This window comes from Rubrivivax sp. A210 (genome assembly GCF_904426505.1).
Lineage (GTDB): Bacteria > Pseudomonadota > Gammaproteobacteria > Burkholderiales > Burkholderiaceae_C > Rubrivivax.
The window spans coordinates 1-54,636 of record NZ_CAJGBN010000014.1 but is presented as its reverse complement, the minus strand read 5'-3'; the positions used below and the strand labels follow the sequence as shown (position 1 = coordinate 54,636).

The following is a 54,636-nucleotide window of genomic DNA, read 5'->3' as shown; positions in this document are numbered from 1 at the left end:
ATCGTGGACGTATCGAGCACGTTGCCGGCGCGGTGGTAGGCGATGGTGACCAGGTTCTTTTTCTCCGAGTCGGCCTTGCCTTCCTTGAAGCCGTTGGCCACGTACTCCGGCGAGGCGGACAGCGTGAACTGCAGATGGTTGCCCAGCGACAGCCGCGGGTCGCCTGCGCCCATGCTGTTGATCTGCCCGCGGCCGAAGAGCAACGTCGCCTTCGGCGTATTCCACTTGTCCTTGGCCGCCTTGGTGGCGGCCTTGGCGCAGTCCGCCAGTGCAGTTTCGACGCTTGCTTCGGCCTCGGATTCCTTCTTCTTGGCGTTGGCATTGGCCGACGCCGCGCTCGCCGCCGCAATTGCCTCAAGCTTGGTTGCAGTGGCCTTCTCCGAAGGGGCCATTGCTGCCGCAGCGGACGCTGCCGTCGCAGTGGCCAGGGCGGTGTCTGCGGCCGCCACTGCGCTCACGGCCGCGATGCGGCTGACCGTTGTCCTGGCGCTGGCCTGCTGCTGCGTTTCTGCCAGCTTTGCTGCGTCATTTCCGGTGGTCTTGCGTGCCGTGCTGCAACTGTCCTGCTTGCTCATGCCCGCGAACGCCTTGTAGGCCGCGAAGGTCGGGTCATCGTCGATGTCGAAGAAGTACTCGACGTTGACCGCCAACGCCCGCTGGCGGTAGTCGATGCCGGCGATGGTCGTCCGGTTCTGGGCGTAGCTGAAGGTGGTCGAGCCCCAGAGGCGGCGCGCCGGCGACATCCAGAATCCGTTGGCGCCGTTGAACTCCACCTTCGAGATGTCGATGGCCGTGGTCTCGAAGCGCGAGCGCCCCGGCGAAAACGCGATGCCGATGCCGTCCTTCGATTCGTCGCTGCGCACGGCGTTGATCGAGGCGACCAGTTCCTTGGGCGTGGAGGTGTCGCGCACCAGCTTGCCGTCCATGCCGATGATGCCGGCGGCGCCGACATAGCCGCCCGAGGTGTCGGCCAGGAAGTCATTGATGCTGGGGGGCTTCGCGTCGGCCGCCTGCGCCGCGGCAACGGCGGCGAGCAGGCCGATCAGGCCCGCCGTGGTCTGCTTGTTCATGGGGGAATCCTCCTTCGACGACCGGGGTGGTCGAGGCAGCGGACGATGTCGCGAAGGCGGCGGCCCGGCATCGGCAGCTTTGGGGACGGGGCCATTGCCCATGACCCACTGCCCAGGGCCCCGGGGGCGAGCCTGCGCCAAGCCCGCCCGATCACTGCGGCGCGCGGGAGGCAGGGCGCTACTGCGGCAAGGCCAGGAATTCCGGCAGCTTGGTGGCCAAGCCCTTGAAGCTGCGCAGCAGGTGGGCGAATTCGGCATCGCTGATGGCCTCGCGGTTGCCCGGCCAGTTCGCCCAGCTTCAGATCGACAAAGCCCTGGTCCAGCAGGGTGTTGACCAGCCAGGAGTGGGGGTCGGGCTCATAAGGCATGGGGCACTGTGGATGTCCCCTGCTGCAAATTGACCCGGCCGCGCGCTATGACTACATTGCAGTTCCACCCGCACGCAGATGCGGAGCGGTTCCGGAAAACCAGGGAGACAGGCCAGCATGATTTACAGCGTACGCCAGGGCGATTCACTTTGGAGAATCGCCGCATTCCACTTCGGGCGCGCCGAGCTTTGGCCCGCCATTGCCCAGGACAACCACCTGCGCAATCCTGATCGCCTGCTGGTCGGTCAGATGCTGAGCCTGCGCGATTCGATGCTGGTGCCGCGCGATGGCCACGCGGCACCGCTGTCGGGTCAAGAAGCCGGCGCTGGCATCATCCAGGCGCCGGTCATCGAGCATCTGCCCAGCCTCGTGCCGGGGCGCGGCTTCTTCTTCGTCCTCGCCGACGAGATCAATCCGCTGTCGCAAAAGCTTGTGCGCAAGGTTCTTGTCCATCCGGAACTGGCCGCCGCACTTTCCAGCCAAGTGAGGCGGCCCATTCGTACGCTGCCGAATCCCGAGAAATTCGGTCTGCATCCCACCGACCCGCTTTCCAATCTGCCGCCCGGCCGCCATGCGCAGGGTATGAAGCCAAGTCCTTACTCTTCGGCATCGACGCAACCGTTGGGCTCGTCGCGGATTGTCGGCAGCCGCTTCTGGATTGATGTCGAAAAGGCCCGGGCCGCCGGCGCAACCCTGCACGGCACCGAGGAGATACTGGCCGACCTTGAGCGCATCGCCAAGAAGACGGCTGATGCGGCAAGCCGCATCAAGCTCGACGGCTTGAAGAAACTGGTGCGCGGGGATGGCGAAGTGCTGGTGCGCGGCGCGGTACCCGCCTCGGCCATCAAGGGAAGCACGGCGATGGCCATGACGCGGGGCCTGCAGGGCGTGCAGATCGCCGGCTTCGTGATGACGGCCATCGACATGAAGCGCGCAACCGTGAAATCGGTCGAGCAGCAATCGGTCAAGCCGGTGGCTGCGGAGACGGTCCGCCAGGTGGGCGGCTGGGCCGCCGCGTGGGCCGGCATGAAGCTCGGCGCGGCCGGCGGCGCGCTGATGGGCCTTGAGACCGGCCCAGGCGCCCTTGCCACCGGGGCCGTCGGCGGCCTGGTGGGCGGTGTGGCCGGCTACTACGGCTTCGACTGGGTCGCCGACCATATTGATGCCAACTAGACGGTCGCCGTTCGCCATGGCACCCGGATTGCGGCCATGACAAGCCTGCACGACACGGCGCCACCGTGGGTCGCCTTTCCGGACATGCAGGCTGGCGCGCTGGCCCAGTACACCAAGCAGGGCGCCACAGAAGCCTGGTTCGATCAGGTCTGGCGGCCCTTCTGGGCATCGCTGAGCGCCGAGCAAAGGCAGCGCTACCTCGAATTGCACCGGGCCTCTCCGGAATGGATTGCCGCCATCGAGTCTGTCTGCCATGGCGGCGCAGCACTGGACCTGGAAGAGGACGCCCGCGAGTCCGAGGCGCATCTGCGCGAATGGAGGGCTGGCCGCGGCAGCGCCAGGCCTTCCTGGTTCGACCGCCTCTTCAGGCGCCGCTGAGCCTGGCCTTGCGCTCGGCGCCGCTGCTGCGCAAGCCGGTCCGGCAGCGCCCTTCGAGGCTGCCACGCTGACCGTTCGAGCCCGGGAGCACCACCGCGGCGCATGCCCGCCGTGCGCTCACAGCTGCGGTTTTTTCTGAATGAAGATCACTGAAGCTCTGCTTCCTTCGAAGTGCCGGCCGGGTCACATTGGGCGCCGTCGCCACTCTTCACCCAGGACTCCGTCATGCGCAGCTACACCCGAAACAGCCCCGAAGCCGCCGCGCGCATCGTCGCGCTGGTGCTCATCTCCGATGGCCATGTCAGCCACACCGAAATCGAGACCCTGCACCGCCTGCAAACCGAGCGCGAACTGGGCCTGGCGCCCGGCCGCTTTGCGCAGGTGATGCACACGCTCTGCGAAGACCTGCTCGCTGGCAGCTATGGCGGCGGCACCATGATGTGCGGTGTGGACGAGGCCTGGCTGGCTTCGCTGATGTCCGAGGTGGATGCCCCCGCGCTTCAGCGCACGGTGCTGCGCCTGTCCAGCGCCGCCGCTGCGGCCGACACGCACCTGGCCGAAGGCGAGGCCCTGGTGCTGGCAGCAGCCCGCAGGCACTGGCACATCGAGGGGCCTGCCGCGGGCGCCGATGTGCCGGCGGCGCAAGCACAGCCCGCCTGAGCGCTGCGCCCTCAGGCGTCGGCCAGCCCGCCTGCGGCGGCGACGATGCGCTGCACCAGCGGGTGGTGCTGGCCGCGGCGCGAGCGGATGGCGTGGATCTCCTCGTTCACGCCCTCGCTGCGGCCCAGCAGGCGCAGGCCGCGCATCAGGCCGATGTCGTCCGCGCCGAGCCGGCTGACCGGAAAGACACCGAGCCCGCGGGCCCCGAACACCGCCAGCAGCGCACTGTCCTCGAACTCGCCGACGACGCGGGGCCGCAGTCCCTGCGCCTCGAACCAGCGCTCCAGCTTCGAGCGCAGGGCCGAGTGGCCGGTGGGCAGCAGCACCGGCAGGTCGGCCAGCGATTGTGGAAAGCGCTCGCGCTCGGCCTTGCCCACCAGCCGGGCCGGGCCGTACCACTCCACCGGGGTGTCGACAAGGCGTTCGCTGGTCAGGCGCAGATTGGGGTTGCGGGGCGCGGCCTGGCCGGCCAGCACCAGATCGAGGTGATGCAGCGCCAGTTCGGCCAGCAACTGCTCGAACTCGCCTTCGTGGCAGACCAGGCGCAGATGCGGCGTGGCCAGCACGGGCTCGAGCAGCGCGTGGGCGGCCAGCTTGGAGATGCCGTCGGACAGCCCCACCGCCAGCCGCGCCACCTTGCCGCTGGCCGCCTCGCGCACCTCGTCGGCGATGCACTGGCCAAGTTGGAAGATCTCCTCGGCGCGCGCAAAGGCGGCCTGGCCGGCCTCGGTGAGGGCCACGCCGCGGCCCGCCGGCTTGAGCAGCTGATGGCCGAGCGACTTCTCGAGTTCGCGCACCTGGGCGCTGATGGTCTGCACCGCCATGTCCAGCCGTTCGGCGGCGCGCGCAAAGCCGCCTTCCTTGGTGACGACCCAGAAGTAGTGCAGATGGCGGTAGTTCAGCATCCGGCCTCCGGTTCGTAAAAGACGAAGCATAGATGCGGTTCATGCTTGTTTCTTCGAATGCCCTCCATGCCCACACTCGCGGTATTCATTCGCCACTGGAGTTCCACCATGTTCTACCTGATCAGCTGGTTGGCCGTTCTCTCGCTCGTGGCGCTGTGGTCGCTGGCGGCCTGGTTGCTGCACGGCGCGGCCCTCTGGGTGGTCACCAGCGCCGGCGCTGCCACCGGCGCCGCCGCCGCCGGCATGGCGGGCCAGGGCCTGCCGCAGTGGCTGGCGGCCTGGGTGCCGCCCGATGTGGCGCAGGCCATCGCCTCACTGCTGTCGGGCCTGGTGCCGGTGGTCGAGAGCCTGCTGCAGGCCGCGCCGGCGCTGGGCGGCGTCCTGACGGGGGCGGGCTGGGTGGTCTGGGGCCTGGGCTGCGCGCTGCTCGTGCTGTTGGGGGCTGGCCTGCATGTGGCTATCGCGCTGTGGCGCCGCGGCAGCGATGGCGCCGGTCGCCGGTCGCTGCTGGCGGCCGGCTGAATCGCCACGCCCCTTGCCGGCCCTTGATCTTCAGAAGGCACGAACCATGGAAACCGACACCCTGCTTACCGCCCTCATGACCGCCACCCTGGCTGCGATCGCCTTCCAGGCCTGGCGCCTGGGCAACGAGAAGCGCGACGTCGCGCTGCTTGGCGCCTGCAGCGGCCTCAGCGGCGTGGGCACCGTGGCCACCTGGATTCTTTGAGCCCACCTCATGGAAGCACTGCTCCCCTTTCTTCTCGCCGACTTCATGGGCAAGCCTGCCTGGGTCTGGCTCGTCTTCGTGGCCATCGTCGTCGCGCTGCTGGCCTTCGACCTGGGCGTGCTGCACAAGGATGACCGCGAGATCGGCGTGCGCGAAAGCCTGCTGCTCTCGGCCGGCTACATCAGCGTGGCGCTGCTCTTCGGCGCCTGGGTCTGGTGGTACCTGGGCGCGCAGAGCGGCATGGACTACTACACCGGCTTCATGATCGAGAAGTCGCTGTCGATGGACAACGTCTTCGTCATCGCGCTGATCTTCAGCTTCTTTGCCATCCCGCGGCAGTACCAGCACCGCGTGCTGTTCTGGGGCATCCTGGGCGTGATCGTGCTGCGCGCGATGATGATCGCGCTGGGGGCCACGCTGGTGAGCCAGTTCAGCTGGGTGCTGTATCTGTTCGGCGCCTTCCTGGTCTTCACCGGCATCAAGATGTGGGTCATCGCCGACCACATGCCCGACATCGCGAACAACCCGCTGCTGCTGTTGCTGAAGCGGCGCATGCGCGTCACCGACGGCCTGCGTGGCAACGCTTTCTGGGTGCGTGAGCCCGACCCCAAGACGGGCAAGCTGGAGCGCTTCGCCACGCCGCTGCTGCTGGCCCTGGTGCTGGTGGAGTTCGTCGACCTGGTCTTCGCGGTCGACTCGGTGCCGGCCATCTTTGCCATCACCACCGACCCCTTCATCGTCTACACCAGCAACATCTTCGCCATCCTGGGCCTGCGCGCGCTGTACTTCGCGCTGGCGGCGATGATTCACCGCTTCAAATACCTCAAATACGCCCTGGCCCTGGTGCTGGTGTTCATCGGCAGCAAGATCTTCCTGGTCGGCATCATCGGCAAGATTCCTGCGGTGATCTCGCTCAGCGTGACCTTCGGGCTGATCGCCGCCGGCGTGCTGGTTTCGATGTGGAAGACGCGCGAATGGCCCGCGCGGCAGGGGACGGCATGACGTCGCCGCTGGCGCAGCGCCTGCGCGATGCCGCGGCCGCGCTGCAGGGCGAGCGCGTCTCGGTGGCTGCCTTGCTGCGCGCCCATGGGCCCCAGGCCCACGGCAGCCTGCTGCTGCTGATGGCCGTGCCCTGCCTGCTGCCCATACCGGGCACGGGCACGGTGCTCGGGCTTGGCCTGCTGGCGATGGCCCTGGCCCTGTGGCGCGGGCGGCCCGAGGCCGCCCTGCCGCAGCGGGTGGCCGAACTCGAGATGTCGCGCGCCTGGGCGCACCGCGTGCTGACGACGCTGGCCACCCTCTACGCACTGGCGGCGCGCGTGACCCAGGCCCGCCTCGCCTGGGTGGTTGCGGCGCCTGCCCACCGCTGGATCGCGGCCACGGTGGGCGCAATGGGGGCGGTGCTGGTGCTGCCCATCCCCTTCGGCAATGTGCTGCCGGCGCTGGCCCTGGTGCTGATCGGCCTGGGCCTGGTGTTCAACGACGGCGTGCCGGTGGTGCTGGGCATGGCCACGGCGTTGGCCACCGCCGCGCTCACGCTGGCCCTGCTGGCCGTGGTGGCGGACTGGGGCAGCGGCTGGGTCGGGCAGGTGCTGGCATAGGCGCTGCCAACCACGCCGGCGCAAGGGATCGCCATCATCGTTGTGGGCCCCCGCGGCTGCCCGTGATGGAAATCAGCCTGGCGACGGCGTAGGCTTGCACCCGCTGCCCGGGAGGTGCCATGCGCGTCATTCGAAAGTTCATTGCCTTCGTCCTGTTGCCCTTTGCCGTGTTGTGCCTGGCTGCGCCGAACGTGGTGGCGCAGCCGCGCTTTCGCTTCGATGCCACGCCGGGGCGCTTGTCCAAGGACGTGGTCCCTCTCCAGGTCGGGCTCACGCTCGACCTCGACCCGGCGCGTGACGGCTTCGACGGCCGCGCCGAGATCGAGCTGCGGCTGGGCAAGCCGGCCGATGTGATCGAGCTGCACGCGCACGAACTCGTCGCCAGCAGCGCCTGGCTGGCCGACGGCGGCAAGCGCCGCGTGCTCGAGGTGAAGCCCGATCCCGAGGCGCAGATCTGGCGCCTCGTTCCGGCCGACGGTCGGCCACTGGCGGCCGGCAGGCATCGCCTCACGCTGGTCTATGCCGGCCAGGTGCAGCGCCAGGGCTCGGGCCTGTTCCGCGCCAGCGCGATGATCGATGGCAAGCCAGTGCCGTCGCTGGCGACGCAGCTCGAGCCCATCCATGCCCGGCGCGTCTTTCCGGCCTTCGACGAGCCGGTGTTCCGGGCGCGCTACCTCCTCACGGTGCGCGCGCCGGCCGGGCTGGAGGTGCTGGCCAACATGCCGCGCGAGCATCGCAGCGAGGCCGGCGGCATTGCGACCCACCGCTTCGCCGCCACGCCCGCCATGCCGAGCTATCTCTTCGCGGTGGCCGTGGGCCGCTACGAGGTGCTGGAAGGCCGCGCGGCGGGCGTGCCGCTGCGCATCGTCACGGCGCCCGGCAAGCGCGAGCAGGGCCGCTTCGCGCTGGCCGCGACGCGCCAGCTCCTCCCCTACTACACGCAGTACTTCGGCACGCCCTACGCCTTGCCGCGGCTGGACCAGCTCGCCGTGCCCTCGACGCGCTTCGGCGCGATGGAGGACTGGGGGCTGATCTCCTATGCCGAGAACGGCCTGCTGGTCGACCCCGCCACCACCAGCCCGGCGCAACAGCGTCGCGTCTTCAGCCTCATCGCGCACGAGGTCGCGCACCAGTGGTTCGGCAACCTGGTGACGGCCGCCTCGTGGAACGAAATCTGGCTCAACGAGGCCTTTGCCACCTGGATGGCGAACAAGGCCACCGACCACTTCAACCCCGGCTGGCAGACCCTGCTCAACAACCGGGGCTGGGTCGACGAGACCATGGCCCTGGACGCCACCGACGCGACGCGCGCCATCCGCTCCGGCCCGGTGCGCGAGACGGCGGTGTTCGATGTCTTCGACGGCATCACCTACACCAAGGGCGGCGCGGTGCTGACCATGGTCGAGCAGTGGCTGGGCGAAGAGCGCTTCCGCCTCGGCCTGGCGGCCTATATGCGCGAGCGGCGCATGTCCAACGCCACCGCCGGCGACCTGTGGTTCCACATCGGCCGAGCCGCCGGCCGCGATGTCGCGGCCATGGCCGCGAGCTGGACCGACCAGCCGGGCTTTCCGCTGGTGACGGTGGCCAGCCGTTGCGAAGGCGGCAAGACGCGGGTGACGCTGGCGCAGCGGCGCTTCCGCAGCGCGGCGGCGCCCGCGCCGGCGGCCGAGCCGCAGTGGCAGATCCCGGTGCGGCTGGCGCGCGGCGCGCAGGCGGCGACGGTGCTGCTGGACCAGGCCCAGGCCAGCACCATCCTGGCGGGCTGCAGCGACGAGCCGGTGCGCGCCAACGCCGGCGGCCGCGGCTACTACCGCGTCGCCTACGCACCCGAGGCGCACGCGGCGCTGCGCGAGCGCTTCGCCGCGCTGCCGCCGGCCGACCGTGTGGCGCTGCTGGCCGATACCCTGGCGCTGGCCCACGCCGGGGCCTTGCCGCTGGGCGAAGGCCTGCGTTGGCTGGCCCTGCTGCCGCAGGTGCGCGATGGTGGCCGCGTGCCGCTGTTCAAGCAGGCCATCGAAGCCTTCCAGCAGCTCGATCAGGCCTTTGCCGGCACGCTGCAGCAGGCTCCGCTGCGCGACACGGCGCGCGCCCTGCTCGCCGCAGAACTCATGCGCCTGGGCTGGGAGCCGCTGCCGGCCGACGACCCCGAGACGCTGGCGATGCGGGCCCGCCTCGTGCGCCAGCTCGCCGCGTTCGACGACGCAGCCACGCTGGCCGAGGCGCTGGCGCGCTTGGGTCGCGACGAGGCCGGCACGCAGCCCCTGCACCCGTCCCTGCGCGAGGCCGTGCGCATCGCTGCCGGCGTGGCGGCCGACCGCGCCCGCTTCGACCGCATGCTCGCTGCGTTGGCTGTCGCCCCGGGCGAACAGGAACGGCGCACGCTGGCCTCGGCCCTGGCCAGCGGCCGCGATGCCGGGCGTGCGCGCGAACTGCTGGACCGCATGCTCGCGGGCGACCTGCCGAGCAATATCGCCTCGATGATGCCGCCCATGGTGGCCGAGCTGTCGCCGCACGGCGAGCTGGCCTACCGCCATTTGCTGGACCATTGGCCGCAGTGGCAGCAGATCGCCGGCCAGACCGGCCAGCGCTGGCTGCTGCCCGGCACTGCGGAGAACGCCAACGACCCGGCGCGTGCGCAGGCCCTCATCGCCGACCAGGCCCGCCTCGTCGGGCCCGATGGCGCCCGGCTCGCCCAGCGCGCCGCGGCGCGCATCGGGCAGCTGGCCGATCTGAAGGCGCGTGCCGCGGGCCTCGGGCCCTGACCCCCCGACGGGCCGCGCGCACCCGCGCGGGCGGCGGCGGCCCGCTCATCCCCTGCCGCCGCTCGCCTGCTGCGCCAGCGACAGCGCCAAGAAATCGACGAAGGCCCGCACGCGCGCCGCGAGTTGGTGGCGCTGCGGGTAGACGGCGTGGATGTCGGCGTCGGGCGTGCAGTACTGCGGCAGCACCTGCACCAGACGGCCGGCGTGCAGGTGGCGGGCGATGTCCCATTCGGCGCGCATCAGGATGCCGTGGCCATCGAGCGCCCACTTGACGGCGATCTCGCCGTCGTTGGTGGTCAGGTTGCCGCGTACCTTCACCGTCTCGGAGTTCGCAGCCTTGCCGCGGCCCCCTCCAAGGCCTGACGCCAGGCGCCACACGCCATAGGCCTCTTCGCCCTGGCGGATGCCGATGCAGTTGTGGCGGACAAGATCACTGGGCGCCTTGGGCGTGCCGTGCCGCGCCAGATAGGCCGGTGCCGCGCACAGCAGGCGGCGGTTGGGCGCGATGTATCTGGCGATGATGCGGGCGTCGGGCGGGGCGCCGAAGCGTATGCAGACATCGAAGGCGTCGTCGCTGAGCGGCGGCGGGTTCACCGACAGCTGCAGCTGCACCTCCACCTGCGGGTGCTGGCGCACGAAGCGCGAGATCAGCGGCGCGACATGGCTGCGCCCGAAGCCCAGCGTCGCGTTCACGCGCAGCAGGCCCTGGGGCGTGGCCTTGGAAACGCCCAGCAGCTGCTGCATGTCGTCGATCTCGCCCAGGATGCGGCGCGCGTGCTCCAGGTACAGCTCGCCCTCGGGCGTGAGGCTCATGCGCCGCGTCGTGCGGTTGACGAGCGCCAGGCCCAGGCGCGCTTCCATCAGCGCCAGGTGCTTGCTCACCGCGGGCGTGGAGATGCCCAGCTCGCGCGCCGCCGCGCTCAGGCTGCCGGCGCCGGCCAGGGCCGAGAAGAAGGCGAGGTCGGCGGCCTGGATGCCAGCGGTCATGGGCCCTCCGTTCGGCTTTGATTGTTAGCTTCAGGTTAACGATGGATTCACTTTAGCGGCGCGCCTGCGGCCTGTCCATTTCCTACATTCACGTCCACCGCACAGCCATCCCATCCACGGATTCCACGGAGACAAGCCATGAAGACCTATTCGATCGCCACCATCCCCGGTGACGGCATCGGCAAGGAAGTCGTTCCCGCCGGCCAGCAGGTGCTGGAGGCGCTCGCCAAGTGCAGCAGCGCCTTTCGCTTCGAGTTCGAGAACTTCGACTGGGGCGGCGATTACTACCGCGAGCACGGCGTGATGATGCCGGCCGATGGCCTGGACGCGCTGCGCCACAAGGACGCCATCCTGTTCGGCAGCGCCGGCGACCCGCACATCCCCGACCACATCACGCTCTGGGGCCTGCGCCTGAAGATCTGCCAGGGCTTCGACCAGTACGCCAATGTGCGGCCCACGCGCATCCTGCCCGGCATCGACGGCCCGCTCAAGCGCTGCGGCCCCGGCGACCTGAACTGGGTCATCGTGCGCGAGAACTCCGAGGGCGAGTACTCCGGCGTCGGTGGTCGCGTCCACCAGGGCCACCCCATCGAGGCCGCCACCGATGTGTCCATCATGACCCGCGCCGGCGTCGAACGCATCATGCGCTTTGCCTTCAGGCTGGCCGAGTCGCGCCCGCGCAAGCTGCTCACGGTGGTCACCAAGAGCAATGCCCAACGCCATGCGATGGTGATGTGGGACGAGATCGCGCTGCAGATTTCCAAGGAGTTCCCGGGCGTGCGCTGGGACAAGGAACTGGTCGACGCGGCCACCGCGCGCATGGTCAACCGCCCGGCCACGCTGGACACCATCGTCGCCACCAACCTGCACGCCGACATCCTGAGCGACCTGGCCGCGGCCCTGGCCGGCAGCCTGGGCATTGCGCCCACCGGCAACATCGATCCTGAGCGCCGCTACCCGTCGATGTTCGAGCCCATCCACGGCTCGGCCTTCGACATCATGGGCCGGGGCCTGGCCAATCCGGTGGGCACTTTCTGGTCGGTGGTGATGCTGCTCGAGCACCTGGGAGAAGTGGATGCTGCCCAGCTGGTGATGAACGCCATCGAGCAGGTGACGGCCAACCCCAGGCTGCACACTGGCGATCTGGGCGGCAAGGCCACGACGGCCGAGGTGACTCAGGCCGTGTGCGCGCTGCTGACGGCTCGAGCGCAACGCAAGGCGGCCTGAGCATGTTGCGCGCTCAATCCCCGCTGCGCCGCCGCCTGCTGCAGGCCGCCCTGCTGGCCACCCTGCCGGTGCTGGCCCAGGCCCAAGCCCAGGCCTGGCCTGGCAAGCCCATCAGCCTGATCGTGCCCTTCCCGGCCGGTGGCACCACCGACGTGCTGGCGCGTGCGCTGGCCGAGAAGCTGCAAACGGCGCTCGGCCAGCCGGTCATCGTCGAGAGCAAGCCGGGCGCCGGCGCGACGTTGGGCGCCGACCATGTGGCCAAGGCCAGGCCCGACGGCTACACGCTGTTGGTGGGCGCGGTACACCACACCATCGCCAGCAGCGTCTACAAGAAGCTGCCCTACGATTTCCAGAAGGATCTGGCGCCCATCACCGAGATCGCCCTCGTGCCCAATGTGCTGGTGGTCAATGCCAGCACGCCGGCCAAGAGCGTGGCCGAACTGGTGGCCCTGCTCAAGGCGCAGCCGGGCCGCCACAACTACGGCTCCAACGGCAACGGCACGGCCCAGCACTTGATCGGCACGCAGTTCGGCAACATGACCGGCACCGACTTCAGCCACATCCCCTACAAGGGCAGCGGCCCTCTGGCCACCGACCTGCTGGGCGGCCAGATCACGATGTCCTTCGACACCGTGACGCCGGTGCTGCAGCACATCAAGGCCGGCAAGCTGCGCGCCCTGGCCGTCACCACGGCCCGGCGCTCGTCGACCCTGCCCGATGTGCCCACGCTGGACGAGGCCGGCCTCAAGGGCTTCGACATCGGCACCTGGTTCGGCGTGCTGGCGCCGGCCGCCACGCCCCGCGACATCGTGGCCCGCCTCAATGCCGAGATGGTGGGTGTGATCCAGTCGCCCGAGTTCCGCAAGCGCATGACCGAGATCGGGGCCGAGCCCATAGGCAACAGTGCCGATCAGATGGCGGCGCAGATCAGGAGCGAGACCGAGAAGTTCGCCAAGCTGGTGAAGGAAGCCAAGGTCACCATCGAATAAGGCCGGGCCCGGGCGGCGCGAAGCAAGCGCGCCGCCCGCCCCCGGCGCGTGGCCGCGCTGATCGCGCTACTGCTTTGCGCCCTCGATCAGGCGCCGGCCCTGCGACACCGCGTAGGGCGCGGCGCGCGCCGCCAGCATGGGGTCGGCCGAGGGCTCGATTCCCTTGGGCAGCACCATGGGGTTGAAGGCGATGCCCAGGCAGGGCCCGCTCGCATCCGCCGCCACCGACTTGATGGTGAGCCGGCCCAGCGTGAGCTTCTTGCGCTGCTCGGGCAGCGGCGTCACCGCGCTGTCGATGCGGTCGCCGGCCTCGGCCAGTTGCAGCTTGAAGTCGAAGGCCACGCCGCCCGCGGCCACGCGCTGGCGCAGTTCGTCGAAGAGGAAGTCACTGCCCCGGGCCTTGGCCTCCTCGTCGCTGAGGCCCAGGGTGCCGCCTACCGGCTCGAAGACCCATTTGCCGAACTGCTTGCGGCCCGCGGCATCGACGAAGCCGAAGCCGTGTACGCCCCAGTAGTTGACGGCGTCGTAGCTGGCCGGCACCGGCTGGGTGGCGAAATGCTTGCCCTGCAGCAGCACCTCGGGGTTGGCGTCGGCAAAGGCCTTCACGCGTTCGGGATTGGGCTTCTTGGTCTCGGGGTCGGGCAACAGCGATTCCAGCCGGCCCAGCAGCTGCTCGGGCGTGGCGGCGCCGAACACCGGGGCCGAGATATTGCCGAGCTGCCAGGTTTCGCCGCCTGGCAAATCGAATTGCAGCGCCATGTTGCGCTGGCTCTTGGCGTTGTCGGGCGCCTTGGGGTTGCCACCGCCCACCGAAAAGCGGGCGATCACCGGCACCGGCCGGCCGCTGAAGGCCGACGCGGTGGACAGCGCCCGGCCGTCGGCACTGCCGATGAACTCGGCCACGGCGCAGACGCCCTTGGCGCCGGAGCGCCGGTAGCCGTCGTACTTGCCGCCCACGCGCTCGAAGGTGTCGACCATGCGGTTGGGGTCCACGCTGGCCGCCTGGGCCTGGGCCAGCGCTGGGGCCCCCAGGGCCGCAGCAGCTGCGAGCGAGAGTGCGGTTGTGGCGCAGTAGCGGGTCATGGATGGGTGTCCTTGATTGGGAGGGGTTTGGAAATGGACATGCGGCTGAGAGTCTCAAGCTACGCCAGATGAGTCGGGCAGCGCGCGCCGCTCTTACAGAGGCACTGCTGGCGATGGGGTTGCGTGCATCTGTCGCGCCGCAGATTGCGCCCGGGTGGGCGGCCGCCCCTCAGCGCCGCCCACGCACCGTCGCCGAGGCGCGGCCATAGCCGCGCACATGCCAGGCCGGGCGGTCGGTCGATGCGCGAGGGCTGCCCGCATCGCCCTCGGCCTCCATGTCGCGCAGGCACTGCGTGGCAAAGTCGATAAAGGCGCGCAGCCGTGGCGTGCGGCGCGCATTGCCCTTGAAGAGCAGGTTGACTGGCGGCGCACCCTGCACGGCCCAGTCCAGCAGCACCGGCACCAGCCGGCCCGACTGCACATGCTCGCGGGTGGTCAGTTCGGCAAAGCGGCCGACGCCGTGACCGCCTATCACCAGGTCCAGCGTGGCCTCGCGTGCGTTGCTGGACAGCCAGCCCTTGGCCTGCACCTGCACCGTCTGGCCGTCGCGCTTGAATTCCCACAGGTCGAGCACGATGCCGGCCGGATTGCGCATCAGCAGGCAGGTGTAGCCGGCCAATTCAGAAGGATGCTGCGGCACGCCGTGAGCCGCCCAATGCTCGGGCGCGGCCATGATGAGGCCGCGGGCGTCGCCCAGCTTGCGGTGGACGTAGTCGGGCGGCACCTCGGGCCAGCCATGCAGCAGCAGCACGTCGGCGCTGGTGGCGTCGGCGTCGCCGATGCGGTTGACGATGCGGAAATCGATCTCGATGTCCGGGTAGAGGGCGTGGAAGCGCGGCAGCGCCGGTAGCAGCACATGGTGGGCGAGCTGCGAATGGGCGGCCACCGACAGCGTGCCGCTGGGCCGCTCGCCCGCACCCTTCAAGCGGCGTTCGGCATGGCCCAGTTCCTCCACCTCGCTCAGCAGCGCGCGGCTGCGGTCCAGGTATTCGCTGCCGCTGGCCGTCAGGCGCACGCCGCGCGCCCCGCGCTCGAGCAGGCTCAGGCCCAGGCTTCGTTCCAGTGCGCCCACCAGCTTCTGCACGGCCGGCGTGCTGATCTCCAGCCGCTGCGCCGCGCGTGCGAAGCTGCCTTCCTCGACCGCGGCCACGAAGTATTCGAGCGCCTTGAGCTTGTCCATCGCGTGGCATTCCGGCAAGAGGTCATGGATTGACCCACAACCAAAGGTTAACGCTGGATGCAGCCGGCGTCATCTTTCCGGCCGCGCGCCGTCTTCCTACAGTGCAACCATCGCAACACACCCAGGGAGATTTCGATGCACAAGCGCCAATTCCTCTTCGCCGCCCTCGCCGTGGCGGCACTCGGAACACTGGCCCAAGGCCCGGCCCGGGCCCAGGGAGGCCAGCCGCTGAAGATTGTCCTCGCCACGCCGGCGGGCGGCGCCTCCGACATCGCCGCCCGCCTGCTGGCCCAGAACATGGCCAAGAGCCTGGGGCGCCAGGTGCTGGTGGAGAACAAGCCCGGCGGCAATGGCGTGCCGGCCATGCAGGCGGTGCTGTCGGCGCCGGCCGATGGCCACACCCTGCTGTGGGCCCAGTCTTCGATGGCCGGCACGCCGCTGCTGGTGAAGTCGGCGCCGGTCAAGAGCTTTGCCGAGTTCACGCCCGTGGCGCCGGTGATCAACCTGGTCTACGGCCTCTACGTCAACCCCAGGCTGCCGGTCAACACGGTGGCCGAGTTTGGCGCCCACCTCAAGGCCAACCCCGAGCGCCTGAGCTACGGCACGGGCGTGCTCAGCGAATACATGGTGACCATGCACTACCTGCAGGCCGCAGGCGCCAAGGCGCTGCGCGTGCCCTACAAAGGCGGGTCGCAGCTGATGCCCGACCTGATCAGCGGCGAACTGCAGTTCAACTTCGGCCCGCTGGCCCCGGCCCTGCCGCATGTGAAGAGCGGCAAGCTGCGCCTGCTGGCGACCCTGCCCGAGCGCACCGATCTGGCGCCCGGTGTGCCTGCGCTGGCCGAGTCCGGCATCGCCACCGACACGCTGCCCATCTGGAACGGCCTGGTTGCCGCGCCGGGCACGCCCAAGGACGTCGTGGCCGGGCTGTCCCAGGAGGTCAACCGCGCGCTCGCCGACCCGGCGCTGCGCGCCGCGCTCGAGGCCCAGGGCTTCCGCGTCAGCGGCGGCACACCGCAGCAGATGGGCGCGGCCATCGAGTCCGCCACCGCCGTTTGGCGCCAGTTCATCCGCGACCACAGCATCCCCCAGGAGTGATCGTGCTGACCACCACCGCAAGCCTGCCTGTCCGCGCTCTGCCCGCCATCTCGCGCGATCTCTACCTCAGCCTGCTCGGCAGCCTCTTCGGCGTCTTCAACACGGCCCGCGTGCTGGCCTACCTGCCCACGATCTGGGCGGTGGCCGCCAGCGGCGATTCGAGCCAGCACTCGCTGTGGACCTGGCTCACCTTCCTGGGCGGCAACGCCACCATGGCCGCCTGGCTGTGGGAGCAGAACGGCCGCCGCGGCAACCGCGCCATCGCCGTGAGCGCCTGCAATGCGGCGATGTGCCTGGGCATCGTGAGCGTGATCGCATGGACGCGGCTGTGAAGGCGGGTTCCCGCCCCCGAGCCGAGCCGCGGTTGCGGCTGGCGCGCCAGATCACCGCCTGCTGGACCACCCAGGCCCTGCATGTGGCGGTGCAACTGGATCTGCCCGACCGCCTGGTGGCCGGGCCGCAGGCGGCGGCGGCCTTGGCCGAGGCCTGTACCTGTTCGGCCGATGGCCTGCGCCGCCTGCTGCGCGCCCTGTGCGCGCTGCAGGTCTGCCGCGAGCGGCGCGACGGCCGCTTCGAACTGACGGCCGCGGGCGCGGCCCTGTGCCGCCAGCCGCCCGACGGAAGCGCGAGCCTGCGCGGCCTGGTGCTGTGGTGGGGTGGTCCGCTGTGGCAGCTGTGGGGCGAACTGGGCTACAGCGTGCAGACCGGCCAGAGCGCCAGGGCGCGCCAGACCGGCGCAGCCCACTATGACTTCCTCGACGGCCGCCCCGAGGCGGCGGCGGTGTTCCACGACGCCATGCAGGCGATGACGGCGCTGATCGCCGACGATGTGGCGCAGCTGCCCACCTGGGCCGGCGTGCGCAGCCTGGTGGACCTGGGCGGCGGCAATGGCACGCTGGCTGCGGCCATCGCGGCGGCGCAGCCGCAATTGCAGTTCACCGTGCTCGACCGCGCCGATGCCGAGGCCGGCGCCCTGGCCGTGCTGGGCACGCCGGCGCTGGTCGGGCGCGGGCAGTTCGTCTGCGGCGATTTCTTCGCCCCGCTGCCACCGCTGGCCGACCGCTACCTGCTCAAGAGCATCCTGCACAACTGGGACGACGCCGCCTGCCGCCGCATCCTGGCGCGCTGCGCCGAGGCGGCGGGGCCGGGGGCGCGGCTGCTGCTGGTCGAGCGCGTGAGCCCGGCGCGGCTGCGACCCGGCCATCGCGACGAGGCCCTGGCCCGCACCGACCTCAACATGCTGGCCGGCCTGGGCGGGCGCGAGCGGACGCTGGCGGAGTTCGAAGCCCTGCTGCGCCCGGCCGGCTTCGAGGTCGTGGGCCTGTCGCCGACACGGCACGAGTTCAGTGTCATCGAGGCGCGGCGCGCCCAGGGCGTCGCGCCCGCCCGGCCGCGGTGACCGTAGGGTCGGCGCTGGGCCTGCGCAGGCACCGCGCCCACCCTACGCAGGAAGCGCCGACCCCAAGGCTCATCGGTAGGCCCCCGGGCGCCGGGGATGGACGGCCACGGGCCCGCCCAGAAGAATCCTGACATCCCGCCACCTCCTTTCACGTCGGCGGGAACCCAGGAGTTGTTCATGTCCCAGCCGTTCCGTCTTGCCGCCGCGTTTGCCAGCCTGTTGCTGGCGCTGGGCGGCGCTGTGGCCGCCCCGGTGGCGGCCTTCGACCCCGGCGCCCATGTCGACGGCGGCTCCAACGGCTTTACCTCGGGCGGCACGATCTACAACTTCACGCTCGGCTTCAGGTTCACGACCTCGCAGCAACTGCACCTCACCGAGCTGGGCACCTTCGACCCCAGCGGCACCGGTCCCGGCATCGCCCGCCAGGTGGGCCTGTTCGAGTTCATCGGCGGCGCGTGGACGCTGCGTGCCTCGACGCGCTTCCAGGCGACCGAGCAGGCCACCCACCGTGTCGGCGCCTTCAGCTACCACGACATTGCCGACATCGACCTGCTCACCGGCCACACCTATGCCCTCATGGCCAGCGGCTACCACGGTGGCGTGCAGAGCCCGGTTTTCCTGCGCTCGCACACCAGCCTGAGCGGCATCAACTACGGCACGAGCCTCTACAACGCCATCAACGCCCCGGGCGATGCCTTCGCGGGCCCGAGTTTCTCCAGCTACGAACTCGGCCCCAACTACTACACCTACATGGGCGCGAACTTCCTTTGGGACAACGCCGCCGCCGGCGTGCCTGAGCCGGGTTCGCTGGCGCTGGCCGGCTTGGCGCTGGGCCTGGTGGGTGGCGCCACACGGCGCGCACGGACTTCGCGCGGCTGAGCCGGCGCCGGTCAGGGCGGCAGCAGCGCGGCGCGCGCCGCGGTCTCGACGCGGCGGCTCAGGGCCTCGACCAGGCCCGCGGCAGCGCGTGCGTGCTGCCAATGCAGCGCCACGTCCAGCGGCGTACAAGGCACCAGTTCGACCAGCCTGCCCGCGGCCAGGTGGCCAGCGACCAGCGCCTGCGGCTGCAGTCCCCAGCCCATGCCCGCCAGGGCTGCGGTGACAAAGGCCTGGGGCGAGGGCAGGCTGTGGCGCGGCAGTTCCACATGGCGGTGGCACAGGCGCCGCGCCCAGCGCGCCTGCAACTCGTCCTTGGTGTTGAACACCAGGCTGGGCGCCGCGGCCAGGCTGCCGGCGCCCACGCCGCCGGCGAAGTGACGCGCGACGAAAGCCGGGCTGGCGGCCGCCAGGTAGCGCATCGCGCCCAGGGGCTGGCTGTTGCAGCCGGCGGCGGGCCTCGCCGTGGACGTGACGGCGGCCAGAACGGCGCCGCTGCGCAGCCATTCGCCGGTGTGGTCCTGGTCGTCCACGGCCACCTCCACCAGCACCGGGGCCTCGGCCGCGAAGGCCGCCAACGCGGGCGCGAACCAGGTTGCCAGGCTGTCGGCATTCACCGCCACCGGCAGTGCCACGCGGGCGATGCCTTCCCGGGCCAGCGCCGGCAGCGCGCCCTGCAGTTCCTGTTCGAGCAGGCGCACGCGGTCGACGTGCTGGCACAGGCGGCGGCCGGTCTCGGTGGCGCTGCAGGGCTGGCCGCGCACCACCAGGGCGCAGCCCACGCGCTCTTCCAGCAGCCGGATGCGCTGCGACACCGCCGAGGGCGTGACGTGCAGCGCCCGCGCCGCGCGCTCGAAGCTGCCTTCGCGGATGACGGCGGCCAGGGCTTTGAGCGCGGCATAGTCCAGCATGGATTCAGTTTGTCTACATCAGCATTAGAAGACTTAGTTTGTCTTCATGCGCGGCGACTGGCAAGCTGAGGCCCCATGAACCCCAGCGACACCGCCATCACCACCGCCCACGCCTTGCCGGTCTTTGTGCAGGGACTGGCCCTGAGCCTCGGGCTGATCGTCGCCATCGGCGCGCAGAACGCCTTCGTGCTGCGCCAGGGCCTGCGGCGCGAGCATGTGGGCAGCGTGGTGGCGCTGTGCGCCGCGGCCGACGCCGTGCTCATCGCCGCGGGCGTGCTGGGCATGGGCCAGGCCCTGGGCGCAAGCCCCGGCCTGGCGCGTGCGCTGGCGCTCGCCGGCGCCGTCTTCCTGGCCGTCTACGGCTGGCGGGCGCTGCGCCGTGCGCGCCAGCCGCAGCAGTTGCAGGCGGCCGGTGGCGGCGCGGGTGCCAGCCGCGGCGCCGTGCTGGCGCAGGCCGCCGCCTTTACCTTGCTCAACCCTCACGTCTACCTGGACACCGTGCTGCTGGTGGGCAGCATCGGCGGCCAGCAGCCGGCGGCGCTGCGCGGCTGGTTCATCGCCGGTGCCGGTGGCGCCAGCCTGATGTGGTTCACCGCCCTGGGCTTCGGCGCGCGCTGGCTGGCGCCCTGGTTTGCCCGTCCGCGGGCCTGGCAGTTGCTGGACGGCTTGATAGGCCTGACGATGTTCATGCTGGCGGCGCTGCTGCTGCGCCACGTACTTGTAGGCCTTTGAGGCCCTGCCCATGTACATCCCCCGCAAGCACCGGCTCGAAGACCGCGAGGCCCTGCACGCCTTGATCGAGGCCCACCCGCTGGGCGCCTGGGTCTGCCAGGGTGGAGCCGGCCTGGTGGCCAACCATCTGCCCTTCTTCCTGGACCGCAGCCGCGGGCCGCTGGGAACGCTGGTCGGCCATGTCGCACGCGGCAACCCGGTCTGGCGCGAACTCGGCACCGCCACACCCTCGGTGGTGATGTTCCAGGGGCCGCAGGCCTACATCACGCCGGGCTGGTACCCGGGCAAGGTGGCGCACGGCAAGGTCGTGCCGACCTGGAACTACGCCGTGGCCCACGCCCACGGCGTCGCCCGCGCCATCGATGACCGCGACTGGCTGCTGGCCATGCTCAGCCGCCTCACCGACGCCCACGAGGCCGGCCGCGTGCCGCCCTGGCGTGCTGCCGATGCACCGGCCGATTTCATCGCCGGCTATCTGCGCGCCATCGTCGGCATCGAGATCCCCATTGACCGGCTGGAAGGCAAGCTCAAGGCCAGCCAGGACGAGGCGCCTTGCGACCGGCAAGGCACGGTCGCCGGGCTGCGGGCCCAAGGTGGCGAGCAGGCGCTGGCGATGGCCGCGCTGGTTGGCAAGGCCATCGCCGAGGACGAGGCTGGCTGATCGGCAAGCGGGCAAGCCTGCCCGTTCAGCCCCCCGCGCCGCGCCCCTGCGCCCGCGCGACGATCTGCTCGAAATCCAGCGGCGGCAGGTGGCGCTTGAGCCGCACCCCGGCGCGCGAGACCTGGGCTGGCAGCGGGTGCTGCACCAGCGCTTCCAGTGCGCCGGCGGCTTCAATCAGCCCGGCGAGGTCAAGGCCGGTGTCATGGCCCATGCAGTCAAGCATGTGGACGATGTCCTCGGTGGCGACATTGCCGCTCGCGCCTGGCGCATAGGGGCATCCGCCGATGCCACCCAGCGACATGTCGAAGCGTCGTATGCCGGCCGCGATGGCGGCCAGCGTGTTGACCGCGCCCATCGCCCGCGTGTCGTGGAAGTGGGCCGTGATGGCCAGCGCCGGCTGCCGCGCGATGGCCTGGCCGCACAGCGCCTGCACCTGGTTCGGGTAGGCCATGCCGGTGGTGTCGCACAGCGTGATGCCGGCCACGCCGAGAGCGGCAAAGCGGGCTATCCAACCCATCACGGTGGCGGGCTCCACCTCGCCTTCCATCGGGCAGCCGAAGACGCAGGACAGCGAGACATTCACCGGCACTGCCGCCGCCCGCGCCAGCGCGATGACCTCGGCCAGTTGCGCAAACGACTGCTCGCGCGTCATGCGCAGATTGCACAGGTTGTGGGTCTCGCTGCACGACATCACGAGATTGAACTCGTCGACCCCGGCGGCCAGCGCGCGCTCGGCGCCGCGGCGGTTGGGGATCAGCGCGGTGTAGACCACGCCGGGTGCGCGCTGGATGCGCTGCATCACGGCCTCGCCGTCGGCCAGCGCCGGTATCGCCTTGGGCGAGGTGAAGGAAGTGACCTCGATCTTGGCGTAGCCCAGGCCGCCGAGGCGGTCGATCAGCGCCACCTTGTCGGCCGTGGGTATGAAGCGGCCCTCCATCTGGAAGCCGTCGCGGGTGGCGACTTCGTTGATGTAGAGGCGGGCGGGTTTGCCGTTCTGCATGCGTGCTCTCCTGGGAGCGGCTTCAGTCGCGGCGCGCGGGCCAGCCGCTGCCGCTGGCGATATCGGCGTCGTGCTGACCCAGGCGCGGCGCGGCGTGCCGTATGCGCCCGGGCGTGGCGCTGAGCTTGGGCACGACGCCAGGCACCTTGAGCGGCAGGCCGTCGGAGGTGGGCGAGTCGATGATCATTTCGCGCGCCAGGTATTGCGGGTCACGCGCGATGTCGGCCACGCTGTAGACGCGGCCGGCCGGCACCTGGGCGGCTTCCAGCGCTGCCAGCACCTCGTCGCGGCTGCGGCCTTGTGTCCACTGCGCGATGGCGGCGTCGATCTCGTCGACACGCCGCACGCGGCCGTCGTTGTGGGCCAGCGCCGCGTCATTGCCCAGGTCTTGCCGCCCAATGGCCTGCATCAGGCGGCGGAAGATGCTGTCGCCATTGCCGGCCACCAGCACGTACTGGCCGTCGTTGCAGGGGTAGGCGTTGGTGGGAGCGATGCCCGGCATGGCGCTGCCGGCGGCGCCGCGCACGGCACCGAAGGCGTCGTACTCGGGCACCAGGCTTTCCATCACATTGAAGACCGATTCGTAGAGCGCGACATCCACCACCTGGCCCTGGCCGCCGTTCACCTCGCGGTGGCGCAGCGCCGTCAGCACGCCGATCACGCCGTGCAGCGCCGCCAGCGTGTCGCCTATCGAGACGCCCACGCGCACCGGCACGCGGCCGGGCTCGCCGGTGAGGTGGCGCAGGCCGCCCATGGCCTCGCCCAGCACGCCGAAGCCCGGCTTGTCGCGGTAGGGCCCGGTCTGGCCATAGCCCGAGATGCGCAGCATGATGAGGCGCGGGTTGGCCGCGTGCAGCGCCTCCCAGCCCAGGCCCCAGCCCTCCAGCGTGCCGGGCTTGAAGTTCTCGATCAGCACATCGGCCTCGGCCGCCAGCGCGCGCACCACCTGCTGGCCGGCGGCGCTGCGCAGGTCCAGGCAGACCGAGCGCTTGTTGCGCGACTGCACCTGCCACCACACCGAGGTGCCGTCGCGCAGCAGCCGCCACTTGCGCAGCGGGTCGCCCACCTCGGCCGGCTCGACCTTGATGACGTCGGCGCCGAATTCGGCCAGCGTCTTGCTCGCGAAGGGGCCGGCAATCAGCTGGCCCAGTTCCAGTACTTTCAGTCCCGCCAGGGCATCCATGCGCTCTCCTGCTGTGCAAGCCGCGTACTCTAGAAGCAGCAGGGCCGGGCGCGGAATTGCCATGCGGCGATGTGGCCTTCGCGATCAGCGAATGGCCGCAGGCCCCGGTCGCTAGACTTGCTGCCGATGAACCCTGCGCGCGTCGACTTTGTCACCCTGCGCTTGTTCTGTGCCGTCGCGCAGAGCGGCAGCATCACCAAGGGCGCGTCGCGCTGCCACCTGGCGCTGTCGGCGGCGAGCCGACGCCTGGCCGATTTCGAGGCGGCCGTGGGCTCGGCCCTGCTCGAGCGCACGGCCCAGGGCGTGCGGCTCACGGCGGCCGGCCATGTGGCCCTGCACCACGCGATGCGGCTGTCGCAGGGCTTCGATCTCTTCGGTGGCGAACTGGCCGAGTACGCCCAGGGCTACCGCGGCCATGTGCGGCTGTGGGCCAATATGTCGGCGCTCACCGAATCGCTGCCCGAGGCGCTGGCGCGCTTCATGGCCAGGCAGCCCGAGATCAAGGTCGAGGTCGAGGAGCAGCTCAGCGGCGACATCGCCCGCGCCGTCGTCGAGGGCCTGGCCGACATCGGCGTCTTCGCCGAGGGCACGCCGGCGGACGGCCTGCTGCTCAGGCCCTTCCAGACCGACGAGCTGGTGCTCATCTGCGCCCGCGGCCACGAACTGGCCGGGTTTGATGCCCTGCGCTTCCGCGATGCACTGGTCCATCCCTTCGTCGGTCTGGACCGCGGCAGCTCGCTGCTGACCCTGGTCACCGAGGCGGCGCAGGCCGCCGGCCTGCCGCTGCGCCTGCGCGTGCAGGTCACGAGCTTCGGCGCCATGTGCCGCATGGTCGGCGCCGGCCTGGGCCTGGGCGTGCTGCCGCGCGCCGCCTGCGCGCCGCTGCTGCAGGCCTATGGGCTCACGGCGCTGCGGCTGGACGAGGCCTGGGCCCGCCGCCGCCTGCTGGCCGCCTGCAGCGCCGAGCGACCGCTGTCGGCGGCGGCCCAGCTGCTGTGGGATTCGATGGCCGCTGACGCGGCGCCCTGATCCGCAGCCAGCCCTTCGCGAAGGGCGAAGAGGGTGTGTCCACTGGGCAAGGCCTGGCCGGGCCGCCCTGGCCTAAGCTGTCGGCCCGCATGCTGCGGCCTCGCCGCAGCCGCAGCCCACCAGAAGATCCGGAGACCCGCATGAAACTGCCCCGACCCGCTCTTGCCCTCCTGCTGCAGCTGGCCTTGCTGGCCGGCGCCGCGCAGGCCCAGGGCCCGGCCTATCCCAGCAAGGCCATCACCCTCATCGTCGGATCAGCGCCGGGCGGCACCACCGACATCTCGGCGCGCATGATTGCCGAGCCGCTGGGCAAGGCGCTGGGCCAGACGGTGGTGGTCGACAACCGCGCCGGCGCCAGCGGCGCCATCGCGGCGGTGGCCGTCAAGCGCGCCGACGCCGACGGCCACACGCTGCTGATGCAGTACTCCGGCTACCACGTCATCACGCCGGTGATCAGCAAGCACGGGCTGGGCTGGGAGGCCAAGGACCTGCAGCCGGTGGCCAATGTGCTGACGGCGCCGCAGCTGGTGGTGGTGCGCGCCGGCCTGCCGGTCAAGACGATGGCCGAACTGGTTGCCTATGCCAGGGCCAACCCGGGCAAGCTGACCTATGCCTCGTCGGGCAATGGCTCGCTGCAGCACGTCACCGGCGCCATGCTCGAGCAGCAGGCCGGCATCCAGCTCACCCACATCCCCTACAAGGGCACGGGCCCGGCGCTGCAGGATCTGCTGGGCGCCCAGGTCGACCTCAGCTTCGGCACGCCGCCGCCCTTCATGCCCCATGTGCAGTCGGGCAAGCTGCGCGCGCTGGCCGTCACCGGCAGCACCCGCCTGGCCAGCCTGGCCGACGTGCCCACCACGGCCGAGGCCGGCCTGCCCAAGCTCGACCCGACCTCGTGGTTCGCGGTCTTCGCGCCGGCCGCCACGCCCAAGGCCGTGGTCGACCGGCTCGCGGCCGAGATCGCCCGCATCATGGCCACGCCCGAGTTCAAGAAGAAGGCCGCCGATCTGGGCGCCAGCGCCGACTTCGTGGCGCCGGCGCGGCTGGGCGAGCAGACCCAGGCCGAGCTCAAGCGCTGGGCCGAGGTGGCCAAGGCGGCGAAGATCGAGGTCGATTGAGGCCGCGGCCGATCACACAGCCATGATTGACCACCTCGACCACCTGGTGCTGACCACGGCCCGCGAGGCCCAGTGCATTGCCTTCTACACCGGGGTGCTGGGCATGCGGCTCGAGACCTTTGTCGGCGGCACGCCCCCGGTGGCGCGCCAGGCCTTCTGCTTCGGCAATCAGAAGATCAACCTCCACATCAAGGGCCGCGAGTTCGAGCCCAAGGCGCACACGCCCATGCCGGGCGCGCTGGACCTGTGCTTCATCGCGTCGGTGCCGCTCGATGCCGTGATGGCGCGCCTGCAAGCGGCAGGCGTCGCCATTGTCGAGGGCCCGGTGTTGCGCACCGGCGCGACCGGCAAGCTCAGGTCGGTCTATGTCCGCGACCCCGATCTCAACCTGATCGAGATCTCGGAGCCGGTCGCCTGAGCGGCAGCTCCACCGCCCTTACTTCAGCGCAAAGCGCGCTATGGCCGCCGGTTTGCCCGGCAGGTTGACCACCGCCACGGCCTTGCTGCCGGTGCCGAGCTTGAAGGCGCCGGTGGCCTCGAGCTTGTCGCCGGCCGGCTTCAGTTCGACCTCCTGCTTCTCGGCGCCGGTCAGCAGGGTCAGCTTGGCGCTGGCCTTGGAGACATCCATGGCCTTGCCGTGGTCGCGCAGATGGAGCTGGATCGCGCCGGCCTTGGCCACCAGCTCGAAATCGATGTCCTTGACCTCGACCACCACGCCGCCGTGCAGCGGCGTGTGGGCGTGGGCGTGTTCGTGCGGGTCGGCGGCCTGGGCCGTGCCGGCCAGGGCCAGGGCGGCGGCGAAGAGACAGGTGTGCAGCTTCATGGATTGATTCCTTGGTTGCGGGTGAAGGTGAGGGGTGGCTGGAAAGATCAGAGCGCCTCGGCGTCCTTGTCGTCCATCAGCGCCTCGGCGGCGGGGCGGCCGAAGAGCCAGAACATCGCGGGCGTGAGAAAGGTGTCGAGCAGGGTCGAGCTGATGAGGCCGGAGAAGATCACCACGGCCACCGGGTGCAGCACCTCGGTGCCGGGCCGCTCGGCCTCGAACAGCAGCGGCGCCAGCGCGAAGGCGGTGACCAGGGCCGTCATCAGCACCGGGCTCAGGCGTTCCAGCGAGCCGCGCAGAATCATCCGGTGGTCGAAGCCCTCGCCCTCGAAGCGCATCAGGTTGATGTAGTGGCTGACCTTCAGGATGCCGTTGCGCACCGAGATGCCGGCCAGCGTGATGAAGCCGACCAGGGCCGCCACACTGAGCGGCTGGCCCGACAACCACAGGCCCACCACCGCGCCCACCAGGGCGAGCGGGATGTTGACCATGATCAGTGCCGACAGCCGTACCGATCGGTAGCGGCTGTAGAGCACCACGAACATCAGCGCCAGCGAGACCAGCGACAGCAGGCCGACCAGGCGCGAGGCCTGCTCCTGGGCCTGGAACTGCCCGCCCAGGGTGACGAAGCTGCCCTCGGGCAGCTGGGTGGCGGCCACCACGCCGCGGATGTCGGCGACGATCTCCGACAGCGCTCGCCCCGAGGCATTGGCCGAGAGCACGATGCGGCGCTTGCCGTCGTCGCGGCTGATCTGGTTGGGGCCGTCGCCTTCTTCGATGCTGGCCAGACGCGACAGCGGCACGCGGCCGGTGGGCGTCTCGATCAGGATGCGGGACAGGCCCTCGAGCGAACGCGCTGATTCGGGCAGGCGCAGCACCAGCGCGAAGCGGCGCCCGCCCTCGACGATCTGCGTCAGCTTTTCGCCTTCCACCAGCGCCTGCAGCGTGGCCAGCACGCGCGGCGCCGGCACGCCGTAGCGGGCCGCGGCGGCATAGTCGATGCGCACCGCGATCTGCGGCGCCAGCACCTGCTTCTCGATCTGCAGGTCGGCGATGCCGGGGATGGTGGCCAGCTTCGCGCGCAGCGCATCGGCCTGGCCGCGCAGCGCGTCCAGGTCTTCGCCGAAGATCTTGATCGCGATCTGCGAACGCACGCCCGACAGCATGTGGTCGATGCGGTGCGAGATCGGCTGGCCCACCTCCAGCGCCGCCGGCAGGTTGACCAGGCGGGCGCGGATGTCGGCCTTGATCTCGTCCATGCTGCGCGTCAGCTCGGCGCTGGGCTTGAGGCCCACGTCGAGCTCGCTGACATGCACGCCCTCGGCATGCTCGTCGAGTTCGGCGCGTCCGCTGCGCCGGCCCACATGGGTGACCTCGGGCACGGGCTTGACCAGCAACTCGGCCTGGCGGGCCAGTGCGCTGGATTCGCTCAGCGTCACGCCCGGGTTCAGGCGCAGGCCGATGAGCAGCGTGCCCTCGCTGAAGGGCGGCAGGAAGGTGGTGGGGAAGAAGGGCACGGCCACCACCGCTGCGGCCACCGCCAGCGCCGCCGCGGCCAGGGCCGCCTGCGGCCGTGCCAGCACGCGCTGCAGCGCGCGGGCGTAGTGCGCCTTGAGCCATGCCAGCACGCGGGTGTCGCCGTGGTCCAGCGTCTTCATGCGCGGCAGCAGGTAGAGGCTCAGCACCGGCGTGATCGTCACCGAGACCACCAGCGAGGCCAGGGTCGAGACGATGAAGGCGATGCCCAGCGGCACGAAGAGCTTGCCCTCCAGCCCCGGCAGCGCGAACAGCGGGATGAAGACCAGCACGATGATCACGGTGGCGTAGAGGATGGCCGAGCGCACCTCCATGGTGGCGCGCGCCACCACCTCGATGGGGTGGAGGTGCAGGCCCGGGTGCTGGGCGCGGTCGGCCTTGAGCCGGCGCAGCACGTTCTCGACACCGACCACGGCGTCGTCGACGAGGCCGCCGATGGCGATGGCCAGGCCGCCCAGCGTCATGGTGTTGATCGAGAGGCCGAACCAGGCGAAGACCAGCGCGGTGATGAAGATCGACACCGGGATGGCGGTGAGTGCGATCACCGTCGGCCGCAGCGTGCCGAGAAAGAAGAACAGGATCAGCGCGACGAAGACCGAGGCGCCGATCAGCTTGCCCTGCAGCGTGGTGATCGAGGCCTCGATGAAGCTGGCCTGGCGGAAGGTGACGCGCGGCGCCTCCATGCCCGCGGGCAGCGTGGCCCTCAGGCCCGCGAGCGCGGTCTCCAGGGCCTGGGTCAGCGCGATGGTGTCGGCCGTGGGCTGCTTTTGTATGCCCAGGATGACGGCCGGCTTGCCCTCGAAGCCGGCGTCACCACGCCGGGGTGCGGCGGCAAAGCTGACCTCGGCCACCTGGCGCAGCAGCAGCGGCTGGCTGCCTCTGGCGCCCAGCGCCAGCTGGCGCAAGTCGTCCAGGCCCGAGGTGCGCCCGAGGTGGCGGATCAGGATTTCGCGGCCGTTGAGCTCGAGAAAGCCGCCCGAGGTGTTGGCCGCATAGCCCTTGAGCGTGTCTTCGAGCTGATCGTGCGTGACACCCAGCGCCGCCATGCGCGCGGTATCGGGCTGCACCTGGAACTGGCGCACCTCGCCGCCTATCGGGATCACCTGGGCCACGCCCGGTACGGCCAGCAGGCGTGGCCGCAACACCCAGTCGGCGTATTCGCGCACCGCCATCGTGCTTATCTTTTGCGTGTCGACGGGAATGGCGATCTGCATGATCTCGCCCATCACCGAACTGATGGGCCCCATGCGCGGCACCACGCCGGCGGCCAGGGTCTCTTCCATCGCCGTCAGCCGCTCGGCCACGAGCTGGCGGGCGCGGAAGATGTCGGTGTTCCAGTCGAAGGTGATGTAGAGGAAGGACAGGCCGGCCGACGAGGTCGAGCGCACCGATTCCACGCCCGGCAGGCCGTTCATGGTGGCTTCGAGCGGGAAGGTGATGAGCTGCTCCACCTCCTCGGCGGCCATGCCGCCGGCCTCGGTCATCAGCGTGACGGTGGGCTTGTTGAGATCGGGGAATACGTCCACCGGCGTGCGCGACAGCGTGTAGGCGCCATAGGCCATCAGCACCAGGCTGGCGATGATCACCAGCAGGCGGTTGGCCAGGCTGTGGTCGAGTAGCCACTTGAACATGTCAGCGCACTTGATTGATTAGCGTGGCGCCGCTGGTCGCAACACGCTCGCCGGCCTGCAGCCCCGAGGTCACCGCAACGCTGAGGCCGTCCAGCGGCGCTGTCGTCACGCTGCGCGGCTCGAAGCGCTCGGGCGCGGTCTTGACCCAGACGATGGCCTGGTTGGCCGGGTTCTTCATCAGTGCCGCCGCCGGCACCGCGATGCCCTGCACCTGGCTGCGGGTCTGCACGAAGACGCGCACGGGCTGGCCCACGGCCAGGCTGGCCAGCGCCGCGCCGCTGGCCTTGAAGCCCAGCGGCAGGGCCTGCTCGCGCAGGCTGCGCGCCGCTCCCGTGTACTGCAGCGGCACGCGCTGGTCGCCCACGGCCAGCGTGGCGCTGCCGATGTCGGCGGCCAGGGCCGGGTCGTAGGCCAGGGCCTCGATGCGCAGGTGGCCGGGGTCGACGATCTCGAACACCAGCTCGCGTGCATCCACCACCTGGCCGGCCACCGCATGGGCCGATGCCACCACGCCGGCCACCGGCGCCAGCAGCGCCTCGCGTACAGCCACGCCGGCACCGAGGGCGGCGATGCGCGCAGCCAGGCTGGCGGCCTCGCTGCGGGCCGCCTCGATGTCCTTGCGCGGCACGGTGTCGGCCAGCTCCGCCAACCGCACCAGGCGCTGCTCGGCCAGCGCCCGGGCCGCGTCCAGCTCGGCCAGCTGGGCCGCCTGGCTGGCGCGCTCCAGCGGCGCGACCGACGAGGAAACATAGGCCAGCACCTCGCCCCGGGCCACCGCCTGTCCCAACACGGGCAGGCCGCGCGGCCCGGGCTCGATGCGGCCGGGGTGCAGGGCCTGCACCTTGCCGCCGGCATTGGGGTCCATCAGCACGGTGCCGTTCAATTCCAGCGCACGCGGCAGCGCTGCCGCCACCGTGACCAGGGTGCGCACGCCCAGCTGGCGCTGGGCCGGCTTGGGCAGGAAGACGCTGCCATCGGGCAGGCGTTGCGGTCCGTTGGCCGACGGTGCCGCGGCGCTGCCGTGGTCATGGCCGTGGTCGCCCGCGGCCTGCGCCGGCGTGGCCAGCGCCAGGGTGGCCAGCGCCAGGGCCTGCATCGTGCAGCGCTTCATGCGGTGGCTCCGGTGGCGCTGCGGCGGGCGGCGAGCGCGCGCCGCCCGGCCCAGGACAGGGCCAGGGCGGAGAACCCGCCGAGCGCCCAGCCGCCATAGGTCTTCCAGGGTGGCACCGGCGCCGCGGCCTCGCCATGGGCCGCCTCGTGGATGTCGAGTTCACCGGCCAGCAGGTCCATCTCCTGGCCCACCGTCACGGTGGCGGTGATGGGCAGCACGCCGGGCGCGGGCGGGCTGGCCAGCAGCACCTCGTAGGCATCGGGGCCTTGGCGCGTGGCCTGGAGCTTGGCGCCGGCGATCTCGAGTTCGATGCGGGCTTCGGGCACCGGGCTGTTGTCGGCGGCGCGGTCGAGGTAGAGCGCGAGACGCCGGCCCTCGAGCACGCCGACCAGCTCGAAGCTCTCGGAGACGGCGGCAAAGCGCGGCAGCGCCGGGCCGCCGGGGGCGGGGGCGGCGTCGCCGTGGTCATGGCCGTCGCCGGCGCGGGCGAGGCCCGGCGCCAGCAGCATGGCCAGCGCGAGCGCGGCCAGGGTGGAGTTGAGGTTCATCTTGGGGTCCGGATTCGTTGAGGGTGCGGGGCGGGCGGCGGCGCCTGGTGCATTCATTCGGGCAGCAGGCCCAGGGCCTGGCGCTGGGCCGACACGGCGGCGGCCCACTCGATGCGGGCGCGCGCCGCCTGGCGCTCGGCTTCGCCGGCTTCGGCCTCGATGCGCAGCCGCAGGGGCAGATCGGTCTGGCCGAGGCGGAAGGATTTGTCGAAGAAGCCGCGCGTCTCCTGCGCCAGCTGGGCGCGGCGCTGGGCGGCGGCGCTTTGACGCTGCGTCGCTGCCACCAGCGCCTCGGCCGCCTCGGCCTCGGCCTGCAGACTGGCCTGCTGCTGCGCCAGCTGGGCCTGCAACTCCAGCACCTCGGCGCGCGCCAGGGCCAGGCGGCCTTCATGGCGCGGGCCGCTGCCAAAGGGCAGGCGCAGGCCCAGGGTGACGGTCTGTCCGGCGCGCTCGCCATAGCCGCCGCGGTCGCGCGTGGCCGCCAGCGTCAGCTCGGGGCTGGCGCGCGATTGCGTGGCCGCCAGGGCCGCCGTGCGCTCAGCGACGGCCAGGCGGTCGCGCAACTCCTGCAGCGCGGCATGGCCCTCCAGCGCCGGGGGCGCCGTGGCTGCGGCCTCGGCCTGCGGCGGACCCGCGGGCGCCTGGCCGGTCAGGGCCTGGAACTGCAGCGCCGCCGCCACCCGCGCGGCCTGGGCCCCGGCCTCGGCTGCCTCGGCCGCGGCGATGGCGCCTTCGGCCTGGTGCTGGTCGGCGCGGGCCAGGTCGCCGGCCTGCACGCGCCGGGCCACGTCGGCACCGATGCGGCGGGCAGCTTCGAGCTGCGCGCCGGCGGCCTCAGCCTCGGCCCGCGCCCGCTGCCAGGCCCACCAGCTGCCGCGCAGCACGGCGGCCAGCCGCAGCCGGGCGGCGAGGGCGCGGCTGTCAGTGGCGGCCAGTTCGGCACCGGCCAGGTCGCCGGCCCGCGTGCGCTCACCCGGCAGCCACAATGGCAGGGCGATGCCGACCTCCACCTCGCGCCGGCCCTGGTTGCTGAGCAGCTGGTCGGTCTTGGCCGACAGCTCCAGTGACACAGGCTCCGGCGTCCAGGCCACGGCCGCGCGCTGCGCCGCCCGCGCCGCGTCTTGCCGCGCCGGCAGCGCCCGGGCCTCGGGCTGGCGCGTCCAGGCGGCGTCCAGGGCCTGCTTCAGGCCTGACGTGGCGGCGGTGGCGGGCTGGGCGGCCAGCCCGAGGGCAGCGGCCAGCGGCAGCCAGGCCCAAATTCTTGATTGCATCCGATGCTCCAGTGTGGAAACCACGACCCAGGGAGATCGGCGAGGGCGACGGCAGCGTCGCCATGGGCGCAGGCGGCGCCGCGCGAGCGGCGCGCACTCAGGCGCGAATGGGGGTCAGGAGGACGCCAGACCCGCCTCGCCGATCAGGCGAGGCCGGCCCACTGGGGGCGTTCGGGGCGGTCGGCCGCGGTTGGCGTGGTCCGCGGCGCAGCCTCGTGCAAGGGCCGCGGCGACAGCGCGAAGACGTCCGCCGTCGGCATCAGCTGGGGCAGGGCGATGCAGCTGCCGTGGCATTGCTCGCAGTCGAGATCGGCCGCGCCCAGAGACTTCTCGGCACCGGCGTCATGGCCGTGCTCGTGCTCGTGGTGGCCCAGGTGCCAGGCCTTGGCGTCGGCCTCGTGCAGGCAGTAGCCGGCCACGGCCGCCCAGCTGAACTGCAGGGGCAGCAGGGCAAGCAGCAGGATGGCGAGGCAGCGGCGCATGGCGGGCGAGTCTAGCAGCGGGGCTCGGGGCGCCGGCGCACCCGGCCCCCGCATCGCGGGGGATGGGGCGTGAACGACTGCACCGTCAGGCTCTTGCTAGGCATAGGTCGGAAAACGGGCCGCAATCCCGGCCACGCGCTCGCGCACGCGGCCCTCGGCGGCAGTGTTGTCGCCGGGGTGCTGGCGCAGGCCTTCCAGCACCTCGGCGACAAGGTCGGCTATGGCCTCGAACTCGGCCAGGCCCAGGCCGCGCGTGGTGGCGCCCGAGACGCCGAAGCGCAGGCCCGACATCACCTTGAGGTCGGTGGCGTCGGACGGGATGGGGTTCATGTTGGCGACAAGGCCGGCGCGCTCCAGGCTTTGCGCCGCGGGCGCGCCAGTGAGGCCCTGGGGGCGCAGGTCGACCAGCATCAGCGGCGTGTCGGTGCCGCCGCCGACGAGGTGGAAGCCGTGGTGCTGCAGCCGGGCGGCGAGCGTCCGCGCGTGGGCCAGGACGGCGGCGGCATAGCACGCGAACTCGGGCTTGAGCGCCTCGCCCAGCGCCACGGCCTTGGCCGCCACCACCTGCAGCGAGGGCGTGCCCTGCAGGCCGGGGAAGACGGCGTTGTTGATGGGCTTGCGCAAGGCCTCGTCGTTCCAGAGGATGAGGGCGCCGCGCGGCCCGCGCAGCGACTTGTAGGTGGTGGTGGTCACGATGTCGGCGTGCGGAAAGGGCGGCTCGTGGGCGCCGCCGGCCACGAGGCCGGCGAAGTGCGCCATGTCGACCAGCAGGCGGGCGCCACCGGCGTCGGCGGCACGGCGGAAGGCGGCGAAGTCCAGCGCCCGCGCATAGGCCGAGCCGCCGGCAATCACCAGCCTGGGCCGGTGGCGGCGCGCCAGGTCCACCACCTCGTCGTAGTCGATCAGGCCGTCGGCCGCGCGCACGCCGTAGTTCACCACCTTGAACCACTTGCCGCTGAAGTTGACGGCCGCGCCATGGCTCAGGTGGCCGCCGGCATTGAGGTCCATCGCCAGGATGGTGTCGCCCGGCTCGGCCACCGCATGCAGCACGGCGTGGTTGGCCTGGCTGCCCGAATGCGGCTGCACATTGGCGAAGCGGCAGCCGAAGAGCTGGCAGGCGCGGGCGATGGCGGCGGCCTCCACCGCGTCGACGTTGACGGCGCCGGCGTGGTAGCGCTTGCCGGGGTAGCCCTCCACCGTCTTGTTGGTGAGGATGGAGCCCTGCACCTCGAGCACGGCGCGGCTGACGATGTTTTCCGAGGCGATCAGCTCGATCACGCCGCGGGTGCGCGCCTGCTCGCGCACGATGGCCTCGGCGATCAGCGGGTCGGTCTGGGCAATGCCGGCCGTGAAATAGCCGGGGTGCAGCAGCGGGGCGGGGTTCATTGCAGGGTCTCCGAGGATCGGGCCGCCGGAGCATGCCACGGCCCGGATCAGATCCAGAGCCGGTACAGCCAGAAGGACTCGTCGTGTACGAAGCGCTCGGCAAACTCGCCCGGTGCGAAGCCGCTCACGCGGCGCGTGGCGCGCACCAGGTGCGACTGGTCGGCAAAGCCTTCTTCGGCCGCCAGGGCCGCCCAGTCATAGGGCAGGCCGGCCTCGTGGCGTTCTCTCGCGGCGAAGAAAACGCCCTCGGTGCGCACGAGGCCGTTCCAGTCGCGCAGCGAGCGCCCGCTGTAGGCCTTGACGCGGCGCTCCACCTGGCGCGGGCTGAGCGTGCGGCGCCAGTCGTGGGCCTGCAAGGCCAGGCGCTCGACCCAGTGGCGGCCGAACTGGCGCAGCGAGGGCGTCACCCCAGGCCGCCCCTGCAGCGCCTGCCAGCGCGGGGCAATGTGCTGCTGCAGCGCCGCCAGCGTGGCCGCATCGTCGGGCGCGGCGAGCAGGGCCTCGAGCAGCGGCGTCCAGGAGGCATCCAGGGTGGTGCGTGCATCGACGAAGCGGTCGTGAACGGCGGCCGGGTCAAGGCCGAAGAGCCGCCGCGCGGTGTCGGCCGAGAAGCAGACGATGCCGCCGCGCCCTTCGTTGGGCGACCAGCAGGTCGTGGGCTCGGATTGGCTGCCAGAGACCACCAGTTCGGCGCCGAAAGGCTGCCAGCGCGGCGTGCCGGCGTCGCGCGCCAACAGGCCGGACGTCGTACTCTGGAACCACGACAGGCCCAGCAGCGGCGAGGCCGGGAAGTGGGTGATGCGCTGCGCCGCGCTCAGCGCCAGGCCGCGCGTGTCGCGGCAGACCACTGCCACCACGGCCCCTTGCAGCGCCGGCGGCGCGGGATGCAGCCAAGCGGAAGGCGGGGTGGCTACGCGGGGTGCGCGTGCCTGCGGATCGGGGATGGGCGTGTCCGGCATGGGCGGCCAGTGTAGGGAGCGAAGCGCCGATGTCGTTCGCATTCAAGACGAACCGACGCTTGGCCTGCAAGCATGACGGCCATGAACACCACGCCCCACGCCGCCGGCTGTCCCCACCGCCCCAATGAACCGGCGCCCTCTTCGGCCCCCCGGCAGCCCGGCGCCTGGCCGCCCGGTCCGCGCGCCGGCCTCACCGGCTGGGGCCTGCTGCTGCGCATGTCGCGCGACCCTCTCCAGGCGCTGGCCGAATGGCGGCAGCGCCATGGCGACGTGGTGCATCTGCGCATCTGGCCCGAGCACGAGATCGTGCTCAGCGATCCGGCCCTGGTGCGCGAGCTGCTGGTGGGCCACCACGACGATCTCGTGCGCTGGGAGCACGGCATCGCGGTCTTCTCGCAGATCCACGGCCGCAGCGTGCTGGTCTCCGAGGGCGCGGCCTGGCGTGCCCAGCGCCAGGCCCTGCAGCCGGCCTTTGCGCCCAAGTCCGTGCAGTCGCTGCTGCCCCTGGTGGCGGCCACGGCGGCGCAGGCCCTGGCGCGCTGGCCGCAGGCCGTGGCCTGCTGGCCCATCGAGCAGGCCTTCACCGAGTTGGCGCTGAACGTGATCGGCCGCCTGCTCTTCACCGACGCGCTGGAAGCCGAGGCGCCGGCGCTGGCGCGGGCCGCGCGCACGCTGGGCGTCGTCGCCAACAGCGAGTTCTACTGGCCGGCAAGCTGGCCCGACGCCATGCCCTGGAAGCGGCCCAAACGCGAGGCGATGTCGCTGCTGCGCGGCCTGGTCGAGCGCCAACTCGGCGCGCGCCTGGCGCTGCCACCGCCGGATAGACCCGACGACTTGCTGACGCGGCTGCTGCAACGGCACCACGCCGATCCCCAGGCCTGGCCGCTGCAGGCGGTGCGCGACGAGTGCATGACCGCCTTGCTGGCCGGCCACGAGACGGTGGCGGCCACGCTCGCCTGGTGGGCCTGGTGCATGGCGCAGCACCCCGAGATCCAGCGCCGGGCAGCGGCCGAGGTGGACGCGCGGCTGCAGGGCCGCCTGCCCACGGCCGATGACCTGGAGGCCATGCCCCTGCTGGCGCAGACGCTGCTGGAAACGCTGCGCCTGTACCCGGCGGCGCCGCTGCTGCTGACCCGCCGCGCCATCCGGCCGATCACGCTCGGTCCCTGGCACTTTCCGGCGCGCACGCTCTTCATGGTGGCGGTGCAGCTGCTGCACAGTGACCCGCGGCATTTCGACGAGCCGCTGGCCTTCCGCCCCGAGCGCCACGGCCCCGGCGCGCCCGAGATTCCGCGCGGCGCCTTTCTGCCCTTCGGCGCCGGGCCCCGCGTCTGCCTGGGCCAGCACCTGGCGCTGGCCGAGATGGGCGTGATTGCGGCCTTGCTGCTTCAGGGCCGCGAGCTGTCGCTGGCGCCGGGGCAGGCCGAACCGCGCCCGGTGGTGAACGTGACGCTGCGCCCGGCACAGCCGCTGGCGCTGGGCCTGTCGACGCGAGGGGTGGCGCGGGTGTCGTCGCGGCCGGCTGCTGCGTAAACTCTGTCGCCACCGCGGGAAAAGTCCCCGGCCTTGCACCCGGAGCCCCGCGCATGTCCGAGCCCTACACCCCGCCCGCCGTCTGGACCTGGAACAGCGCCAACGGCGGTCGCTTCGCCCACATCAACCGCCCCACGGCCGGCCCCACGCACGACAAGGTGCTGCCGGTGGGCCGCCATCCGCTGCAGCTGTATTCGCTGGCCACGCCCAATGGCGTGAAGGTGACGGTGATGCTCGAGGAGTTGTTGGCTCTGGGCCACGCGGGCGCCGAGTACGACGCCTGGTTGATCCCGATCACCGAAGGCGCGCAGTTCGGCAGCGGCTTCGTCGCCGTCAACCCCAACTCCAAGATCCCGGCCCTGATGGACCACAGTGGCGCGGCGCCGGTGCGGGTGTTCGAGTCGGGCGCCATCCTGCTCTACCTGGCCGAGAAGTTCGGCGCCCTGCTGCCCGCCGGCGGCGCGGCGCGCGCCGAATGCCTGTCGTGGCTGTTCTGGCAGATGGGTAGCGCGCCCTACCTGGGCGGCGGCTTCGGCCACTTCTACGCCTACGCGCCGAGCAAGATCGAATACGCCATCGACCGCTTCGCGATGGAGGCCAAGCGCCAGCTCGATGTGCTGAACCGCCGCCTGGCCGAGAGCCGCTATCTCGCGGGCGACGGCTACTCCATCGCCGACATCGCCGTCTGGCCCTGGTATGGCGCGCTCGCCAAGGGCCAGCTCTACGAGGCGGGCGAGTTCCTGCAGGTGCAGGACTACACCCACGTCCAGCGCTGGGCCGACGAGATTGCCCAGCGGCCGGCCGCCAAGCGCGGGCGCATGGTCAACCGCACCTGGGGTCCGCCCGAGACGCAGCTGCACGAGCGCCACGAGGCCAGCGATTTCGAGACCCGCACCCAGGACAAGCTGGCGCCGCCCGCGGCCTGATCTCGCCAATCCTGAAAGGGCCCCCGCCATGATCACCCTCTACGACTGCGCCACCGCACCCAGCCCGCGCCGCGCCCGCATCCTGCTGGCGGAGAAGGGCGTCGCGCACGAGACGGTGCAGGTCGATCTGCGCAGCGGCGAACAGCTGGGCGAGGCCTTCCGCCGCATCAACCCGCTGTGTACGGTGCCGGCACTGCGCACCGACGAGGGCGTGGTGCTCACCGACAACGCCGCCATCGCCGCCTACCTGGAGGCCCGCTACCCGCAGCCGGCCCTGCTGGGCGAGACGCCGCTGGAAAAGGCGGCCATCGCGAGCTGGAACTGGCGCTGCGAATTCGAAGGCCTGCTGGCCGTGGCCGAGGCGCTGCGCAACGGCTCGCCGGCGATGGCCGGGCGCGCGCTGCCGGGCCCGGTGGACCATGCCCAGATCCCCGAGCTGGCCCAGCGTGGCCTGGTGCGGGCGCAGCAGTTCTTCCTCACGCTCAACGAGGCGCTGGCGACGCGCGAGTTCGTCGCCGGTGATCGCTACAGCCTCGCCGACATCACGGCCGTGGTGGCGGTGGACTTCGCCCGCGTCATCAAGCTCAGGCCCGGCGAGCCGCATCCGCACCTGCTGCGTTGGCGCGCGGCACTGGCGCAGCGGCCGGCCCTCGCGCTGTAGGTGACGTGACGTGACGCGGCGCAGCGCTTCTCAGCGCGCGTCCCTGAACCAACCCAGGCCGTCGCTCGTGCCCCGCGCCACGGCGCCGCGCCGCGGCCGGTATTCGCAGCCTATCCAGCCCTGCCAGCCACAGGTGGCCGAGACCTCGTCGATGACGTCGAAGAGGTGGGCGTAGTTGACCTCGCCCAGGTCGGGCTCGTGGCGCAGCGGCACGCCGGCGATCTGCAGATGGCCGACGCGGCCGGTGGGCAGGTAGTGGCGCAGCTTGGTCTCGAGATCGCCCTCGACGATCTGGCAGTGGTAGAGGTCCAGCTGCACCTTCAGGTTGGGCGCGCCGATGGCGGCCAGCACGGCGTGGGCCTCGTCCTGGCGCGACAGCAGGTAGCCGGGGATGTCGCGCGTGTTGATGGGCTCGATCAGCACATCGCGGCCGGCGTTGGCCGCCAGCTCGGCGGCCCAGGCGAGATTGGCGAGGTAGGTGGCGCGCAGGGTCTGGTCATCCACGCCCGCCGGACGCAGCCCGGCCATCACGTGCACGCGCGGGCAGTCCAGCGCCTGGGCGTAGTCCAGCGCGCGGGCAAAGCCGGCGCGGAACTCGGCCTCACGGCGGGGCAGGCTGGCCGTGCCGCGCTCGCCCGCGTCCCAGTCGCCCGGCGGGGCGTTGAACAGCACCTGCTGCAGGCCGTGGGCCTCAAGCCGGGCGCGCAACTCGCGCGCCTCGAAGGCGTAGGGGAAGAGGTACTCGACGGCCGTGAAGCCGTCGCGTGCGGCGGCCTCGAAGCGATCAAGAAAGGGCAGCTCGTTGTAGAGCATCGAGAGATTGGCGGCGAAGCGGGGCATGGCTTGATCTCGGTGGCGGTGCGGCGGTGTTCGGCTTACCAGCGGGCGTCGAAATGGCGCCGCAGCTCTTCGATCTGCGTTTCGGCCAGCGGCTCGGGGCGGGTCATCAGCCACAGGCGTGCGGTCTCTTCCAGTTCTTCCAGCACGGCGCTGGCCTCGGCCGGGCTGCGGTGCCACACGTTGGGCCCCAGGCGCTCCAGCATCACCGCGCGCAGCGGCGTGCCGCGCTCGCGTGCGGCGGTGATGCGCGCCGCCACAAGGTCGGCCGCGGCCGGGTCACCGGGGCGGTGGTAGGGGACGAGCGGCACATGGCCCACCTTCATCACGTAGTAGGGCGTGATGGGCGGCACGATGTCGTCGGCCTGCCAGACGCCGGCCAGCGTGAGCGCTACCAGGTGGGTGGAATGGGTGTGGATGACGCAGCCGGCCTCGGGCTCGGCGCCGTAGATGCGGCGGTGCAGGGCCAGGGTCTTGGAGGCGCGGTCGCCGCTGATCTGGTTGCCGTCGGCGGCGACAAGGGCCAGGCGCTCGGGCTGCAGCGCGCCCAGGCAGGCGTCGGTGGGGGTGATGAGAAAGCCGCCGTCAGCCAGGCGGGCGCTGATGTTGCCGGCGCTGGCGTGGACATAGCCGCGTTGGTAGAGCGTGGCGCCGACGCGGCAGATTTCCTGCCGCAGCGCAGCTTCGTCGATCACGGGGCCGTCTCCAGCACGCCGAAGGCCTGGGTCATGACGAAGGCCTGGCTCATGAAATCGGTGCCGCCGAAATTGCCTGACTTGAGGGCCAGGTGCAGGGGCTCGCCCGGGCACAAATTTGATTCCACCGCGGTCCACGGCACGCCGGGGGCTATCTGCGGGCCTATGCGCATGCGGTCCACGCCCAGGGCCTGGACCACGGCGCCCGAGGTCTCGCCGCCGGCGACAATGAGCTGGCGCACGCCGCCCTCGACCAGGCCCACGGCGATGCGGGCCAGGGCTTGCTCAACCAGCTCACCGGCCGCGGCCACGCCCAGCCGCTGCTGCACCGCGCGCACCGCCTGCGGCTCGGCCGTGGCGTAGACCAGGAAGGGGCCGGCGCCGCACTGGGTTCGCGCCCAAGCTAGCGCGTCGGCGACGAGATCGCTGCCCGCGGCCAGGGCCAGCGCATCGAGCTGGAAGCTGGGCAGGCCCAATTGCCTGAAGTGCGCCACCTGGGCCTGGGTGGCTGCCGAGCAGCTGCCCGAGACCACCGCGCAACGGCCACCGGCGGGCGGCAGCGCGCTCGTCGTGGTCCGGGCCTGCAGGCCCCAGTTGGCGGGCAGGCCGATGGCGATGCCGGAGCCGGCCGTCACCAGTGGCAGGCCCTTGAGCGCCGCGCCTATCGCATGCAGATCGGCGTTGTCGACGGCGTCGACGATGGCCACGCCCACGCCCTGCTGCTGCAGCGTGGCGAAGGCCCCGCGCACGGCATCCGCGCCGCGCGCCACGGTGTCGCGCGCCACCAGGCCGACGCGGCGGCGCGTCTGCGCCTGCATCACGCGCACCAGGTTGGCATCGGTCATCGGCGTCAGCGGGTGCTGGCGCATGCCGCTGTCGCTGAGCAGCTGGTCGCCGACGAAGAGATGGCCCTTGAAGACGGTGCGCGCGTTCTCGGGGAAGGCCGGGCAGGCGATGGTGAAGCCCTGGTCGGGGCCGTGCAGCGCGTCGAGCAGCGCATCGGTGACCGGGCCGATGTTGCCGGCCGGCGTTGAATCGAAGGTCGAGCAGTACTTGAAATAGACCTGCTCCACGCCCTGGGCCTGCAGCCAGCGCAGCGCCTGCAGCGACTGCTGCACCGCGTCGGCTGCCGGGATGGTGCGCGACTTCAGTGCCACCACGATGGCGTCGGCGTCCAGCCGCTCGTCGCTGGCCGGCACGCCAATGGTCTGCACCGTGACCATGCCCTGGCGCACCAGGTTGTTGGCCAGGTCGGTGGCGCCGGTAAAGTCGTCGGCGATGCAGCCGAGGCGGGGGGCGCGCACCGCGGGCCTCATTTGGGCTGCGGCAGGGTGATGCCGGGAAAGATCTTGATCACGGCCGCATCGTCCTCGCGGCCGTGGCCGGATGCGGAGGCCTGCATGAACATCTGGTGCGCGGTGGCCGACAGCGGCAGCGGAAACTTGCTGGCCCGTGCGGTGTCGAGCACCAGGCCCAGATCCTTGACGAAGATGTCCACCGCCGACAGCGGCGTGTAGTCGGCCGCCAGCACATGGGCCATGCGGTTCTCGAACATCCAGCTGTTGCCGGCGCTGTGGGTGATGACCTCGTAGATGTCCTCGGCCGCCACGCCCTCGCGCAGGCCCAGGGCCATGGCCTCGGCGGCGGCGGCGATGTGTACGCCGGCCAGCAGCTGGTTGATGATCTTCACCTTGCTGCCATTGCCGGCGCGGTCGCCCAGGCGGTAGACCTTGGCGGCCATCGCGTCCAGCGCCCCGCCCACCGCGGCATAGGCCTCGGGCCGGGCCGCGCTCATGATGGTCATCTGGCCGCTGGCGGCCTTGGCGGCACCGCCCGAGATGGGGGCATCGATGTAGAGCAGGCCGCGCTCGGCCAGCCGTGATTCCAGCGCCACCGACCACTCGGGGGCCACGGTCGAGCACATCACGAACACCGAGCCCGGCGCCATCGCCGGGGCCGCGCCGCCCTCGCCGCCCTCGCCGAAGAGCACGGCCTCGGTCTGCTGGGCGTTGACGACCACCGAGATGACGATGTGGCAGGCCGCGGCCAGCTCGGCCGGGCTGGCGCAGGCCACGCCACCCTCGGCGGCAAAGGCCTCGGCGACGCCGCGACGGGCGTCGCAGGCATGGACGCGGTAGCCAGCGCGCCGCAGCGATTTCGCCATGCCCGCGCCCATGGCGCCCAGGCCCACCACACCGATATTCGCGAGCGTGTTGTTCATCGCCGCATTCTGCGTTGGCTCCGCGTTCGCCCGGGGTCGGGTTGGTACGCAGTAGCGCGCCGCCCGACCACCCGTGCCCGGCTTGCCGTTGGCGGAAGAGGCGTTCCGCCGCCTGCGGACAGCGGCTTGAAACATCTCATTACCCATCGCCGCGCCTGAGCTTGTGGAACGCGTGAAATGGGTGCCCTGGTGAGCTTGTCAAGCCCGCGACTCGGGGGTAAGAATGTCTCCATGACCGAAGCCCCCAAGACACCGGCCCCCTTCGTCGTCGCCTGGCGCGATGGCTTCAAGATCAACGTGCCGCAGGTTGACCGCGAGCACATGCACCTGTTCGAACTGGTCAAGGCGCTCGAACTGGCCAGCATCGAGGCCACCGTTGACGAACTGCTGGATTACGTGGTGACTCACTTCACCCACGAACAGAAGCTGATGGAAGACAGCCGATACCCCGGCTTTGCCGATCATCTCAAGCTGCACGAGGCCTTTGCCGCCACCGTGGCCGATTTCCTGGGCAGCGGCGAGGCCTGGTCGGAAGAGCGGGTGCAGGAACTGCGCCGCTTCCTCAACAAGTGGCTCATCGGCCACATCATGACCCACGACCTGCGCTTCGGTAACTGGTACCGCGAGCACCACGGTGACGCGCCGCCCGAGGTGGTGGTGGCGCCCAAGAAGAAGGTCGGCTGGTTCGACCGCCTGCTCGGCCGCGGCTGAGCCCGCGCCGGCGCGGCGCGGCAGGCACGCCGACAATCGCGCCGATGCGAAATCCCGTTCTCGACCTGTCGCGCTGCCAACCCTGGGCGACCCTGGCCCTGGCGGCACTGGCCGGCTGCGCCCAGGCGCCGCCGACTGCGCTGCCGGCTGCCGACGCCAGCCCTGCCACCGAGGCCGCGCCGGCGCCAACTGCAAGCTTGTCCGAAGCACCCACGCCCGAGCAGGCGTTCGCGCGCTGGATCGCCGATTTCCGCGCCACGGCGCGCGCCGAGGGTATCTCTGAAGCCACGCTGGCCGCCGCCTTCGACGGTGTGCGCCTGCTGCCGCGGGTGATCGACGCCGACCGCAGTCAGCCCGAGTTCAACCGCAGCGTCTGGGACTACCTGGACCGCGCCGTCTCGGCCCAGCGCATCGCCCAGGGTCAGGAGCAGCTGGCGAAGGCAGGTGCCGAGGCCGAGGCGGCGGCGGCCCGTTACGGCGTGCCGGCGCCCGTGTTGGTGGCGATCTGGGGCATGGAAAGCAATTACGGCGGCAATGCCGGCGACATCCCGACCCTGGACGCGCTGGCCACGCTGGGTTTCGAGGGCCGGCGCGAGGCCTTCGCGCGGCGCGAACTGCTGGCGGCGCTGAAGATCATCGATCAGGGCGACATAGACCGCGCCCGCATGCTGGGCTCCTGGGCTGGCGCGATGGGCCAGACGCAGTTCATGCCTTCCAGCCTGCTGGCCTATGCGGTGGACGCCGACGGCGACGGCCGGCGCGACATCTGGGGCAGCCTGGCCGACGTGCTGGCCTCGACCGCCAACTTCCTGGCCCGCGCCGGCTGGCGTGCCGGCGAGCCCTGGGGCCTGGAGGTGGCGCTGCCGCCGGGCTTTGACCTCGCACGCGCCGACCCCGCCACGCGCCAGCCGGCGGCGCGCTGGGCCGAGGAAGGCCTGCGGGCAGTGGACGGCGCGCCGCTGGCCGAGTTGCAGGACGCGGCCGTGCTGCTGCCGGCCGGCGTGCGCGGGCCGGCCTTTCTGGTGGGCGCCAACTGGCGCGCCCTGCTGCGCTACAACAATTCCACCAGCTACGGCCTGGCGGTCGGCCTGCTGGCCCAGCGCATCGCCGGCGGGCCCGGCGTGCAGGCGGCTTGGCCGCGCGACCAGGCCGCGCTCTCGCGCAGCCAGTTGCAGGCGCTTCAGGATGCGCTCAACCAGCGCGGCTTCGATGCCGGCAAGCCCGACGGCCTGATGGGCCCGGCCACGCGCGCCGCGCTGCGGCGCTGGCAGCTGAGCGCGGGCCTGCCGGCCGACGGCCACCCCACGGCCGAGCTGCTGCAGCGCCTGCAAGCGCCCTGACCGCCGCGGAGATCGCATGAACCCGCTCAAGTTCGGCCTCTTCGGCTTTGGCTATGCCGGCCAGACCTTTCACGCACCGCTGGTCCGGGCCACCGCCGGGCTGGAACTGGCCGCGGTGGCCAGCAGCGACGCCGCCAGGGTCCACGCTGCCTTGGGTAGCGCCGTGGCCGTGCTCACGCCGTCTGAGTTGCTCGCGCGGTCCGATATCGATTGCATCGTGGTCGCCTCGCCCAACGACAGCCACCACCCGCTGGCGCTGGCGGCGCTGGAAGCCGGCCGCCACGTTGTCGTCGACAAGCCCTTCGCCATCGACGCCGCACAGGCGGCCGCGATGGTGACGGCGGCCGAGCGCCACGGGCGCCTGCTCAGCGTCTTCCACAACCGGCGCTGGGACAGCGATTTCCTGGGTCTCCGGCGTTTTATTTCCGACGGCAGCCTGGGCCGACCCGTTGAGCTGATCACCCATTTCGACCGCTACCGCCCCGAGGTGCGCGCACGTTGGCGCGAGGGTGACGGCCCAGGCGCCGGCATCTGGATGGACCTGGGACCGCACCTGGTGGACCAGGCGCTGCAGCTCTTCGGCTTGCCCCAGGCCATCACGCTGGACCGCGCCCGGCTGCGCGAAGGCGCCCTGGCCGACGACTGGTTCTCTGCCCACTTGCGCTGGACCCGCGGCCCCCACGCCGGCCTGCGCGCCCAGCTGTCGGCCAGCATGCTGGCCGCGCACGCCGGTCCGCGCTTCGTGCTGCATGGCAGCGGCGGCAGCTTGCGCATCGATGGGCTGGATCCGCAGGAGGCGGCGCTCAAGGCCGGCGCCACGCCCGCGACGCTGCAACCCTGGGGCGCCGATTCGCGGCAGGCCCAGGTCTGGCGCGGCGAAAGCGCGGCTTTCGAGCCGCTGGCGCTGCCCAGCGGCGACTATCCGCACTACTACGCCGCGCTGCGCGACGCCCTGCTCGGCCTGGGCCCCAACCCGGTGCCGGCGCGCGAGGCGCTGGCGGTGCAGCAGGTGATCGATGCCGGCCTGAGGAGCGATGTGCTGCGCGCCGAGCAGGCCCTGGCTTTCGATTGACGGGCCGGCCCGCCGGTCTGCGCGGGCGGGCCGCGGCTTGATCAGGCGTTGTAGATTTGGCCGGCATCCATGCGCAGCGCGCCGGTGGCCGCCAGTTCGCCCACCATCTGCTCGGCAAATCCGTCCAGGCTGACGCAGGGCCGGCCCAGGCGCTGCCAGATGCCCTGCACCAGGCTCGCGGTGCCCAACCAGCCCAGCAATTCCGGCCAGCTGCTGCGCTGCACTTCAAGCAGGCGGTACTTGATCATCACCTTGGCCGCATGGCGGTGGTGCTTTTCGGGGCTGGTGACGAAGCCGTCCAATCGCCGCCGCGCCCGCTGCAGCGCGCCAGCCACGTCGCCAAAGGGCGCGCCGTGGCCGGGGATGGCCCAGCGCGCGTCCAGTGAGCCGATGAGGTCCAGTGCGCACGCCACGTCTTCGAATCCGGCCTCGCCGTCGAGCTCGGGGAAGACGACGCCGAAGCCGTTTTCCCACAACGCGTCGGCGCTGATGACGACGCCGTGGTGGGCGTCGAAGAGGATCAGCGAATGCGGGTCATGGCCGGGCGCTGCCAGCGCTTGCCAGCGGCGGCCGCCGATCTCGATGTGCTCGCCCGGCGCCAGCTTCGCGTCGGGCGTGAAACGCTCGCAGTCGTGGCCGGCCGGCGCATAGCCCAGGGCCTGCGTGTCCCAGTCCAGCGCCGCCTGCCACAGGCCCGGCGGGATGGTGATGCGGCAGCCGAAGGCGCGCTGCAGCGCCGCGTTGCCGCCGCAGTGGTCGGAATGCAGATGGGTGTTGACGACGCCCCCCAGCGCCGCGCCGCCGAGGGCGCCCAGGGCCTGGCCCACCAGCGCCACGGTCAGCGCCGCGTGCGCGACATGGCCACTGTCGACCAGCACCGCGGCCTCGCCATCGTGGCCGTGCAGCAGCACGTTGTTGGACGAGAGCCAGCCGCGTTCGAGCACGGTGAGTCCGGCGAGCGCTGCATCTTTGGGCATCGGTGGCGCAACCTGCATGTAAGGGGGGTAACCATTCTTGCCGATAGCCGGTGCCTTACACGCGGCTACCATGCCCGGCTTGCGGGCTCGGGCCGTGGCGGTGTCCTGCCGCCCGACGAGAGCACGCCAGGCGGAGCCACCCACCGATGAAGCTGCTGGTCAAGTTCAACATCATCTACATCCTCGTGATGGCGCTGGGCGTCGGCGTCAGCGGCTGGATCAGCCGGTCCATGCTGCGCGAGCAGGCGCGCGAGGAAGTCATCGCCGGAGGCCGCCTGCTGATGGAGCAGGCGCTGGCGGTGCGCGCCTACACCGCGGGCCAGATCACCAAGCTGCTGGCCGAGCAGATGAAGGAGAAGTTCCTGCCCCAGTCGGTGCCCAGCTACTCGGCCAACGAGGTGCTGGACACGGTGCGCGCCAAGCACCCCGAGTACGGCTACAAGGAAGCCACGCTCAACCCCACCAACCCACGCGACCGAGCCGTGGGCTGGGAGGTCGACATCGTCAACGCCTTCCGCAACAACGCCGAGATGAAGGAATTCGTCGGCCAGCGCGACACGCCCACCGGCCCCTCGCTCTATGTATCGCGCCCCATCCGCATCACCAACCCGGCCTGCCTGCAATGCCACAGCAGCGTCGAGGTGGCGCCCAAGACCCTGGTCGACAAGTACGGCTCGGCCAATGGCTTCGGCTGGCAGCTCAACGAGGTCATCGGCGCCCAGATCGTCTCGGTGCCCATGGCCACGCCGCTGCAGCGCGCCGACCAGGCCTTCGGTTACTTCGTGGCCTCGCTGGTGGGGGTGTTCCTGGTTGTCGGCGTGGTGCTCAACCTGATGATCTGGTGGGTGGTGGTGCGGCCGGTGACCCAGCTCTCGGCGCTGGCCGACCGCGTCAGCCAGGGCGATCTGGAAGCGCCGGACTTCGCGCTCGGCGGCCGCGACGAGATCGGCGTGCTGGCCGAATCCTTCACCCGCATGCGCACCAGCGTGACGCAGGCGATGAAGATGCTCGAGAGCTGATGGCCCACCCCGAGCGCCTGGGCAAGTACCAGATCACCGGCGTCCTCGGCGAGGGCGCGATGGGTGTGGTCTACCGCGGCTTCGACCCCGACATCCGCCGCGTGGTGGCGCTCAAGACCATACGCCGCATGCCCGGCGACGCCGCCCCCGCCGGCATGGAAAGCGCCGCCCGCTTCCGCAACGAGGCCCAGGCCGCGGGCCGGCTGATGCATCCCGGCATCGTCGGCGTCTACGACTTCGGCGATGACGGCCGCGTGGCCTATATCGCGATGGAGTACATCGAAGGCCACACGCTGGCCCTCTACCTGGCCCAGCGCGTGCGTTTCACCGAGGCCGACGTGGCCAGCGTCGCGGTGCAGCTGGCCGAGGCGCTGGCGCACGCCCACGACAACGGTGTCATCCACCGCGACATCAAGCCGTCCAACGTCATCATGACCAAGAGCGGCCGCGTCAAGATCGCCGATTTCGGCATCGCGCGCACCGACAACAGCGGCCTCACGATGGCCAACAGCGTGCTCGGCACGCCGATGTACATGGCGCCCGAGCAGTTCATGGGCCGGCCCATCGACCACCGCGTCGACCTCTACGCGGTCGGCGTCGTGCTCTACCAGATGCTGGCCGGCCGTGCGCCCTTCGTCGGGCCGCCCGAGGCGCTGATGTACAAGGTGGTCAACGAGGCGCCGCTGCCGCCGTCGGCGGCCGAGCACGCGCCCCACGGTCCGCGCTTCGACGCCGTCGTCGCCCAGGCGCTGGCCAAGGATCCGGCCCAGCGCCCGGTCAACGCCACGGCCCTGCGCGAGGCGGTGGCGGCGGCCCTGGGCGCGCCGGTGCCGCCGGTGGTGGCACGCGAGGCGGTCTATGCCCTGCCGCCGCCCACCGAGTACGCACCCACCGAGCGCATACGGCCGCTGGCTCCGGGCTCGCCGGCCGCGCTGCCAGCCGGCGCCAGCACCACGCCCACCGCCACCCCACCCACGCACTGGGATCCGGCGGTGCTGGCCCAGGTCGAATCCAGCCTGGCGCGCCATGTCGGCCCGCTCGCGGCCGTGCTGGTGCGGCGCGCGGCGCGCGAATGCCTGGACCTGCCGCAGCTGCAGGCGCGGCTGGCCGAGCAGATCACCAATGCGGCGGCGCGCGACAGCTTTCTCGGCCGCCGCACCGCCGCCAGCACCGGCAGCCATGGCACGACGCGCCAGGGCGGCATGCTGCCCGCCCAGACGGCGCCGGCGCCGGCCACGGGCGGCAGCGTGGGCAGCGGCGCGAGCGGTGGAACGCCGGTGTCGGACGCCTGGATCGAGCAGGCGCAGAAGCTGCTGGCGGTGCAGCTGGGGCCCATCGCCCGCGTCGTCGTCAAGCGCGCGGCCGAGCGCACGCGGCGCCGCGCCGACCTGAGCGCCCTGCTGGCCGAGGCCGTGCCCGAGGCGGCGCGCCAGCGCCTGCTGGCTGAATTGGCGCGACTGGCCTGAAGGGCCGGTGCCAGGGGGCAAATTAGGGGCTCTTGCGGCCCGAACTCGGGTGTTGCGGGCGATCCGTGCGCGGTATACCTTTGGCCATCCGCCCGGAGTCCAGCCATGCCGATCACGCTGCCCGACTACACGCCGCCCGATGTCCAGCGCGCGGCCGTCGCGGCCGGTTTTGCGCCGCTCGTGGTGCTGATGGGCTTTGCGGCGATGGTGGTGCGCCTGATCGACGTCGACACGGGCTTCGCGCTCTTCGCCGCCTGCACGGTGTGGGTGATGTACGAGATGCACGAGTTCGAGCGCCTGCTCGATGCCTACAACTGCCAGTACGTAAGCCGCTACCTCGCCTGGCGCACGGCAGCGGCGCTGCGCGCCCTGCTCGAGGTGCCCGGCACTGCCGAGCCTACGCGCGCCTTCGTCATGGGCTTTCTTGACGGCGAGCGCGTGCTGCTCCACGGGCAGCCGCGCCCGCGCTGACGAGGCCCGGCCGCGCAGGCGCCAAGCTCTAAGGCTACTTGCGCGTGTTGTCCAGCGAAGGCGGTGGCGTATAGCCCAGGTCGAGCGCGCGTGACTCGAACTGCGCTGCCAGCAGCGGCTGGTCGAAGCGGCGGTAGTGCAGCGCCAACTCGTAGCTCGCGATGCCATTGCCCAGCGCTGCGGCGTACTGCAGCCAGCCCTCGTAGCGGCCACGGTCGGCCGCGTCCTTGGCGCGGTAGCTGCGACCCAGCCGCGCTGCGGCATCCTTGTTGCCGCGCGCCGCCTTGGTCAGATCGGCCGCGATGTCGCCCGTGTTTCCCGCGGGCAGGTCAAAGGCGCTGCGGAACAGTCGTACATCGTTGCGCCTCAGGATCTTCGCCGCTTCGGCCGCGCCTTCGCGCGCCACCTCGGCGCTGCCGGCCAGGCGGCTCTTGGGGTGCTTGGCCAGGTATTCGGTGGCCAGGCGCGCCACCTCGGGTGGCCAGATCGCCGATTGCAGGCGGGCGTAGTCCTGTTCCTCGGCGTTGTCCTCGAAGCGCGGCGGCAGCGACGGTGCTGCGACGGCGCTGGCTGCAGTGCCGGCCACTGCGGCGGCGGCGGCGGCGCGCGGCGCCAGGCGGCGCTGGATGCGCGTGTTTTCGGCAATGAAGGGGTACTGGGCGAACTGGCGCAGCAGCGGCACCGGGTGGTTGAGCATGGTGTCCTGCACGTCGCTCTTGACGAGATGGAACAGGTCGTAGAACGAAATCTCGTCCGACGAGGTCTCGAGCAGTTTCACCAGCGAGGCGGTGTAGAAAGTATTGCGCGTGTCATCGGCCGGCGCGATCGCCGGCTTGCCGGCGCCGGTGGCGAAGGCGATCAGGCACCCTGGCGGAGCTTCCACCTGGTTGAGGCCGCCCCCGCCACGCGAGACCTCGCGCAGCGTGGTGCGGCAGGCGTCGATGATGGCGATGGTCAGGCCCTGGGGCCGCAGGGGCAGTTGGCCGACGACGCCGGTCCTGAGCATGAGGCTGGCGCGCGCCAGATTGTCGGGCAGGGCCTTGGGGCTGGTGCGGGCCGAGACGAGCAGGTTCTCGCTGTCGACCTGGGCGCCGTGGCCCGAGAAGTAGAACAGCACGGTGGCGTCGGGCGGCGCGGCGCGCACCTTGGCGCCGAAATCGTCCATCGCCTTGCGCGCCTGGGCAAGATCGAGATCAAGCCCCTCGCTGACCGTGAAACCGCGCTTCTCGAGCGCTGCCCGCAGGTCGCGCACGTTCTTGTGGATGGGCGGCAGGTCCTCGCCCTCGGGGTAGTCGCGATTGCCGATCAGCAGCGCCAGCCGCGGCGGCTCGGGGCCTTCGGTGGCGGTCTGGGCGTACACACTGGAGGGCAGGGCGGCGAGGCCTGCCCAGGCGCCGCCGGCCTGCAGCAGGCGGCGGCGGTCCACGGCCGCGGGAGGGTTGTGCGTGTCGAGTTTCATGCGGGCTCCGGGCGGCGGGCAGGGATGGCGTTCATGGGGCCTCGCAGGCGAGTTCCTTGGTCTGGGTGCAGGAGGTCGAGCTGCGCAGGCCCTCGCTGCCCACGGTGGCCGGGCGGCCAGGGCCGACCTCGGCGATGACGCCGGCACGCAGGCGCACGGCGACGTTCTCGGTGCGTATGGCCTCGTCGAAGCGCTCCTTGCGCGCGCCCTCGGACACCGACACCGTGGCCGAGATCGAGTTCTCGACCTGGGGCGACACCGGCAGCAGGCCGTTGTAGAACACCGGCACTTCGCTTTGCACGCCGGCGCCGTCGAAGAAGAAGCGGTAGCCGGTGGCGCTGACTTCGGGCCCGTTGAGCAGCACCGAGGTGCTGCCCTTGGCGCCGCCGCGCGGCAGCACCGTCACATAGCCGGCGTCCAGCGGCGTGCTGCGGTTGCCCAGAGAGCGGCTGCCGACGTCGATGCGAATCTCACCGCCGTTCTGGCCGAAGGGCGATTGCAGCAGGAAGGAGGCGTCGGTCAGTTCGAGCGTCAGGCCGGGCAGCGAGGCCACCGTGCCTATGGAGTTGTCGAAGGGCAGGCGCGCCGCGATGCGGCTGTCGGCGCCGGTCGTGGCCAGGAGGTCGGCGGTGACGGCCACCACGTCGGCCTCGATGCCGATGCCGCCGACATTGATGGTGCTGCCGACCAGCGCGACCTTGCTCTGCAGCGTGTACTCGACGGCCGGGCCGCCGTTGAAGCTGGCGGTCACCTTGGTGGGCACCCAGGCCGTGTTGTAGGCCGCGCCGCTGAGGATCTCGAGATCGCCCAGGAAGCGGTTGCTCAGGCTGGCCAGGCGCACCGAGCCGCCGCCGCTGGCCTGGATGCGCAGGCCGGCCCCGGCGGCCAGGCTGATGCCATTGGCGAGATCCTGGTCGACCACGTTGGCGGCCAGGGAGAGGGGCGAACTGCCCGCCTGCTTGGCGTCGAGTTCGGCGCCCGGGGCCGTCGGCGTGGCCGCCTGGGTGGCCACCAGTTCCAGCGTGCCGCCGTTGATGGTGGTGGCGCCGGCCAGGCGCAATGTGCCGGCTTCGATGTGTCCGCCCTGGTCGACGGTGGTGGTGCCGAGCACGAGATCGCGCAGCGCACCGCCCTCGCGCCCGCTGGACAGCGTGACCGCGTCGCGCGCATCGATGGCGACGCTGCTGCCCCAGCGGTTGTCGTCGCTCGCAGCCGTGATGCGCTGCGCCGTGAGCGTCAGCGCCTGGCCGCCGGGCACGGTGACCGCACCGCGCAGCAGCAGGTCTTCGCTGGCCGTCAGATTGCCGGCCAGCGCGACGCTGCCGTCGGCGCTGATGCCGCGCAGCGTCTCGCTGCCGCCCAGCGTGAGGCGGCCGGCGGCGGCCACCTCGACCAAGCTGCCATCGGGCAGATCTTCGTTGCCGGCGGTGGCGAGTTCGCCGCGCGTCACCAGGGTGCGGCCACTGTAGGTCTTGTTGCTGCCGGAGAGCGTGAGCACGCCGCTGCCGGCCTGCTCCAGCTCGCCACTGCCGCTGACCGGCGCCGCCAGCGCGACGGCGTCGCTGCGCGCGCTGCGCAGCGTGCCGCTCACCGCATAGCCACTGCTGGACAGGCTGCCGCGGGTGGTGCCGTCGCCCACCTGCAGCACGCCGGCGGCTACGGTGGTGATGCCGGTATAGCTGTTGCTGCCCGAGAGCGTGAAGCTGCTGCCGCCTTGCTTGACGAGGCCGCCGCTGCCGCTGATGTCGCCGGCGAACTCGCTGTCGCCGAGCGCGCCGGTGGCCAGGGTGAATCCACCCAGCGTCACGCTGCCACTGCCGGCCAGCGAGCCCATGCCCTGATCACCCGTCATCGCCAGCGTGGCGCCGGCGGCAACGTTGACGGCCGCCGGGCCGACCAGGCGGCCGGCGCTGGCCAGGGCCAGCGTGCCATTGCTGACCGCCACGGTGTCTGCGGCCGAGGTGCCGGCCAGGGTGCTGGCGCCGGTGGAGGTGAGGGCGCCGGCGCCCAGGTTGGCGGTGGCCGTGCCGCCGGCCAGCGCATAGCGGGCCGCGGTGAGCGTGCCGCTGCCGGCCAGGGTGCCGGAAAGGCCCAGGTTGTCGACGCGGTCGTTGCCGTTCAGTGCCAGCGTGGCGCCGGTGTCGACGGTGAGCGTCGCGGCGTCGTTCAGCCGGTCGGCCGCGGCCAGCGTGAGCGTGCCACGGCTGACGGTGACGCTGGCGGCATCCGAGGCACCGACCAGGGTGCTGGCGCCGGTGGAGGTGAGGGTGCCAGCGCCGAGGTCGGCATTGGCCGTGCCGCCGTCGAGCGCATAGGTGGCGGCCGTGAGACGGCCCGTGCCGCCCAGCGTGCCGGCCAGGGCCAGGCTGGCGACGGTCTCGTCGCCGGCCAGGGTCATCGTGGCACCGCTGGCGACGCTGAGCGCAGCCGTGTTGGCCAGGCGCTCGGCGGCGGCCAGGGCCAGGGTGCCGGCGTCGACGTTGACCGTACCCGAGGCCAGCGTGCCGGTGGCCGACAGTGCCAGCGTGCCCGCCGCCACCGTGGTGCTGCCGGTGTAGCCGTTGGCGCCACTGAGCGTGAAGGTGCTGGCCGCACCCTGCTTGACGAGGTTGCCGCTGCCGCTGATTGCGCCCGCGAACTCGCTGCTGGCGAGCCTGCCGCTGGACAGCGTTGCGCTGCCCAGGTTGACCGTGCCGGCGCCGGCCAGGTTGCCCAGGGTTTCGTTGCCAGCCAGGGCCAGGGTGGCGCCCGCGGCCACGGTGGTGGCGGGCAGGGCGCTCAGGCGGCCGGCGGCGGCCAGCGTGAGCGTGCCGGCGTTGACGGCCACGGTGTCGGCGGCGGCGCTGCCGTTGAGGCGGCTGGCGCCGGTGGAAGTGAGCGCGCCGCTGCCCAGGTTGGCGTCGACGGTGCCGCCGTTCAGGGCGTAGCTGGCGGCGCTTAGCGTGCCGTTGCCGCCCAGGGTGCCGGCCAGAGCCAGGCCGGCGATGGTCTCGTTGCCGGCCAGGGTCAGGGCCGCACCGCTGGCGACGTTGACGGCCGCGCCGTTGGCCAGGCGCTCGGCCGCGGCCAGGGCCAGGGTGCCGGCATCGACGCTGACGCTGCCCGAGGCCAGCGTGCCGGTGGCCGAAAGCGCCAGCGTGCCGGCCTCGACGCGGGTGTTGCCGGTGTAGGTGTTGGCGCCGTTGAGCGTGAAGCTGGAACTGCCCTGCTTGGCGATGCCACCCGTGCCGGCAATGACGCCGTCGAAGCTGCTGTCGCCCAGCGTGCCGGTGCGCAGAAGGAAGGCGGCCAGCTCGATGGTGCCGGCGCCGGCCAGGCTGCCGAGGGTCTGGTCTCCGGCCAGGGCCAGGCTGGCGCCGGCAGCCACGTTGACGGCGGGTGAGGCGCTGAGCCTGTCGGCCGCGGCCAGCGTGAGCGTGCCGCCGTTGACGGTTACGTTGCCGGCGGCCGAACTGCCGGCCAGGCTGCTGGCGCCGGTGGCGGTGAGCGTGCCGGTGCCGAGGTCGGCCGTGGCGCCGGTGCTGCCTCCGTTGAGGGCGTAGGTGCCGGCGCTGAGCTTGCCGATGCCGCCCAAGGTGCCAGCCAGGGCCAGGCTGGTGACGGTCTCGTCGCCGACCAGGGTCATCGTGGCGCCGCTGGCGACATTGACTGCGGTGGTGTCGGCCAGGCGCTCGGCGGCGGCCAGGGCCAGGGTGCCGGCGTCGACGTTGACCGTACCCGAGGCCAGTGTGCCGGTGGCCGACAGTGCCAGCGTGCCGGCCGCCACCGTGGTGCTGCCGGTGTAGCCGTTGGCGCCACTGAGCGTGAAGGTGTTGCCCGCACCCAGCTTGACGAGGTTGCCGTTGCCGCTGATTCCGCCCGCGAACTCGCTGCTGGCGAGGCTGCCGCTGGACAGCGTCGCGCCGGCGAGGCTTACGTTGCCGGCGCCGGCCAGGTTGCCCAGGGTTTCGTTGCCGGCCAGGGCCAGGGTGGCGCCCGCGGCCACGGTGGTGGCGGGCAGGGCGCTCAGGCGGCCGGCGGCGGCCAGCGTGAGCGTGCCGGCGTTGACGGCCACGGTGTCGGCGGCGGCGCTGCCGTTGAGGCGGCTGGCGCCGGTGGAAGTGAGCGCGCCGCTGCCCAGGTTGGCGTCGACGGTGCCGCCGTTCAGGGCGTAGCTGGCGGCGCTTAGCGTGCCGTTGCCGCCCAGGGTGCCGGCCAGAGCCAGGCCGGCGATGGTCTCGTTGCCGGCCAGGGTCAGGGCCGCACCGCTGGCGACGTTGACGGCCGCGCCGTTGGCCAGGCGCTCGGCCGCGGCCAGGGCCAGGGTGCCGGCATCGACGCTGACGCTGCCCGAGGCCAGCGTGCCGGTGGCCGAAAGCGCCAGCGTGCCGGCCTCGACGCGGGT

At 71.6% G+C, this 54,636-nt stretch carries 51 protein-coding genes (1 of these 51 only partly in view); 28 read left to right on the top strand and 23 right to left on the bottom strand.

What is annotated here, in order from left to right:
- Window positions 1-1,211 carry the 5' portion of a hypothetical protein gene (locus JMV16_RS12210; protein WP_201494557.1) on the bottom strand. 307 nt of this gene lie to the left of the window's left edge, so 1,211 of the gene's 1,518 nt are visible here — the first part of the coding sequence; it begins with the start codon at window positions 1,209-1,211; its stop codon lies beyond the left edge, outside the window.
- Window positions 1,212-1,555: 344 nt separating this feature from the next.
- Between JMV16_RS12210 and JMV16_RS12205 the strand changes: the two genes are divergently transcribed.
- From JMV16_RS12205 to JMV16_RS12195, 3 genes are all read left to right on the top strand, one after another.
- Entirely contained in the window at window positions 1,556-2,611 is a 1,056-nt protein-coding gene (locus JMV16_RS12205) for a LysM peptidoglycan-binding domain-containing protein (protein WP_201494556.1), read from the top strand.
- A 36-nt stretch (window positions 2,612-2,647) separates the two neighbouring features.
- Entirely contained in the window at window positions 2,648-2,989 is a 342-nt protein-coding gene (locus JMV16_RS12200) for a hypothetical protein (protein WP_236580486.1), read from the top strand.
- A 225-nt stretch (window positions 2,990-3,214) separates the two neighbouring features.
- Window positions 3,215-3,649 carry a TerB family tellurite resistance protein gene (locus JMV16_RS12195; protein ID WP_201494555.1) on the top strand — a complete coding sequence of 145 codons (435 nt, stop codon included), beginning with the start codon at window positions 3,215-3,217 and terminating at the stop codon, window positions 3,647-3,649.
- A gap of 11 nt (window positions 3,650-3,660) precedes the next feature.
- On the opposite strand, the gene JMV16_RS12190 is transcribed toward JMV16_RS12195, so the two are convergent.
- A complete protein-coding gene (locus tag JMV16_RS12190) occupies window positions 3,661-4,554 on the bottom strand; it encodes a LysR family transcriptional regulator (protein ID WP_201494554.1) in 894 nt (297 codons plus the stop codon).
- Between the two features lie 108 nt (window positions 4,555-4,662).
- Between JMV16_RS12190 and JMV16_RS12185 the strand changes: the two genes are divergently transcribed.
- The 5 genes from JMV16_RS12185 (at window position 4,663) to JMV16_RS12165 (ending at window position 9,644) form a co-directional block, all read left to right on the top strand.
- Entirely contained in the window at window positions 4,663-5,076 is a 414-nt protein-coding gene (locus tag JMV16_RS12185) for a hypothetical protein (protein ID WP_201494553.1), read from the top strand.
- A 46-nt stretch (window positions 5,077-5,122) separates the two neighbouring features.
- Window positions 5,123-5,281, top strand: a complete 159-nt coding sequence (locus JMV16_RS12180) for a hypothetical protein (RefSeq protein ID WP_201494552.1) — start codon at window positions 5,123-5,125, stop codon at window positions 5,279-5,281.
- A 9-nt stretch (window positions 5,282-5,290) separates the two neighbouring features.
- A complete protein-coding gene (locus JMV16_RS12175) occupies window positions 5,291-6,283 on the top strand; it encodes a TerC family protein (RefSeq protein ID WP_201494551.1) in 993 nt (330 codons plus the stop codon).
- Window positions 6,280-6,882 (top strand): exopolysaccharide biosynthesis protein, encoded by a 603-nt coding sequence (locus JMV16_RS12170; protein ID WP_201494550.1) that lies wholly within the window; start codon window positions 6,280-6,282, stop codon window positions 6,880-6,882. Before JMV16_RS12175 ends, JMV16_RS12170 begins: the two co-directional genes overlap by 4 nt.
- Before the next feature lie 119 nt (window positions 6,883-7,001).
- On the top strand, window positions 7,002-9,644 hold the full coding sequence (locus JMV16_RS12165) for a M1 family metallopeptidase (RefSeq protein ID WP_201494549.1): 2,643 nt from the start codon (window positions 7,002-7,004) through the stop codon (window positions 9,642-9,644).
- A 45-nt stretch (window positions 9,645-9,689) separates the two neighbouring features.
- Here the strand turns inward: JMV16_RS12165 and JMV16_RS12160 are convergent, their stop codons facing one another.
- Window positions 9,690-10,631 carry a LysR substrate-binding domain-containing protein gene (locus JMV16_RS12160; protein ID WP_201494548.1) on the bottom strand — a complete coding sequence of 314 codons (942 nt, stop codon included), beginning with the start codon at window positions 10,629-10,631 and terminating at the stop codon, window positions 9,690-9,692.
- Window positions 10,632-10,769: 138 nt separating this feature from the next.
- Here JMV16_RS12160 and JMV16_RS12155 point away from each other — a divergent pair, with 138 nt between their 5' ends.
- Together JMV16_RS12155 and JMV16_RS12150 are read left to right on the top strand one after the other, a co-directional pair.
- Complete coding sequence (locus tag JMV16_RS12155) at window positions 10,770-11,858, top strand: tartrate dehydrogenase (protein ID WP_201494547.1); 1,089 nt, start codon at window positions 10,770-10,772, stop codon at window positions 11,856-11,858.
- 2 nt (window positions 11,859-11,860) lie between these two features.
- Entirely contained in the window at window positions 11,861-12,847 is a 987-nt protein-coding gene (locus JMV16_RS12150; RefSeq protein ID WP_201494546.1) for a Bug family tripartite tricarboxylate transporter substrate binding protein, read from the top strand.
- Window positions 12,848-12,913: 66 nt separating this feature from the next.
- Here JMV16_RS12150 and JMV16_RS12145 read toward each other — a convergent pair whose 3' ends face one another.
- Window positions 12,914-13,930 (bottom strand): catalase family peroxidase, encoded by a 1,017-nt coding sequence (locus JMV16_RS12145; protein WP_201494545.1) that lies wholly within the window; start codon window positions 13,928-13,930, stop codon window positions 12,914-12,916.
- A gap of 169 nt (window positions 13,931-14,099) precedes the next feature.
- A complete protein-coding gene (locus JMV16_RS12140) occupies window positions 14,100-15,110 on the bottom strand; it encodes a LysR family transcriptional regulator (RefSeq protein WP_201494544.1) in 1,011 nt (336 codons plus the stop codon).
- A 135-nt stretch (window positions 15,111-15,245) separates the two neighbouring features.
- On the opposite strand from JMV16_RS12140, the gene JMV16_RS12135 reads away from it, so the two are divergent.
- The 4 genes from JMV16_RS12135 to JMV16_RS12120 all read left to right on the top strand — a co-directional run bounded on the left by JMV16_RS12135 (window position 15,246) and on the right by JMV16_RS12120 (window position 18,486).
- Entirely contained in the window at window positions 15,246-16,208 is a 963-nt protein-coding gene (locus JMV16_RS12135) for a tripartite tricarboxylate transporter substrate binding protein (protein ID WP_201494543.1), read from the top strand.
- Between the two features lie 2 nt (window positions 16,209-16,210).
- Window positions 16,211-16,540, top strand: coding sequence for a hypothetical protein (locus tag JMV16_RS12130; protein ID WP_201494542.1), 330 nt, complete (start codon window positions 16,211-16,213; stop codon window positions 16,538-16,540).
- The gene (locus tag JMV16_RS12125) at window positions 16,537-17,607 is read left to right on the top strand and encodes a methyltransferase (RefSeq protein WP_201494541.1); all 1,071 of its coding nucleotides are present in this window, start codon (window positions 16,537-16,539) and stop codon (window positions 17,605-17,607) included. The genes JMV16_RS12130 and JMV16_RS12125 overlap by 4 nt, the downstream gene beginning before the upstream one ends.
- 177 nt (window positions 17,608-17,784) lie before the next feature.
- Entirely contained in the window at window positions 17,785-18,486 is a 702-nt protein-coding gene (locus JMV16_RS12120) for a PEP-CTERM sorting domain-containing protein (RefSeq protein WP_201494540.1), read from the top strand.
- An 11-nt stretch (window positions 18,487-18,497) separates the two neighbouring features.
- On the opposite strand, the gene JMV16_RS12115 is transcribed toward JMV16_RS12120, so the two are convergent.
- Window positions 18,498-19,394 (bottom strand): LysR family transcriptional regulator ArgP, encoded by an 897-nt coding sequence (locus JMV16_RS12115; RefSeq protein ID WP_201494539.1) that lies wholly within the window; start codon window positions 19,392-19,394, stop codon window positions 18,498-18,500.
- 75 nt (window positions 19,395-19,469) lie between these two features.
- Here JMV16_RS12115 and JMV16_RS12110 point away from each other — a divergent pair, with 75 nt between their 5' ends.
- Window positions 19,470-20,126, top strand: coding sequence for a LysE/ArgO family amino acid transporter (locus tag JMV16_RS12110; protein ID WP_201494538.1), 657 nt, complete (start codon window positions 19,470-19,472; stop codon window positions 20,124-20,126).
- A gap of 10 nt (window positions 20,127-20,136) precedes the next feature.
- Complete coding sequence (locus tag JMV16_RS12105) at window positions 20,137-20,787, top strand: FMN-binding negative transcriptional regulator (RefSeq protein WP_201494537.1); 651 nt, start codon at window positions 20,137-20,139, stop codon at window positions 20,785-20,787.
- 25 nt (window positions 20,788-20,812) lie between these two features.
- On the opposite strand, the gene JMV16_RS12100 is transcribed toward JMV16_RS12105, so the two are convergent.
- On the bottom strand, window positions 20,813-21,787 hold the full coding sequence (locus tag JMV16_RS12100; RefSeq protein WP_201494536.1) for a hydroxymethylglutaryl-CoA lyase: 975 nt from the start codon (window positions 21,785-21,787) through the stop codon (window positions 20,813-20,815).
- A 22-nt stretch (window positions 21,788-21,809) separates the two neighbouring features.
- A complete protein-coding gene (locus tag JMV16_RS12095) occupies window positions 21,810-22,970 on the bottom strand; it encodes a CaiB/BaiF CoA transferase family protein (protein ID WP_201494535.1) in 1,161 nt (386 codons plus the stop codon).
- A 126-nt stretch (window positions 22,971-23,096) separates the two neighbouring features.
- On the opposite strand from JMV16_RS12095, the gene JMV16_RS12090 reads away from it, so the two are divergent.
- From JMV16_RS12090 to JMV16_RS12080, 3 genes are all read left to right on the top strand, one after another.
- On the top strand, window positions 23,097-23,999 hold the full coding sequence (locus JMV16_RS12090) for a LysR family transcriptional regulator (RefSeq protein WP_236580485.1): 903 nt from the start codon (window positions 23,097-23,099) through the stop codon (window positions 23,997-23,999).
- A gap of 140 nt (window positions 24,000-24,139) precedes the next feature.
- Window positions 24,140-25,117, top strand: coding sequence for a Bug family tripartite tricarboxylate transporter substrate binding protein (locus JMV16_RS12085; RefSeq protein ID WP_201494533.1), 978 nt, complete (start codon window positions 24,140-24,142; stop codon window positions 25,115-25,117).
- Between the two features lie 22 nt (window positions 25,118-25,139).
- On the top strand, window positions 25,140-25,535 hold the full coding sequence (locus JMV16_RS12080; RefSeq protein ID WP_201494532.1) for a VOC family protein: 396 nt from the start codon (window positions 25,140-25,142) through the stop codon (window positions 25,533-25,535).
- An 18-nt stretch (window positions 25,536-25,553) separates the two neighbouring features.
- Here JMV16_RS12080 and JMV16_RS12075 read toward each other — a convergent pair whose 3' ends face one another.
- The 8 genes from JMV16_RS12075 to JMV16_RS12040 form a co-directional block, all read right to left on the bottom strand.
- Complete coding sequence (locus JMV16_RS12075) at window positions 25,554-25,940, bottom strand: hypothetical protein (protein WP_201494531.1); 387 nt, start codon at window positions 25,938-25,940, stop codon at window positions 25,554-25,556.
- 47 nt (window positions 25,941-25,987) lie between these two features.
- Window positions 25,988-29,107, bottom strand: coding sequence for an efflux RND transporter permease subunit (locus JMV16_RS12070; protein WP_201494530.1), 3,120 nt, complete (start codon window positions 29,105-29,107; stop codon window positions 25,988-25,990).
- Window position 29,108: 1 nt separating this feature from the next.
- Complete coding sequence (locus JMV16_RS12065; protein ID WP_201494529.1) at window positions 29,109-30,218, bottom strand: efflux RND transporter periplasmic adaptor subunit; 1,110 nt, start codon at window positions 30,216-30,218, stop codon at window positions 29,109-29,111.
- The gene (locus JMV16_RS12060; protein WP_201494528.1) at window positions 30,215-30,766 is read right to left on the bottom strand and encodes a hypothetical protein; all 552 of its coding nucleotides are present in this window, start codon (window positions 30,764-30,766) and stop codon (window positions 30,215-30,217) included. Before JMV16_RS12060 ends, JMV16_RS12065 begins: the two co-directional genes overlap by 4 nt.
- Before the next feature lie 53 nt (window positions 30,767-30,819).
- Entirely contained in the window at window positions 30,820-32,037 is a 1,218-nt protein-coding gene (locus tag JMV16_RS12055; protein ID WP_201494527.1) for a TolC family protein, read from the bottom strand.
- A 143-nt stretch (window positions 32,038-32,180) separates the two neighbouring features.
- On the bottom strand, window positions 32,181-32,519 hold the full coding sequence (locus JMV16_RS12050) for a hypothetical protein (RefSeq protein WP_201494526.1): 339 nt from the start codon (window positions 32,517-32,519) through the stop codon (window positions 32,181-32,183).
- A 96-nt stretch (window positions 32,520-32,615) separates the two neighbouring features.
- The gene (gene glyA / locus JMV16_RS12045; RefSeq protein ID WP_201494525.1) at window positions 32,616-33,905 is read right to left on the bottom strand and encodes a serine hydroxymethyltransferase; all 1,290 of its coding nucleotides are present in this window, start codon (window positions 33,903-33,905) and stop codon (window positions 32,616-32,618) included.
- 47 nt (window positions 33,906-33,952) lie between these two features.
- Entirely contained in the window at window positions 33,953-34,864 is a 912-nt protein-coding gene (locus JMV16_RS12040) for a helix-turn-helix domain-containing protein (RefSeq protein WP_236580484.1), read from the bottom strand.
- A gap of 81 nt (window positions 34,865-34,945) precedes the next feature.
- Between JMV16_RS12040 and JMV16_RS12035 the strand changes: the two genes are divergently transcribed.
- The 3 genes from JMV16_RS12035 to JMV16_RS12025 are packed head-to-tail and all read left to right on the top strand — an operon-like array spanning window position 34,946 to window position 37,984.
- Complete coding sequence (locus JMV16_RS12035; RefSeq protein WP_201494523.1) at window positions 34,946-36,397, top strand: cytochrome P450; 1,452 nt, start codon at window positions 34,946-34,948, stop codon at window positions 36,395-36,397.
- 53 nt (window positions 36,398-36,450) lie between these two features.
- A complete protein-coding gene (gene yghU / locus JMV16_RS12030; protein ID WP_201494522.1) occupies window positions 36,451-37,323 on the top strand; it encodes a glutathione-dependent disulfide-bond oxidoreductase in 873 nt (290 codons plus the stop codon).
- Window positions 37,324-37,351: 28 nt separating this feature from the next.
- Window positions 37,352-37,984, top strand: coding sequence for a glutathione S-transferase family protein (locus JMV16_RS12025; protein WP_201494521.1), 633 nt, complete (start codon window positions 37,352-37,354; stop codon window positions 37,982-37,984).
- 30 nt (window positions 37,985-38,014) lie between these two features.
- On the opposite strand, the gene otnI is transcribed toward JMV16_RS12025, so the two are convergent.
- From otnI to ltnD, 4 genes are read right to left on the bottom strand one after another with little or no spacing between them, the layout of a single operon-like run.
- Window positions 38,015-38,824 (bottom strand): 2-oxo-tetronate isomerase, encoded by an 810-nt coding sequence (gene otnI, locus JMV16_RS12020; protein WP_201494520.1) that lies wholly within the window; start codon window positions 38,822-38,824, stop codon window positions 38,015-38,017.
- A gap of 35 nt (window positions 38,825-38,859) precedes the next feature.
- Window positions 38,860-39,513, bottom strand: a complete 654-nt coding sequence (locus JMV16_RS12015; RefSeq protein ID WP_411565030.1) for an aldolase — start codon at window positions 39,511-39,513, stop codon at window positions 38,860-38,862.
- Window positions 39,513-40,820, bottom strand: a complete 1,308-nt coding sequence (gene otnK, locus JMV16_RS12010; RefSeq protein ID WP_236580483.1) for a 3-oxo-tetronate kinase — start codon at window positions 40,818-40,820, stop codon at window positions 39,513-39,515. Before otnK ends, JMV16_RS12015 begins: the two co-directional genes overlap by 1 nt.
- Window positions 40,821-40,828: 8 nt before the next feature.
- On the bottom strand, window positions 40,829-41,737 hold the full coding sequence (gene ltnD / locus JMV16_RS12005) for an L-threonate dehydrogenase (protein WP_201494517.1): 909 nt from the start codon (window positions 41,735-41,737) through the stop codon (window positions 40,829-40,831).
- Window positions 41,738-41,968: 231 nt separating this feature from the next.
- Between ltnD and JMV16_RS12000 the strand changes: the two genes are divergently transcribed.
- The 3 genes from JMV16_RS12000 to JMV16_RS11990 are packed head-to-tail and all read left to right on the top strand — an operon-like array spanning window position 41,969 to window position 44,860.
- A complete protein-coding gene (locus JMV16_RS12000; protein WP_201494516.1) occupies window positions 41,969-42,448 on the top strand; it encodes a bacteriohemerythrin in 480 nt (159 codons plus the stop codon).
- Between the two features lie 44 nt (window positions 42,449-42,492).
- Window positions 42,493-43,788: a lytic murein transglycosylase gene (locus JMV16_RS11995; RefSeq protein ID WP_201494515.1), complete on the top strand. Its 1,296-nt coding sequence runs from the start codon at window positions 42,493-42,495 to the stop codon at window positions 43,786-43,788.
- A gap of 16 nt (window positions 43,789-43,804) precedes the next feature.
- On the top strand, window positions 43,805-44,860 hold the full coding sequence (locus JMV16_RS11990) for an oxidoreductase (protein ID WP_201494514.1): 1,056 nt from the start codon (window positions 43,805-43,807) through the stop codon (window positions 44,858-44,860).
- A gap of 41 nt (window positions 44,861-44,901) precedes the next feature.
- Here JMV16_RS11990 and JMV16_RS11985 read toward each other — a convergent pair whose 3' ends face one another.
- On the bottom strand, window positions 44,902-45,837 hold the full coding sequence (locus tag JMV16_RS11985; RefSeq protein WP_236580482.1) for an MBL fold metallo-hydrolase: 936 nt from the start codon (window positions 45,835-45,837) through the stop codon (window positions 44,902-44,904).
- 146 nt (window positions 45,838-45,983) lie between these two features.
- Between JMV16_RS11985 and JMV16_RS11980 the strand changes: the two genes are divergently transcribed.
- The 3 genes from JMV16_RS11980 (at window position 45,984) to JMV16_RS11970 (ending at window position 48,793) form a co-directional block, all read left to right on the top strand.
- A complete protein-coding gene (locus JMV16_RS11980; RefSeq protein ID WP_201494512.1) occupies window positions 45,984-46,856 on the top strand; it encodes a DUF3365 domain-containing protein in 873 nt (290 codons plus the stop codon).
- Complete coding sequence (locus JMV16_RS11975) at window positions 46,856-48,322, top strand: serine/threonine-protein kinase (RefSeq protein ID WP_201494511.1); 1,467 nt, start codon at window positions 46,856-46,858, stop codon at window positions 48,320-48,322. Before JMV16_RS11980 ends, JMV16_RS11975 begins: the two co-directional genes overlap by 1 nt.
- 105 nt (window positions 48,323-48,427) lie before the next feature.
- Window positions 48,428-48,793, top strand: a complete 366-nt coding sequence (locus JMV16_RS11970) for a hypothetical protein (protein ID WP_201494510.1) — start codon at window positions 48,428-48,430, stop codon at window positions 48,791-48,793.
- 34 nt (window positions 48,794-48,827) lie between these two features.
- Here JMV16_RS11970 and JMV16_RS11965 read toward each other — a convergent pair whose 3' ends face one another.
- Both JMV16_RS11965 and JMV16_RS11960 read right to left on the bottom strand, forming a co-directional pair.
- Window positions 48,828-50,252, bottom strand: coding sequence for a caspase domain-containing protein (locus tag JMV16_RS11965; protein WP_201494509.1), 1,425 nt, complete (start codon window positions 50,250-50,252; stop codon window positions 48,828-48,830).
- A gap of 31 nt (window positions 50,253-50,283) precedes the next feature.
- Window positions 50,284-54,636: beta strand repeat-containing protein (locus tag JMV16_RS11960; protein ID WP_201494508.1), on the bottom strand; the 4,353-nt coding region annotated here is incomplete at its 5' end.

What these genes read in the sequence shown, in the direction of transcription:
- JMV16_RS12060 (WP_201494528.1), bottom strand. Translation starts at nt 30,766, where the DNA reads ATGAACCTCAACTCCACCCTGGCCGCGCTCGCGCTGGCCATGCTGCTG.
- JMV16_RS12145 (WP_201494545.1), bottom strand. Translation starts at nt 13,930, where the DNA reads ATGACCCGCTACTGCGCCACAACCGCACTCTCGCTCGCAGCTGCTGCG.
- yghU (WP_201494522.1), top strand. Translation starts at nt 36,451, where the DNA reads ATGTCCGAGCCCTACACCCCGCCCGCCGTCTGGACCTGGAACAGCGCC.
- JMV16_RS12110 (WP_201494538.1), top strand. Translation starts at nt 19,470, where the DNA reads ATGAACCCCAGCGACACCGCCATCACCACCGCCCACGCCTTGCCGGTC.
- JMV16_RS12190 (WP_201494554.1), bottom strand. Translation starts at nt 4,554, where the DNA reads ATGCTGAACTACCGCCATCTGCACTACTTCTGGGTCGTCACCAAGGAA.
- JMV16_RS11970 (WP_201494510.1), top strand. Translation starts at nt 48,428, where the DNA reads ATGCCGATCACGCTGCCCGACTACACGCCGCCCGATGTCCAGCGCGCG.
- JMV16_RS12085 (WP_201494533.1), top strand. Translation starts at nt 24,140, where the DNA reads ATGAAACTGCCCCGACCCGCTCTTGCCCTCCTGCTGCAGCTGGCCTTG.
- JMV16_RS12135 (WP_201494543.1), top strand. Translation starts at nt 15,246, where the DNA reads ATGCACAAGCGCCAATTCCTCTTCGCCGCCCTCGCCGTGGCGGCACTC.
- JMV16_RS12100 (WP_201494536.1), bottom strand. Translation starts at nt 21,787, where the DNA reads ATGCAGAACGGCAAACCCGCCCGCCTCTACATCAACGAAGTCGCCACC.
- JMV16_RS12185 (WP_201494553.1), top strand. Translation starts at nt 4,663, where the DNA reads ATGTTCTACCTGATCAGCTGGTTGGCCGTTCTCTCGCTCGTGGCGCTG.
- JMV16_RS12205 (WP_201494556.1), top strand. Translation starts at nt 1,556, where the DNA reads ATGATTTACAGCGTACGCCAGGGCGATTCACTTTGGAGAATCGCCGCA.
- JMV16_RS12180 (WP_201494552.1), top strand. Translation starts at nt 5,123, where the DNA reads ATGGAAACCGACACCCTGCTTACCGCCCTCATGACCGCCACCCTGGCT.
- ltnD (WP_201494517.1), bottom strand. Translation starts at nt 41,737, where the DNA reads ATGAACAACACGCTCGCGAATATCGGTGTGGTGGGCCTGGGCGCCATG.
- JMV16_RS12140 (WP_201494544.1), bottom strand. Translation starts at nt 15,110, where the DNA reads ATGGACAAGCTCAAGGCGCTCGAATACTTCGTGGCCGCGGTCGAGGAA.
- JMV16_RS11995 (WP_201494515.1), top strand. Translation starts at nt 42,493, where the DNA reads ATGCGAAATCCCGTTCTCGACCTGTCGCGCTGCCAACCCTGGGCGACC.
- JMV16_RS12000 (WP_201494516.1), top strand. Translation starts at nt 41,969, where the DNA reads ATGACCGAAGCCCCCAAGACACCGGCCCCCTTCGTCGTCGCCTGGCGC.
- JMV16_RS12090 (WP_236580485.1), top strand. Translation starts at nt 23,097, where the DNA reads ATGAACCCTGCGCGCGTCGACTTTGTCACCCTGCGCTTGTTCTGTGCC.
- JMV16_RS12075 (WP_201494531.1), bottom strand. Translation starts at nt 25,940, where the DNA reads ATGAAGCTGCACACCTGTCTCTTCGCCGCCGCCCTGGCCCTGGCCGGC.
- JMV16_RS12150 (WP_201494546.1), top strand. Translation starts at nt 11,861, where the DNA reads ATGTTGCGCGCTCAATCCCCGCTGCGCCGCCGCCTGCTGCAGGCCGCC.
- JMV16_RS11985 (WP_236580482.1), bottom strand. Translation starts at nt 45,837, where the DNA reads ATGCCCAAAGATGCAGCGCTCGCCGGACTCACCGTGCTCGAACGCGGC.
- JMV16_RS12155 (WP_201494547.1), top strand. Translation starts at nt 10,770, where the DNA reads ATGAAGACCTATTCGATCGCCACCATCCCCGGTGACGGCATCGGCAAG.
- JMV16_RS12160 (WP_201494548.1), bottom strand. Translation starts at nt 10,631, where the DNA reads ATGACCGCTGGCATCCAGGCCGCCGACCTCGCCTTCTTCTCGGCCCTG.
- JMV16_RS12025 (WP_201494521.1), top strand. Translation starts at nt 37,352, where the DNA reads ATGATCACCCTCTACGACTGCGCCACCGCACCCAGCCCGCGCCGCGCC.
- JMV16_RS11980 (WP_201494512.1), top strand. Translation starts at nt 45,984, where the DNA reads ATGAAGCTGCTGGTCAAGTTCAACATCATCTACATCCTCGTGATGGCG.
- JMV16_RS12195 (WP_201494555.1), top strand. Translation starts at nt 3,215, where the DNA reads ATGCGCAGCTACACCCGAAACAGCCCCGAAGCCGCCGCGCGCATCGTC.
- JMV16_RS12165 (WP_201494549.1), top strand. Translation starts at nt 7,002, where the DNA reads ATGCGCGTCATTCGAAAGTTCATTGCCTTCGTCCTGTTGCCCTTTGCC.
- JMV16_RS12200 (WP_236580486.1), top strand. Translation starts at nt 2,648, where the DNA reads ATGACAAGCCTGCACGACACGGCGCCACCGTGGGTCGCCTTTCCGGAC.
- JMV16_RS12175 (WP_201494551.1), top strand. Translation starts at nt 5,291, where the DNA reads ATGGAAGCACTGCTCCCCTTTCTTCTCGCCGACTTCATGGGCAAGCCT.
- JMV16_RS12080 (WP_201494532.1), top strand. Translation starts at nt 25,140, where the DNA reads ATGATTGACCACCTCGACCACCTGGTGCTGACCACGGCCCGCGAGGCC.
- glyA (WP_201494525.1), bottom strand. Translation starts at nt 33,905, where the DNA reads ATGAACCCCGCCCCGCTGCTGCACCCCGGCTATTTCACGGCCGGCATT.
- JMV16_RS12050 (WP_201494526.1), bottom strand. Translation starts at nt 32,519, where the DNA reads ATGCGCCGCTGCCTCGCCATCCTGCTGCTTGCCCTGCTGCCCCTGCAG.
- JMV16_RS12095 (WP_201494535.1), bottom strand. Translation starts at nt 22,970, where the DNA reads ATGGATGCCCTGGCGGGACTGAAAGTACTGGAACTGGGCCAGCTGATT.
- JMV16_RS12170 (WP_201494550.1), top strand. Translation starts at nt 6,280, where the DNA reads ATGACGTCGCCGCTGGCGCAGCGCCTGCGCGATGCCGCGGCCGCGCTG.
- JMV16_RS12115 (WP_201494539.1), bottom strand. Translation starts at nt 19,394, where the DNA reads ATGCTGGACTATGCCGCGCTCAAAGCCCTGGCCGCCGTCATCCGCGAA.
- JMV16_RS12035 (WP_201494523.1), top strand. Translation starts at nt 34,946, where the DNA reads ATGAACACCACGCCCCACGCCGCCGGCTGTCCCCACCGCCCCAATGAA.
- JMV16_RS12065 (WP_201494529.1), bottom strand. Translation starts at nt 30,218, where the DNA reads ATGAAGCGCTGCACGATGCAGGCCCTGGCGCTGGCCACCCTGGCGCTG.
- JMV16_RS12070 (WP_201494530.1), bottom strand. Translation starts at nt 29,107, where the DNA reads ATGTTCAAGTGGCTACTCGACCACAGCCTGGCCAACCGCCTGCTGGTG.
- otnI (WP_201494520.1), bottom strand. Translation starts at nt 38,824, where the DNA reads ATGCCCCGCTTCGCCGCCAATCTCTCGATGCTCTACAACGAGCTGCCC.
- JMV16_RS12040 (WP_236580484.1), bottom strand. Translation starts at nt 34,864, where the DNA reads ATGCCGGACACGCCCATCCCCGATCCGCAGGCACGCGCACCCCGCGTA.
- JMV16_RS12120 (WP_201494540.1), top strand. Translation starts at nt 17,785, where the DNA reads ATGTCCCAGCCGTTCCGTCTTGCCGCCGCGTTTGCCAGCCTGTTGCTG.
- JMV16_RS12055 (WP_201494527.1), bottom strand. Translation starts at nt 32,037, where the DNA reads ATGCAATCAAGAATTTGGGCCTGGCTGCCGCTGGCCGCTGCCCTCGGG.
- JMV16_RS11975 (WP_201494511.1), top strand. Translation starts at nt 46,856, where the DNA reads ATGGCCCACCCCGAGCGCCTGGGCAAGTACCAGATCACCGGCGTCCTC.
- JMV16_RS11990 (WP_201494514.1), top strand. Translation starts at nt 43,805, where the DNA reads ATGAACCCGCTCAAGTTCGGCCTCTTCGGCTTTGGCTATGCCGGCCAG.
- JMV16_RS12105 (WP_201494537.1), top strand. Translation starts at nt 20,137, where the DNA reads ATGTACATCCCCCGCAAGCACCGGCTCGAAGACCGCGAGGCCCTGCAC.
- JMV16_RS11965 (WP_201494509.1), bottom strand. Translation starts at nt 50,252, where the DNA reads ATGAAACTCGACACGCACAACCCTCCCGCGGCCGTGGACCGCCGCCGC.